The sequence below is a fragment of the Halomonas alkalisoli genome (assembly GCF_021412585.1).
Classification (GTDB): domain Bacteria; phylum Pseudomonadota; class Gammaproteobacteria; order Pseudomonadales; family Halomonadaceae; genus Halomonas; species Halomonas alkalisoli.
The window spans coordinates 170,801-226,195 of the sequence record NZ_JAKCMI010000037.1 but is presented as its reverse complement, the minus strand read 5'-3'; the positions used below and the strand labels follow the sequence as shown (position 1 = coordinate 226,195).

54 protein-coding genes, 1 tRNA gene and 1 other RNA gene (2 of these 56 only partly in view) are annotated in these 55,395 nt (G+C 65.5%); 35 read left to right on the top strand and 21 right to left on the bottom strand.

Annotation, left to right across the window (positions count from 1 at the left end):
* From zapE to LY622_RS17210, 8 genes are all read left to right on the top strand, one after another.
* Positions 1-262, top strand: the 3' end of a protein-coding gene (gene zapE, locus LY622_RS17245; protein WP_234292011.1) for a cell division protein ZapE. 923 nt of this gene lie to the left of the window's left edge; only the last 262 of its 1,185 coding nucleotides appear in the window; its start codon lies beyond the left edge, outside the window; the stop codon is at positions 260-262.
* Between the two features lie 158 nt (positions 263-420).
* Positions 421-849 carry a 50S ribosomal protein L13 gene (gene rplM / locus LY622_RS17240; protein WP_043516860.1) on the top strand — a complete coding sequence of 143 codons (429 nt, stop codon included), beginning with the start codon at positions 421-423 and terminating at the stop codon, positions 847-849.
* 13 nt (positions 850-862) lie between these two features.
* A complete protein-coding gene (gene rpsI, locus LY622_RS17235; RefSeq protein ID WP_043516861.1) occupies positions 863-1,252 on the top strand; it encodes a 30S ribosomal protein S9 in 390 nt (129 codons plus the stop codon).
* Positions 1,253-1,466: 214 nt separating this feature from the next.
* Positions 1,467-2,060, top strand: a complete 594-nt coding sequence (gene petA, locus LY622_RS17230) for a ubiquinol-cytochrome c reductase iron-sulfur subunit (protein ID WP_234292010.1) — start codon at positions 1,467-1,469, stop codon at positions 2,058-2,060.
* Positions 2,060-3,319: a cytochrome b gene (locus tag LY622_RS17225; protein WP_234292009.1), complete on the top strand. Its 1,260-nt coding sequence runs from the start codon at positions 2,060-2,062 to the stop codon at positions 3,317-3,319. The genes petA and LY622_RS17225 overlap by 1 nt, the downstream gene beginning before the upstream one ends.
* A complete protein-coding gene (locus LY622_RS17220) occupies positions 3,319-4,086 on the top strand; it encodes a cytochrome c1 (protein WP_234281267.1) in 768 nt (255 codons plus the stop codon). Before LY622_RS17225 ends, LY622_RS17220 begins: the two co-directional genes overlap by 1 nt.
* A gap of 148 nt (positions 4,087-4,234) precedes the next feature.
* Positions 4,235-4,861 carry a stringent starvation protein SspA gene (gene sspA, locus LY622_RS17215; RefSeq protein ID WP_234292008.1) on the top strand — a complete coding sequence of 209 codons (627 nt, stop codon included), beginning with the start codon at positions 4,235-4,237 and terminating at the stop codon, positions 4,859-4,861.
* A 49-nt stretch (positions 4,862-4,910) separates the two neighbouring features.
* Entirely contained in the window at positions 4,911-5,414 is a 504-nt protein-coding gene (locus LY622_RS17210; protein WP_234292007.1) for a ClpXP protease specificity-enhancing factor, read from the top strand.
* A gap of 101 nt (positions 5,415-5,515) precedes the next feature.
* On the opposite strand, the gene LY622_RS17205 is transcribed toward LY622_RS17210, so the two are convergent.
* Genes LY622_RS17205 through LY622_RS17190 form a run of 4 tightly spaced genes read right to left on the bottom strand, consistent with a single transcriptional unit; the run spans position 5,516 to position 8,883 of the window.
* Positions 5,516-6,094 carry a BON domain-containing protein gene (locus tag LY622_RS17205; protein ID WP_234292006.1) on the bottom strand — a complete coding sequence of 193 codons (579 nt, stop codon included), beginning with the start codon at positions 6,092-6,094 and terminating at the stop codon, positions 5,516-5,518.
* A 5-nt stretch (positions 6,095-6,099) separates the two neighbouring features.
* Positions 6,100-6,693, bottom strand: a complete 594-nt coding sequence (locus tag LY622_RS17200; RefSeq protein WP_043517869.1) for a phosphoheptose isomerase — start codon at positions 6,691-6,693, stop codon at positions 6,100-6,102.
* A 38-nt stretch (positions 6,694-6,731) separates the two neighbouring features.
* Entirely contained in the window at positions 6,732-7,100 is a 369-nt protein-coding gene (locus tag LY622_RS17195) for a YraN family protein (RefSeq protein ID WP_234281263.1), read from the bottom strand.
* A complete protein-coding gene (locus tag LY622_RS17190) occupies positions 7,084-8,883 on the bottom strand; it encodes a penicillin-binding protein activator (RefSeq protein WP_234292005.1) in 1,800 nt (599 codons plus the stop codon). Before LY622_RS17190 ends, LY622_RS17195 begins: the two co-directional genes overlap by 17 nt.
* Before the next feature lie 38 nt (positions 8,884-8,921).
* On the opposite strand from LY622_RS17190, the gene rsmI reads away from it, so the two are divergent.
* The 17 genes from rsmI to lpxC all read left to right on the top strand — a co-directional run bounded on the left by rsmI (position 8,922) and on the right by lpxC (position 27,877).
* On the top strand, positions 8,922-9,779 hold the full coding sequence (gene rsmI, locus LY622_RS17185; protein ID WP_234292004.1) for a 16S rRNA (cytidine(1402)-2'-O)-methyltransferase: 858 nt from the start codon (positions 8,922-8,924) through the stop codon (positions 9,777-9,779).
* Positions 9,780-9,851: 72 nt separating this feature from the next.
* Positions 9,852-10,216, top strand: an RNA gene (gene rnpB, locus LY622_RS17180) — RNase P RNA component class A.
* A gap of 102 nt (positions 10,217-10,318) precedes the next feature.
* Positions 10,319-11,275 (top strand): 16S rRNA (cytosine(1402)-N(4))-methyltransferase RsmH, encoded by a 957-nt coding sequence (gene rsmH, locus LY622_RS17175; RefSeq protein WP_234292003.1) that lies wholly within the window; start codon positions 10,319-10,321, stop codon positions 11,273-11,275.
* A gap of 8 nt (positions 11,276-11,283) precedes the next feature.
* Positions 11,284-11,613, top strand: coding sequence for a cell division protein FtsL (gene ftsL / locus LY622_RS17170; protein ID WP_234292002.1), 330 nt, complete (start codon positions 11,284-11,286; stop codon positions 11,611-11,613).
* Entirely contained in the window at positions 11,610-13,319 is a 1,710-nt protein-coding gene (locus tag LY622_RS17165; protein ID WP_234281258.1) for a peptidoglycan D,D-transpeptidase FtsI family protein, read from the top strand. The genes ftsL and LY622_RS17165 overlap by 4 nt, the downstream gene beginning before the upstream one ends.
* Positions 13,320-13,350: 31 nt before the next feature.
* The gene (locus LY622_RS17160; RefSeq protein WP_234292001.1) at positions 13,351-14,865 is read left to right on the top strand and encodes a UDP-N-acetylmuramoyl-L-alanyl-D-glutamate--2,6-diaminopimelate ligase; all 1,515 of its coding nucleotides are present in this window, start codon (positions 13,351-13,353) and stop codon (positions 14,863-14,865) included.
* The gene (locus tag LY622_RS17155) at positions 14,858-16,225 is read left to right on the top strand and encodes a UDP-N-acetylmuramoyl-tripeptide--D-alanyl-D-alanine ligase (protein ID WP_234292000.1); all 1,368 of its coding nucleotides are present in this window, start codon (positions 14,858-14,860) and stop codon (positions 16,223-16,225) included. The genes LY622_RS17160 and LY622_RS17155 overlap by 8 nt, the downstream gene beginning before the upstream one ends.
* 9 nt (positions 16,226-16,234) lie before the next feature.
* On the top strand, positions 16,235-17,317 hold the full coding sequence (mraY, locus tag LY622_RS17150) for a phospho-N-acetylmuramoyl-pentapeptide-transferase (protein ID WP_234291999.1): 1,083 nt from the start codon (positions 16,235-16,237) through the stop codon (positions 17,315-17,317).
* A gap of 50 nt (positions 17,318-17,367) precedes the next feature.
* A complete protein-coding gene (gene murD / locus LY622_RS17145) occupies positions 17,368-18,747 on the top strand; it encodes a UDP-N-acetylmuramoyl-L-alanine--D-glutamate ligase (protein WP_234291998.1) in 1,380 nt (459 codons plus the stop codon).
* On the top strand, positions 18,744-19,964 hold the full coding sequence (gene ftsW / locus LY622_RS17140) for a putative lipid II flippase FtsW (RefSeq protein WP_234291997.1): 1,221 nt from the start codon (positions 18,744-18,746) through the stop codon (positions 19,962-19,964). Before murD ends, ftsW begins: the two co-directional genes overlap by 4 nt.
* 29 nt (positions 19,965-19,993) lie before the next feature.
* Positions 19,994-21,049, top strand: a complete 1,056-nt coding sequence (murG, locus tag LY622_RS17135) for an undecaprenyldiphospho-muramoylpentapeptide beta-N-acetylglucosaminyltransferase (RefSeq protein WP_234292053.1) — start codon at positions 19,994-19,996, stop codon at positions 21,047-21,049.
* A gap of 58 nt (positions 21,050-21,107) precedes the next feature.
* Complete coding sequence (murC, locus tag LY622_RS17130) at positions 21,108-22,520, top strand: UDP-N-acetylmuramate--L-alanine ligase (RefSeq protein WP_234292052.1); 1,413 nt, start codon at positions 21,108-21,110, stop codon at positions 22,518-22,520.
* A complete protein-coding gene (locus tag LY622_RS17125) occupies positions 22,517-23,446 on the top strand; it encodes a D-alanine--D-alanine ligase (protein ID WP_234291996.1) in 930 nt (309 codons plus the stop codon). The genes murC and LY622_RS17125 overlap by 4 nt, the downstream gene beginning before the upstream one ends.
* Positions 23,443-24,168, top strand: coding sequence for a cell division protein FtsQ/DivIB (locus tag LY622_RS17120; protein WP_234291995.1), 726 nt, complete (start codon positions 23,443-23,445; stop codon positions 24,166-24,168). Before LY622_RS17125 ends, LY622_RS17120 begins: the two co-directional genes overlap by 4 nt.
* 198 nt (positions 24,169-24,366) lie before the next feature.
* On the top strand, positions 24,367-25,650 hold the full coding sequence (ftsA, locus tag LY622_RS17115) for a cell division protein FtsA (RefSeq protein ID WP_234281249.1): 1,284 nt from the start codon (positions 24,367-24,369) through the stop codon (positions 25,648-25,650).
* A gap of 33 nt (positions 25,651-25,683) precedes the next feature.
* Positions 25,684-26,853 (top strand): cell division protein FtsZ, encoded by a 1,170-nt coding sequence (ftsZ, locus tag LY622_RS17110; RefSeq protein WP_234281248.1) that lies wholly within the window; start codon positions 25,684-25,686, stop codon positions 26,851-26,853.
* A 112-nt stretch (positions 26,854-26,965) separates the two neighbouring features.
* Entirely contained in the window at positions 26,966-27,877 is a 912-nt protein-coding gene (lpxC, locus tag LY622_RS17105) for a UDP-3-O-acyl-N-acetylglucosamine deacetylase (protein WP_234291994.1), read from the top strand.
* 59 nt (positions 27,878-27,936) lie between these two features.
* Here lpxC and bioA read toward each other — a convergent pair whose 3' ends face one another.
* The 7 genes from bioA to bioB all read right to left on the bottom strand — a co-directional run bounded on the left by bioA (position 27,937) and on the right by bioB (position 34,007).
* Positions 27,937-29,202 carry an adenosylmethionine--8-amino-7-oxononanoate transaminase gene (bioA, locus tag LY622_RS17100; RefSeq protein ID WP_234291993.1) on the bottom strand — a complete coding sequence of 422 codons (1,266 nt, stop codon included), beginning with the start codon at positions 29,200-29,202 and terminating at the stop codon, positions 27,937-27,939.
* A gap of 150 nt (positions 29,203-29,352) precedes the next feature.
* Positions 29,353-29,437, bottom strand: a tRNA-Leu gene (locus LY622_RS17095).
* Between the two features lie 44 nt (positions 29,438-29,481).
* Positions 29,482-30,183 carry a dethiobiotin synthase gene (gene bioD, locus LY622_RS17090; protein ID WP_234291992.1) on the bottom strand — a complete coding sequence of 234 codons (702 nt, stop codon included), beginning with the start codon at positions 30,181-30,183 and terminating at the stop codon, positions 29,482-29,484.
* A 5-nt stretch (positions 30,184-30,188) separates the two neighbouring features.
* The gene (locus LY622_RS17085; protein ID WP_234291991.1) at positions 30,189-30,983 is read right to left on the bottom strand and encodes a methyltransferase domain-containing protein; all 795 of its coding nucleotides are present in this window, start codon (positions 30,981-30,983) and stop codon (positions 30,189-30,191) included.
* Complete coding sequence (locus tag LY622_RS17080) at positions 30,980-31,732, bottom strand: alpha/beta fold hydrolase (RefSeq protein ID WP_234291990.1); 753 nt, start codon at positions 31,730-31,732, stop codon at positions 30,980-30,982. The genes LY622_RS17085 and LY622_RS17080 overlap by 4 nt, the downstream gene beginning before the upstream one ends.
* Positions 31,729-32,784: an 8-amino-7-oxononanoate synthase gene (gene bioF / locus LY622_RS17075; RefSeq protein ID WP_234291989.1), complete on the bottom strand. Its 1,056-nt coding sequence runs from the start codon at positions 32,782-32,784 to the stop codon at positions 31,729-31,731. Before bioF ends, LY622_RS17080 begins: the two co-directional genes overlap by 4 nt.
* Positions 32,785-32,897: 113 nt before the next feature.
* Positions 32,898-34,007, bottom strand: a complete 1,110-nt coding sequence (gene bioB / locus LY622_RS17070) for a biotin synthase BioB (RefSeq protein WP_234291988.1) — start codon at positions 34,005-34,007, stop codon at positions 32,898-32,900.
* A 127-nt stretch (positions 34,008-34,134) separates the two neighbouring features.
* On the opposite strand from bioB, the gene LY622_RS17065 reads away from it, so the two are divergent.
* Together LY622_RS17065 and LY622_RS17060 are read left to right on the top strand one after the other, a co-directional pair.
* Positions 34,135-34,917: a ComFC family protein gene (locus tag LY622_RS17065; RefSeq protein WP_234291987.1), complete on the top strand. Its 783-nt coding sequence runs from the start codon at positions 34,135-34,137 to the stop codon at positions 34,915-34,917.
* 45 nt (positions 34,918-34,962) lie between these two features.
* Positions 34,963-35,946 (top strand): serine/threonine protein kinase, encoded by a 984-nt coding sequence (locus LY622_RS17060; RefSeq protein ID WP_234291986.1) that lies wholly within the window; start codon positions 34,963-34,965, stop codon positions 35,944-35,946.
* Positions 35,947-36,016: 70 nt separating this feature from the next.
* On the opposite strand, the gene LY622_RS17055 is transcribed toward LY622_RS17060, so the two are convergent.
* The gene (locus LY622_RS17055; protein WP_234291985.1) at positions 36,017-36,571 is read right to left on the bottom strand and encodes a TraB/TrbI/VirB10 family type IV secretion system protein; all 555 of its coding nucleotides are present in this window, start codon (positions 36,569-36,571) and stop codon (positions 36,017-36,019) included.
* Positions 36,572-36,835: 264 nt separating this feature from the next.
* Between LY622_RS17055 and folE the strand changes: the two genes are divergently transcribed.
* From folE to LY622_RS17035, 4 genes are all read left to right on the top strand, one after another.
* A complete protein-coding gene (gene folE / locus LY622_RS17050; protein WP_114477714.1) occupies positions 36,836-37,393 on the top strand; it encodes a GTP cyclohydrolase I FolE in 558 nt (185 codons plus the stop codon).
* Between the two features lie 63 nt (positions 37,394-37,456).
* Complete coding sequence (gene folX / locus LY622_RS17045; protein WP_234291984.1) at positions 37,457-37,867, top strand: dihydroneopterin triphosphate 2'-epimerase; 411 nt, start codon at positions 37,457-37,459, stop codon at positions 37,865-37,867.
* A 117-nt stretch (positions 37,868-37,984) separates the two neighbouring features.
* Positions 37,985-38,305, top strand: coding sequence for a DUF4190 domain-containing protein (locus LY622_RS17040; RefSeq protein WP_234291983.1), 321 nt, complete (start codon positions 37,985-37,987; stop codon positions 38,303-38,305).
* Between the two features lie 64 nt (positions 38,306-38,369).
* Positions 38,370-39,827: an NAD-dependent succinate-semialdehyde dehydrogenase gene (locus LY622_RS17035; RefSeq protein WP_234291982.1), complete on the top strand. Its 1,458-nt coding sequence runs from the start codon at positions 38,370-38,372 to the stop codon at positions 39,825-39,827.
* A 323-nt stretch (positions 39,828-40,150) separates the two neighbouring features.
* Here LY622_RS17035 and purH read toward each other — a convergent pair whose 3' ends face one another.
* The 8 genes from purH to ppa form a co-directional block, all read right to left on the bottom strand.
* Positions 40,151-41,734: a bifunctional phosphoribosylaminoimidazolecarboxamide formyltransferase/IMP cyclohydrolase gene (gene purH / locus LY622_RS17030; protein WP_234291981.1), complete on the bottom strand. Its 1,584-nt coding sequence runs from the start codon at positions 41,732-41,734 to the stop codon at positions 40,151-40,153.
* Positions 41,735-41,811: 77 nt separating this feature from the next.
* Positions 41,812-42,147, bottom strand: a complete 336-nt coding sequence (fis, locus tag LY622_RS17025; protein ID WP_234291980.1) for a DNA-binding transcriptional regulator Fis — start codon at positions 42,145-42,147, stop codon at positions 41,812-41,814.
* Positions 42,144-43,187 carry a tRNA dihydrouridine synthase DusB gene (gene dusB, locus LY622_RS17020; RefSeq protein ID WP_234291979.1) on the bottom strand — a complete coding sequence of 348 codons (1,044 nt, stop codon included), beginning with the start codon at positions 43,185-43,187 and terminating at the stop codon, positions 42,144-42,146. Before dusB ends, fis begins: the two co-directional genes overlap by 4 nt.
* A gap of 234 nt (positions 43,188-43,421) precedes the next feature.
* On the bottom strand, positions 43,422-44,345 hold the full coding sequence (gene prmA / locus LY622_RS17015) for a 50S ribosomal protein L11 methyltransferase (RefSeq protein WP_234291978.1): 924 nt from the start codon (positions 44,343-44,345) through the stop codon (positions 43,422-43,424).
* 66 nt (positions 44,346-44,411) lie between these two features.
* Positions 44,412-45,752: an acetyl-CoA carboxylase biotin carboxylase subunit gene (accC, locus tag LY622_RS17010; RefSeq protein ID WP_234291977.1), complete on the bottom strand. Its 1,341-nt coding sequence runs from the start codon at positions 45,750-45,752 to the stop codon at positions 44,412-44,414.
* A 29-nt stretch (positions 45,753-45,781) separates the two neighbouring features.
* A complete protein-coding gene (gene accB / locus LY622_RS17005; protein WP_234291976.1) occupies positions 45,782-46,252 on the bottom strand; it encodes an acetyl-CoA carboxylase biotin carboxyl carrier protein in 471 nt (156 codons plus the stop codon).
* A 250-nt stretch (positions 46,253-46,502) separates the two neighbouring features.
* Positions 46,503-48,395, bottom strand: a complete 1,893-nt coding sequence (dsbD, locus tag LY622_RS17000; protein WP_439649596.1) for a protein-disulfide reductase DsbD — start codon at positions 48,393-48,395, stop codon at positions 46,503-46,505.
* 312 nt (positions 48,396-48,707) lie between these two features.
* Positions 48,708-49,238: an inorganic diphosphatase gene (gene ppa, locus LY622_RS16995; protein WP_114477703.1), complete on the bottom strand. Its 531-nt coding sequence runs from the start codon at positions 49,236-49,238 to the stop codon at positions 48,708-48,710.
* Positions 49,239-49,567: 329 nt separating this feature from the next.
* Between ppa and LY622_RS16990 the strand changes: the two genes are divergently transcribed.
* Positions 49,568-51,220, top strand: coding sequence for a bifunctional protein-serine/threonine kinase/phosphatase (locus LY622_RS16990; RefSeq protein ID WP_439649598.1), 1,653 nt, complete (start codon positions 49,568-49,570; stop codon positions 51,218-51,220).
* Between the two features lie 80 nt (positions 51,221-51,300).
* Here the strand turns inward: LY622_RS16990 and LY622_RS16985 are convergent, their stop codons facing one another.
* Positions 51,301-52,560, bottom strand: a complete 1,260-nt coding sequence (locus LY622_RS16985; protein ID WP_234291974.1) for a 6-phosphofructokinase — start codon at positions 52,558-52,560, stop codon at positions 51,301-51,303.
* Between the two features lie 190 nt (positions 52,561-52,750).
* Here LY622_RS16985 and mpl point away from each other — a divergent pair, with 190 nt between their 5' ends.
* The 3 genes in view from mpl to LY622_RS16970 are tightly spaced (each overlapping or abutting the next) and all read left to right on the top strand, a layout consistent with a single transcriptional unit that may run on beyond the window.
* Positions 52,751-54,130, top strand: a complete 1,380-nt coding sequence (mpl, locus tag LY622_RS16980) for a UDP-N-acetylmuramate:L-alanyl-gamma-D-glutamyl-meso-diaminopimelate ligase (RefSeq protein ID WP_234291973.1) — start codon at positions 52,751-52,753, stop codon at positions 54,128-54,130.
* The gene (locus LY622_RS16975) at positions 54,123-54,785 is read left to right on the top strand and encodes a flavin prenyltransferase UbiX (protein WP_234291972.1); all 663 of its coding nucleotides are present in this window, start codon (positions 54,123-54,125) and stop codon (positions 54,783-54,785) included. The genes mpl and LY622_RS16975 overlap by 8 nt, the downstream gene beginning before the upstream one ends.
* Positions 54,782-55,395, top strand: partial view of a LysE family translocator gene (locus LY622_RS16970; RefSeq protein ID WP_234291971.1) — the 5' portion only. It continues 10 nt past the right edge of the window; the window shows 614 of its 624 coding nt (coding positions 1-614); its start codon is at positions 54,782-54,784; the stop codon falls past the right edge of the window. The genes LY622_RS16975 and LY622_RS16970 overlap by 4 nt, the downstream gene beginning before the upstream one ends.

Below are 55,395 nucleotides of genomic sequence, written 5' to 3'. Positions count from 1 at the left end.
TATCGAGCTGGCCCGGGAGTACCACACCGTGCTGGTCTCCAATGTGACGTGCATGGGGGCGGCAACCGACGACCAGGCGCGGCGCTTCATCAACATGGTCGACGAGTTCTACGACCGTGGCGTCAAGCTGCTGCTCTCCGCCGAGGCCTCGGCCGAGGCGCTCTATGCCGATGGCCGGCTCGAGTTCGAGTTTCAGCGCACCCTGTCGAGGCTCCAGGAGATGCAGTCCCACGAGTACCTGGCACGGCCGCATAAACCGTGACAAGCCCCTTATCATGGGCCGGTGAGTCGTGTAGAATGCCGCCTCGCTCGAACGTTGTCGTCGCTGTCGGTGGCGACAACCAAGAAGAATAGGGATGATCCCCAGCCGGAAGCCCCGGCGGCAGGATCCAATACATCTATATTGTGGTGATTTCATCCATGAAGACGTTCACTGCTAAGCCGCAGTCCGTCCAGCGCGACTGGTATGTCGTCGATGCTGCGGACAAGACGCTCGGTCGTCTGGCCACCGAAATTGCTCGTCGCCTGCGCGGCAAGCACAAGCCGGAATTCACGCCTCACGTCGATACCGGCGACTACATCGTCGTGATCAACGCCGAGAAGGTGCATGTCACCGGCAACAAGGCGAAGGCCAAGACCTATTACCGTCACACCGGCTATCCGGGTGGCCTGCGCTCCATGAGCTTCGAGAAGATGATCGCTCATGCTCCCGAGCGTGTCATCGAGTCCGCTGTCAAGGGTATGCTGCCGAAGGGCCCCCTGGGACGTGCGATGTATTCCAAGCTCAAGGTCTACGCCGGCGCCGAGCATCCGCACGCCGCCCAGCAGCCGCAAGAATTGAACATCTGAGGGGGTCATTGCCATGACACAGCACTATTACGGTACCGGGCGCCGCAAGACATCCACCGCCCGCGTCTTTCTCAAGCCGGGAACCGGCAAGATCACCGTCAACAGCCATGAGCTGGACCAGTACTTTGGTCGCGTCACCGGTCGCATGGTGGTTCGCCAGCCGCTGGAGCTGACCGACACCGTGGGTCAGTTCGACGTCTTTGTCACCGTCAAGGGTGGTGGTGGTTCCTCCCAGGCCGGCGCCATTCGCCACGGCATTACCCGTGCCCTGATGGAGTACAACGAGGACTTCCGTCCGGCACTGCGTGCGGCCGGCTATGTCACTCGTGACGCCCGTCAGGTCGAGCGGAAGAAGGTCGGTTTGCGCAAGGCGCGTCGTCGCCCGCAGTTCTCCAAGCGCTGATCACGGCCTTTCAAGACAGAAAAACCCAGGCGATTGCCTGGGTTTTTTCTTTTGAAAAACAGAATTTTGCACAAAAAATACCACCTTGGTCAGGCGTGCTTTGTCTTGTGCCAGGCGGCAGGATTCCTTAAGATACGACGGATTTTATATCCGTGGTTGCGGGATACCACCCCCGTGCTGGATCAACGGGTAAGCTGATGGGAGAAACCATACAATGGCAGATAACGGCGTGAACAAAGGGCGGCGCCGTCTCCTCCTGGGTGCCACCACCGTAGTGGGTGCGGTGGGTGCAGTGGGAGTGGCGGTTCCCTTTGTGGCTTCCTGGCAGCCGAGTGCCAGGGCACGAGCGGCGGGGGCACCGGTAAGTGCAGATGTGTCGAAGCTTGAGACGGGACAGCGGATGACCGTTGAGTGGCGCGGGCGTCCGGTGTGGATCGTCAGGCGTACCGACGACATGATCGAGCGTACCGAGAACTTCGATCCCGCTCGTCTGGCCGACCCGGACTCCAACGAACCGCAGCAGCCGCAGTATGTCACCGGCCCGCTGCGTTCGATCCGGCCCGATATCTCGGTGCTGATCGGGATCTGCACGCATCTTGGCTGCTCACCGCTCTATCGCCCCGAACCGGACGACGTCGATATGACAGCCTGGCCCGGGGGCTATTTCTGTCCCTGTCACGGCTCCTATTTCGATCTGGCGGGTCGCGTATTCCGCAACGTGCCGGCACCGACCAATCTCGAAGTGCCGCCGTATCGCTTTGAGAGCGATGACGTGATCATCGTTGGCGAAGACGAGGAGACTGCCTGATGGGTAATCCGAACAAGGTCAAGGCGGAAAGCGGCTTCATGCGCTGGGTGGATGATCGCTTTCCGGCTACTCAGATGTGGCAGGACCACCTGTCCAAGTACTATGCACCGAAGAATTTCAATTTCTGGTATTTCTTCGGCTCGCTGGCCATGTTGCTGCTGGTCAACCAGATACTGACCGGCATCTGGCTCACCATGAGCTACAACCCTTCGGCCGAAGGCGCCTTTGCCTCGGTCGAGTACATCATGCGTGATGTCGAGTGGGGCTGGCTTATTCGCTACCTGCACTCCACCGGTGCCACTGCCTTCTTCGTGGTCATCTACCTGCACATGTTCCGCGGCCTGCTCTATGGCTCCTACAAGGCGCCACGGGAGCTGGTGTGGATCTTCGGCATGGCCATCTACCTGCTGCTCATGGCCGAGGCCTTCATGGGCTACCTGCTGCCCTGGGGGCAGATGTCCTACTGGGGCGCTCAGGTCATCATCTCGCTGTTCTCGGCGATACCGGTGATCGGTCCGGACCTGACCCAGTGGATTCGCGGTGACTTCCTGATTTCTGGCATCACCCTGAACCGCTTCTTCGCCCTGCACGTGGTGGCACTGCCCATCGTGATCCTGGCGCTGGTGGTGCTGCATATCATTGCCCTGCATGAGGTCGGCTCCAACAATCCCGACGGCATCGACATCAAGGCCAAGAAGGATGAGACCGGCAAGCCGCTGGACGGCATCCCGTTCCACCCCTACTACACCGTGAAGGACATCTTCGGTGTGGCGGTATTCCTGTTCGTCTTCGCGGCCGTGGTCTTCTACTTCCCCGAGGGGGGGGGCTACTTCCTTGAGGCACCCAATTTCCAGCCGGCCAACCCGATGGTGACGCCGGATCACATCGCGCCGGTCTGGTATTTCACGCCCTTCTACGCGATCCTGCGGGCGATCACCTTCGACCTCTTCGGCCTGGATGCCAAGTTCCTTGGCGTGGTCTTCATGGGCGGGGCCATTGCGGTACTCTTCGTGCTGCCCTGGCTGGATCGTAGCCCGGTGCGCTCCATGCGCTACAAGGGGTGGATGTCCAAGACGATGCTGGCGATCTTTGCCATCAGCTTCGTGATCCTGGGTATCCTCGGTGCACTGCCGGCGACACCGCTGCGCACGGCGGTGGCCCAGCTGTGCACGGCCCTGTACTTCGCCTTCTTCCTGCTGATGCCGTTCTATACGCGGCTGGAGAAGACAAAACCCGTTCCGGAGAGGGTGACTGGCTAATGAAAAAGCAACTGTTCGCACTGCTCTTCGCGCTGGTGCCCTTCGCGGTGGCGGCGGCGCCGGCTGCCGATACGCCCTACTCGATGACGCCGGATCTCAATGACGAGGCGTCGTTGCAGCGGGGAATGCAGCTCTATGTCAACTACTGCATGGGCTGCCATAGCCTGGAGCACCAGCGTTTCGCCCGGGCCGCCGAGGATTTCGGCATGCCCCAGGACCTGGTGGAAGAGAACCTGATCTTCTCGTCCGACCTGGCCTACAACGACCAGATGCACATCGCCATGACCCGCGATGATGCGGCCAACTGGTTCGGTGCCGCGGCGCCGGACTTGACCCTTCAGACGCGGGTGCGCAGTGCCGACTGGGTCTACTCCTATCTGCTGACTTTCTACAAGGACCCGAGTCGCCCGAACGGGGTGAACAACGAGGTCTTCGACATGGTGGCGATGCCCAACGTGCTCGAGCCGCTGCAGGGGGTTCAGGAGAAGGTCTGTGCCGAAACCGACCGTCCGGTGGAGGGTGCCGAGCTCGATCCGCTGACCGGGAAGTATCAATCCTGCGATGTGCTTCAGGTCACCCGGCCGGGCTCCATGGAGCCGGACGAGTTCGAGGAAGCGGTCTATGATCTGACCAACTTCCTGGCCTATGTGGGCGAGCCTTCCAAGCTGCAGGCTCAGGTTCTCGGGCCGAAGGTGCTGCTCTTCATCTTCATCTTCGGTGTGCTGGCCTATCTGCTCAAGCGTGAGTATTGGCGCGATATTCACTGATTCCTTGCGGGTCAGTCTGTGAGGCAGGGGGCGTATGGCTGTGTGCCATGCGCCCCCTGCGTCTTGTTTTATGCCTGTTGCAACGCACACGCACGACGATGCGTGCGCGTGTTATCATCCCGGTTCGAATTGATGCGAGGATTGTTTCATGGGTGTAGTGGCCAAGCGGTCGTCGATGATCTTCTATTCCGGAAGCGATGATCACTTCAGTCATCGCGTGCGCATCGTACTCGCCGAGAAGGGCGTGGCGGTGGATATTGTCGAAGTCAGTGGCGAACAGCGCCCTGAAGAACTCGCCGATCTCAACCCCTACAACAGTGTGCCCACGCTTCTCGATCGCGACCTGGTGCTGTACGAATCCAAGGTGATGATGGAGTACCTGGATGAGCGCTTCCCGCATCCTCCGCTGCTCCCGGTCTACCCGGTGGCGCGAGCCCAGAGCCGGCTCTGGATGCATCGTATCGAGCGTGAGTGGTGCCCGCTGGTCGAGCAGATCGAGCAGGGGCCGAAGAAGGAAGTCGAGAAGGCACGCAAGGAGCTGCGCGAAAGCCTGGTAGGCATCTCGCCAATCTTCGAGGACGTGCCGTTCTTCATGAGCGAGGAGTTCTCGCTGGTCGACTGCTGTATCGCTCCGATCCTGTGGCGGCTGCCGGTACTTGGCATCGAGCTGCCGGAGAAGCAGGTCCAGCCTCTGGTTACCTATATGGAGCGGTTGTTCGAGCGCGATGCTTTCGTCGCTTCACTGAGTGAGACCGAGCGCGAAATGCGCAACTGATTACAGCGCCGGGCGCGGCCCGGCGTCTTCAAACGGAGGAGGGCGCAGAATGCTATCGAGCCGTCCCTATCTTGCCAGAGGCCTCTACGAGTGGCTCCTGGACAACGAGTACACCCCCTACGTGGTCGTGGATGCCGAGCAGGCCGGTGTCATCGTGCCGCGTCAGTTCGTCCAGAACGGCCAGATCGTCCTCAATGTGGGGCCAACCGCGGTTCGCGACCTGCATATCGAGAACGATGCCATCACCTTCAGTGCCCGCTTCGGCGGTCAGCCCATGCAGGTAGTGGTACCCATGCCGGCGCTGATCGCCATCTATGCCCGTGAGAATGGCGTAGGGATGGTGTTCGGCCATGAGCCGGTGATTCCTCAGGCCGCGAGCGGTGGCGAAGAGGAGGCCGCGGAGCGGCCTGAGCTGACTGCCGTCGAAAGCGAGGGTCGTGAGCCGGAAGGCCGTGAGTCGGAAGGGTCGGGAGAGGAGCGGGAAGAGGTCAAGAGCGAGTCCAGGGCCAAGACCAAGCCCAAGGGGCGCCCGTCGCTCAGGATCATCAAGTAGCGAGCTCGCGGGACATTCATCGCTCGGCTGAAGGCGAGCGAAGGATCCCAACGTAAAACGGCAGGCCCATGGGCCTGCCGTTTTTGCATCCATCGGTGGCGTCAATCGATATAGTCGAAGACCTTGACGATGCGCTGCACGCCGCCGATACGCGAGATGGCGTTGACGATGCGATCTGCCTCCGCGCGGGTGACGATGCCCATCACATAGACGCTGGCGTTCTCGGTGACGAAACGCAGTCGACTGGTGTCGATGGTCTCGTCGGTGGCCAGGCTGGTGCGAATGCGGGTATTGATCCAGGTATCCGACAGGCGCTGGCTTGCCGGAAGGTTGGCGGCAACGGAGAGTTCGTTGTGAACGTCGCGCACGTTGCGTACGTCACGGGCGATCTCGGTGGCTTTCTGCTTGAGCTCCTCGCTGGGTACCTGGCCGGTGAGCAGTACGATGGCATTGTAGCTGTCGACATTGATGCGGGCATCGCCCAGGCGGGCATCGTTGCGCCGCAGGTTATGGGCGATCTTGGTCTCGATGCTCTCGTCCTCGACCTGGGCGCCAAGGGTGCGCTTGCCATAGTTCTCGTCGATGGTGCCGGGGTTGGCGACACCGGTAACCGTGGTGCAGCCCGCCAATGTCAGCAGGAAGGCGGTCAGGAAGAGGGGGATCAGTCTCGTAAGGGCCATGTCGTTTACTCGCTGCTGCCGAAGAGTTGTTCATCGATGAGGTCGCACAGGCAGTGGATCACCAACAGGTGAACCTCCTGGATGCGTGCTGTCGAGGTGGCCGGGACGCGAATCTCGCAGTCGTCCTGGCCGAGCAGGGATGCCATGTCGCCGCCGTCACGACCGGTCAGGGCGACGACCGTCATGTCGCGGTCGTGGGCCGCCTGTATCGCCTGGATGACGTTGCCGGAGTTGCCGCTGGTGGAGATGGCAAGCAGGATGTCGCCGGGCTGGCCCAGGGCGCGAATCTGCTTGGAGAATACCTCGTTGTAGCTGTAGTCGTTGGCGATGGACGTCAGTGTCGAGGTGTCGGTGGTCAGGGCCAGGGCGGGCAGGCTGGGGCGCTCCCGCTCGAAGCGGTTGAGCAGTTCGGAAGAAAAGTGCTGGCTGTCGCCGGCGCTGCCGCCATTGCCGCAGGCAAGGATCTTGCCCTCATTGACCAGGCACTGGACCATCATCTGGCTGGCTACCTCGATGAACGGCGGTAATACCTCGCTGGCATAGGTCTTGGTGTCGATGCTGGCATTGAAGTGGCCGAGTATGCGTTGCTGAAAATCCATTCTATGAGGTCCTGGTCCTGGGGGCTGTAGCAAGCCGGTCAGAACGCTTCGAAGGCGCCTTGCACCCATTCGAAGTCGAGAGCGGGCGGGGTGCCGGTCACGGCCAGCGCGTCAAAGCGGCACGGACATGATAGCCGGTTGCGTGCAAGATAAAAACGCGCTGCGCGTATCAGGCGGCGCTGCTTGGTGGCGGTGATGGTTTCCAGCGGATGACCATGCCGGGTGTCGGCACGGTGGCGGACCTCGACGAAGACGAGTGTCTCACCATCGCGCATGATCAGGTCGAGCTCCCCGCCTTTCACCTGGTGGTTGCTGGCGATCAGCGCCAGGCCGCGCGCAGCGAGCCAGTCGGCGGCGAGGCGCTCGATATGAGCGCCTCGTGCTCTTGCATCAGTTCCGCTGGCCATTGGCGGACGGCTCGCGGTCAGGAAGCCCGTTTTCCATCAGGTCGGTGCCGAGCAGGTCGATGGCCAGGATCGGCTGCGGCACGCCGCGCTGGAACCGTGCCCAGGGGAGGTGCCGCTCGATGCGTCCGTCGGCGGCGCGGGTCAGTCGGCCCGTGGCGCCGTTAAGCTCACTCTCCGGCATCAGCTGGAACTGCGGCAGACGGCGTGCGAGCTCGTAGGCGTCCACGCCCATGGCCATCAGGCGGAAGACGGAGGGGTCGGCGTCTGCGTGCAATTGCTGATAGCTGCTGAGGTAGGGAAGGGCTTCCACCCCGCCGACGGCGGCATCGGGAATCTGCCACGGGATGTCGATGAAGTTCACGTCATCCAGGTCATGGTCGAGCAGCGGCTGCGGACGTCCCTCGAAGAGATGCGAGGTGGCATAGATCGGTAGGGTGGAGGCGTTATAGTAGTCCAGGGTCGGGGGGACCTGGCGTGCATAGCTGGGCAGTGCCAGCAGGAACAGCATGTCCGGCCGGCCGCCGGAGAGAACGCGACGCGTGCTCTCGGTGGCGGAGCCGCGGGGGTCGTAGGCCACCGCATTGGTGATGGTGCCGTCCAGGCGGCGCCACTCCTCCTCGAAGGCGCGTCCGACCCGCCGTCCCCATTCGTTGTCCGGAACCAGCATGGCGCTGCGACGATGGCCATCGTCGCGGCCCCGTCTCGCCACCTGGCGAGCTTCGTCCTCGGCCGACAGGCCGTACTGGAAGAATCCCTGAGCCCGGTTGGTCTCGCCATGGCCGTAATTGAGGCCCAGGGTTGGCAACGGCAGCCGGTCGCGGTTTTCGAGTTCCGTCACCAGGTCCTTGTCCAGCGGGCCGATGACGACCTGGGCGCCGCGGTTGCGTGCTTCCTCGTAGAGGGCGTCGATACTGCTCCGGCTGGTATCCAGGAACGTCAGTCGAACGCCGCCGTTGCGTTCGGCCGCACTCTGGTGATGGGAACGGATGCCGTCCCGAATCGCTTCGGCCACGCCGGCCAATGGGCCCGACTCAGGCAGGAAGACGGCAATATGCCGGACTTCCTGGCCGCGCAGCTCGCGCAGGGCTATCAGGTCTTCGGGAACGCTTCGCGCGGCGGGGTGCCGGGCATTGCGTTCGCGCCACTCATCGAGGCGCATGAAGAGTCGCTCGATGTCGCCGCCGCTTTCTCGCACCAGGTTGGCGAGCGCCAGCCAGCCCCGGCCCAGGTCGTCGGTCTCGTCGCGCATGGACGCAAGCTCGGGTCCCTCGAGACGCGAGAGCGAGGACCAGATGGGGTCGTTCAGCGCCTCGCTGTCCGTTTGGGCCTGTACGCCGATCAGGATCAGCGCGGCCGCGCGATGCTCATCGACCTGGGCCAGGGCCCGGCCATGCCGCTCGCGCAGTATCAGGCCGGCGTCACGGGGTACCTGGATCTCGTCGAGCAGCTGTGCGGCCTGGATGACGGCCCAGGGCTCCCCCTCGGACTCGCCGAGCTCGGAGAGCAGCATGGCCCACTGCAGGCGGTATTCGGCGGGCAGCCGCTGATCGTCGATATCGCTGGCCACCTCGAGCGCCTGGGTGCGCCGACCCTGGCGTGCTAGGATATCGGCCGCTTCGAGGCGGCTGATCGCCGCCTGTTCGGGCCCCTGCTGCCGGGCCTGCTCGAGCAGGTAGGCGGGGTCGTCGTCGGGGACACGATCGACGATGCCGGGAGGCGCGCAGCCGGCCAGCAGTATGGCCAGAAAGGCAATGGCCAGCAGGCCGCGGGGCATTTTCAGCATGATTCTTCCTTGTCCGGGGAGCTTGCCAGGGAGCCGACATGACTGATGTGAATCAGGGAACATTGTACGTGGTCGCTACGCCAATTGGGAATCTGGAAGACCTCTCGTCACGTGCAGCCAGGGTGCTGAGCGAGGTGGCGGTGATTGCCGCCGAGGATACACGCCACACCGCACGGCTGCTGCGCCACCTGGGGCTTGCGTTGCCGATGCTCTCTCTCCATGAGCATAACGAGGCGGCGCGCGTCGCTCAACTCGATGAGCGGTTGGTCGGTGGTGAGGATATCGCCCTGGTCTCTGATGCCGGCACGCCCTTGATCAGCGACCCCGGGTTCGTCCTGGTGCGGGAGCTGCGTGCCCGTGGGCGTCGTATCGTGCCGGTGCCGGGCGCCTGTGCGCTGGTGGCGGCGCTCTCGGCCGCCGGGCTGCCCACGGATCGTTTCCTCTTCCAGGGTTTCCTGCCGGCGAAGGGCGGTGCTCGCCGCCTGCGCCTGGAGGGGCTTGCCGCCCGCGAGGAGACGCTGGTCTTCTACGAGTCGCCGCACCGTATCCGCGATACCCTGGCGGATATCGCCGGTACGCTGGGTGGGCGCCGAGTGGTATTGGCGCGAGAGCTGACCAAGGCCTTCGAGACCTTTCTGGACGGCAGTGCGGAGGCGCTCCTGGCGCGCATGGAGGAGGACCCGGACCAGGCTCGGGGTGAGTTCGTGATCATGATAGAGGGTGCCGAGCCGCGCGACGCCCCCGAGGCGGGCGATGTCGAAGCCGATGCCTTGCTGGGTGCGCTGCTGGCCGAGGATGTCGGTGTCAAGCAGGCGGCAGCCGTGGCGGCACGGCTGCTGGGTGGTCCGAAGAAGGTCTGGTATGGCCGGGCCCAGGCGCTCAAGGATGCGCGCTGACGCACCGGGCTCTGCGTCCGATGACGAGGAAAGGCATTGAGAGGGCTCCGGTGCGCTGTTATTCTTGCGCTCGGAGTCGGCCAGACAGTCGCCGCCGTGCCGGCCCTCGCGGTCGGCCGGGGGAGGAAAGTCCGGGCTCCATAGGGCAGGGTGCCAGGTAACGCCTGGGCGGCGTGAGCCGACGGAAAGTGCAGCAGAGAGTAGACCGCCTACGTCTCCTTCGGGAGGCCGGTAAGGGTGAAAGGGTGCGGTAAGAGCGCACCGCGCGCCTGGTAACAGTGCGTGGCATGGTAAACCCCACCCGGAGCAAGACCAAATAGGAACCCAATGGCGTGGCCCGCGTCGGGTTCGGGTAGGTTGCTCGAGGGCCGTGGTGACGCGGCCCCTAGATGAATGGCTGTCCTCGACAGAACCCGGCTTATCGGCCGACTCCCCCTGATTTCAATTTTCCGTTACCGGTCCTAGGGAAGCGCAGACATTTATGCAATGTTTCCCCAGGCCGGTCGGTATACTCAGCTATCGATAATCCAGAGAAGCGCATGTCGTCAACCGCACCTGAACCGGCCCACCGCGGCTTTCGTCATGCCAGCGTACTGCTGGACGGCGCCGTGGAGGCGCTCGTTCACGATCCCGGCGGCGCCTACCTGGACGGCACCTTCGGCCGAGGCGGCCATTCCCGGGCCATTCTTGCCCGGCTGGCCCCCGAGGGGCGCCTGTTGGCCATTGATCGTGACCCCCACGCCATTGCCGAAGCGGCGGACATCGACGATGCCCGCTTCACCATCGAGCAGGGGGAGTTTGCGCGACTGGGCGAGCTGGCCGAACGGCATGGCCTGCATGGCAAGCTGGCCGGTGTGTTGCTCGACGTCGGCGTCTCCTCGCCACAGCTGGATGATCCCGAACGTGGCTTCAGCTTCCTGCGCGACGGCCCGCTGGACATGCGCATGGACCCGACCCGGGGCGAGAGTGCGGCGGCCTGGCTGGCTCGTGCCGGCGAGGCCGATATCGCCCGGGTCTTCAAGACCTACGGCGAGGAGCGCTTTGCCAAGCGGCTGGCCAGGGCCGTGGTGACGCGCCGTGCCGAGCGTCCCTTCAGCCGTACGGCGGACCTGGCCGAGGTGCTGAAGGTCGCTCACCCGGCCTGGGAGAAGGGCAAGCATCCCGCGACCCGGGCCTTTCAGGCGCTGCGTATCCATATCAATGGCGAGCTGGAGCAGCTCGATGCGGCGCTCGAGGCCGCGCTGGAAGCCTTGGCCCCCGGTGGCCACCTGGTGGTGATCAGCTTCCACTCGCTGGAGGATCGCCGGGTCAAGCGATTCATTCGTGAGCACGTGCGTGGGGACACCGACCTTCCCCGTGGCGTCCCGATCCGTGACGACCAGCTCGCCAGGCGCCTGGCTCCGCTGGGCAAGGCCCGGCGACCGACACCAGAAGAAGTCGATTCCAACCCCCGCGCCCGCAGTGCGGTCATGCGGGCAGCGCGCAAGCTGGTTTGAGGAACGGCATGAAGCAAGGATTGCAACCCTCGCGTTCCACCCTGTCCCGCTGGGCCCCTGCCAGCCTGCCGAGCGGCGACCTGCTTCTGGCGGCGGGGCTGGTGATGGCCTGCCTGATCACCGCCACCGCGGTGATCAATGTAAGCCACCTTACCCGTGAGCAGTACGCCCACTTGCAGCAGCTCGAGCGTGAGCGCGATCAGCTGCAGACCGAGTGGGGGCAGCTGCTGTTGGAGGAAAGCGCCTGGTCGTCGCCGGCGCGAATCGAGCGCCTGGCCGTCGAAAGGCTGGAAATGCGACTGCCCCATGTCAACGAAGTCGAGGTCATTCGGCCATGACCGCGGAAGCTCGCAGCGGTGTGTCGCCGCGTCGCCGCCCGCCTTCCGCTCCCATGGGCGGTGCGCGCTATTATCTGGTTCTCTTCCTGGTCCTGGTCGGTATGCTGCTGCTGGCGGGGCGTATCGTGACGCTGCATGTCATCGACCGCTCGTTCCTGCAAGGGCAGGGGGATGCCAGGACGCTGCGCACCGAATCCCTCACCGCCCACCGGGGCATGATCAGCGACCGTAACGGTGAGCCACTGGCCATCTCCACGCCGGTGGTAACGCTATGGGCCAATCCCCAGGAAGTCCCCGAAGACCGTATACAGCGGCTGATGCTGGCCCAGGCCCTGAACATGTCTCCGGATGATCTCGATGCGCGCCTGGAGCGCTTCAGCGAGCGTGAATTCATGTACCTGCGGCGGCAGCTGACGCCGGAGGCGGCACAGCGTGTTCTCGGCCTGCGCATGGCCGGTGTCTATGCCCAGCATGAGTACAAGCGTTACTACCCGGCCGGCGAGGTGACCGCTCAGCTGCTGGGCGTGACCAATGTCGACGACCTGGGCCAGGAGGGCGTGGAGCTTGCCTATCAGCCCTACCTGGCCGGCACGCCGGGGCAGCGTCGCGTGATCAAGGACCGTCGCGGCCGCCTGGTCCGCGACCTGGCGATCCTGCGCGAGGCGCAGCCCGGGGGCGAGCTGGTGCTCTCCATCGATCAGCGGCTTCAGTACATGGCCTATCGTGAGCTCAAGGCCGCCGTCGCCGAGCATGAGGCCGATGGCGGGGTGGTGGTGATGATGGATGCTCGCACCGGCGAAGTGCTGGCCATGGCCAACCAGCCTTCCTATAACCCCAATAACCGGGCCGGCCTCGATCCGCGGGGGCTGCGCAATCAGGCCATCGTCGATGTCTTCGAGCCGGGCTCGGTGATGAAGCCGCTGGCCATGGCGGCGATCATGGAGAGCGGCCAGTTCGACCTGGATGTCGTGGTCGATACCTCGCCTGGCTGGATGATGCTGGACCGCTTCACCATTCGCGACATTCGCAACTATGGGCGGCTGGACCTGGCCGGCATCCTCGAGAAATCCTCCAATATCGGCATGTCGAGGCTGGTGCTCGAGCTCGATGAGCCGCTGGTGCCCGAGCTCTATCGTCGCCTGGGCTTCGGCCAGAGTACCGAAACGGGCTTCCCCGGCGAGGCCGTCGGCCACATGCCGGCCCCGGTACGCTGGTCGCGCAGCCAGTGGGCCGCGCTCTCCTATGGCTATGGCCTGTCGGTTTCCGCACTGCAGCTGGCCAGTGCCTATACGGCCCTCGCCAACGACGGGGTGCGCATGCCCCCCTCCCTGCTTCGACTGCCGGAAGCCCCTGCCGGCACCCCGACCATCGATCCCGTCATCGCCCACAACCTGTTGCGCATCATGGAGGAGTCCGTCCAGCCGGGCACGGGTGGCCGCCGCGCGGCGGTGCCGGGTTATCGGGTGGCCGGCAAGACGGGGACGGTGCGCAAGACTTCTGCCAGCGGCTACGAGCAGAATGCCTACCGCAGCCTGTTCGCCGGCGTGGCACCGGTCTCCGATCCGCGCATCGTCACCATCGTGATGATCGATCACCCCCGGGCCGGTGACTACTTTGGCGGAGCCGTAGCGGCTCCGGTATTCTCTCGTGTCACCGGCGGTGCGCTGCGGCTGCTCGATGTGCCGCCAGACCAGCGCATACGATGACGCTATCCTGCTTTTCCTCGGAGGTGACCCCATGGAGGTGAGTGCTTCCCGTTTTCAGGCGGCGCTGAAGCGATGCTGGCCCGGCCTGCCGATCCCCGACCTCGTGCCGGGCGAGCCGGTTCGGCTGGTGCTCGACAGCCGCCGCCTGTCCCAGGGAGACATCTTCGTGGCCGTCCCGGGGGTCAGCGTCGATGGACGCGCCTTCCTTGCCGATGCCCTGGCCGCCGGCGCCGGATGGGTGCTCTACCATACCGAGCCAGGGGAGGCCCTGCCGGCCTCTGCCCAGGAGCAACGCGTGCTGGCCTTGCCCTTTCTGCGCCAGCGCCTGGGCGAACTGGGCCACGAGCTCTTCGCGGTCCCCGAGGGGCTCGAGCTGATCGGGGTCACCGGCACCAACGGCAAGAGCTCGGTGACGCACTACCTGGCCGAACTGAGTGCCGCCCTGGGGCGGGATGCCGGGGTCGTGGGGACCCTCGGGCATGGCCGACCCGCCGCGCTGGCAGCGGCCGAGCTGACCACGCCTGGGCCGTTGGCCCTGCAGGCGTCGCTGGGTGACATGGCCCGGGACGGCATCGACCGCGTCGCGATGGAGGTCTCGTCCCACGCCCTGGAGCAGGGGCGACTGGATGGCTGCCAGCTGACGGCAGCGCTCTTTACCAACCTGAGCCGTGATCATCTCGACTATCACGGCAGCATGGCGGCCTACGCGGCCGCCAAGGCACGGCTGTTCCGGCGCCCCGAGCTGTCGCTTGCCGTGGTCAATGCCGACGACCCCCTGGCACGCCTGATGCTGGCCGGCGTGGCGCCGGGGGTGCGGGTGCTGGCGGTGGGCGACGATGCCGCAGCGACGCTGCGGGTGCTCGACTGGAAGCCCTCCGAGCATGGTCAGCTGGCGTTGGTGGCCACTCCCGAGGGGGAGATGGCCCTGGAGCTGCCGCTGATGGGGCGCTTCAACCTGGACAACGTGCTGCTGGCCATCGCCACGCTCTATGGCTTGGGCGAGTCGCTGCCAGCGCTGTTCGAGGCGGCGACACGACTGGTGCCGGTGCCGGGGCGAATGCAGGCGGTGCGTCGGCCTGGCTGCCCCACGGTGATCGTCGACTACGCACACACGCCGGATGCCCTGGAAAATGCCCTGATTGCCCTGCGCCACCACCTCCCCGGCGAGGGGCAACTCTGGTGCCTGTTCGGCTGTGGCGGCGATCGGGACGGCGGCAAGCGGCCATTAATGGCGCAGGCCGCCGAGCGCCATGCGGATCGGCTGGTGGTAACCGACGACAACCCCCGCAGCGAGGACCCCGCTGCCATTCGCGACCAGGTGCTGGAGGGCCTGTCGGCCGAAGCCCGCCGACAGGCCTGGGTCATCGCCGGGCGCGGCGAGGCCATCGAGCGGACGCTGGCAGAGGCCGGCGCCGACGACCTGGTGTTGCTGGCCGGCAAGGGCCACGAGCCCTACCAGGAGGTCGATGGGGTGCGCCACCCGTTCTGCGATACGCAACGGGCCGAGGCGTCACTGCGGCGGCGTGGGGGTGACAACGATGCCTAGGCCTGGTCTGGCGACACTGGCGGAAGTGGCCGAAGCGCTCGGAGTGGCCCTTCCCGGGGAAGATCGGCGGCTGGATGACATCGTGACCGACTCGCGCAGTCCAGTTCCCGGTGCCCTGTTCGTGGCACTTCGCGGGGAGCGCTTCGACGCCCATGACTTCATCGCCCAGGCGCGGGAAGCCGGGGCGGTAGCGGCGCTGGTCGAGGCGCCGGTGGACGACCCGCTGCCGCAGCTGGTGGTGCCGGATACCCGTCTGGCCCTGGGGTTGCTGGGGCGGGCACGGCGCCGGGCCTGGGGTGGCCCGTTGGTGGCAGTGACCGGTAACAGCGGCAAGACCAGCGTCAAGGAGATCCTCTCTCAGCTGCTGGGCCGCCCCGGCGAGACCCTGGCCACCCATGGCAACCTCAACAACGATATCGGTGCGCCGCTCACGCTGCTTGCGCTGCATTCCCACCATCGGCAGGCGGTGGTGGAGCTCGGCGCGAATCATCTGGGCGAAATCGCCTGGACCACGATGCTCGCCCGGCCGCAGGTGGCGATCATCACCAACGTCACCGGCGCCCATGTGGGCGAGTTCGGCGGCATGGGGCAGATCGCCCAGGCCAAGGCGGAGATCCTCGCCGGCCTGGGCGACGACGGCATCGCGGTGCTCAATCGCGACGATCGCTACTTCCCGCTCTGGTCGCGGCTTGCCGCTCCGCGGCCGGTCATGGATTTCGGTTTTAGCGAAGAGGCACGGGTGCATGCCGTCGAGCTGGCCTGTGACGCCATGGGGCGCTATGCTTTCACGCTTGTCGTGGACGGGCGCCGGTGCGGCCGGGTCCAGCTCGCCCTGCTGGGGCGTCATGGCGTCGCCAATGCACTGGCGGCAACGGCCGGCGCCATTGCGCTGGGCGTCGCCATCGAGCCGCTGCTGGCCAGGCTGGAGGCCGTCATGCCCATGCCGGGGCGCCTGAGCGCGGAACCCGGCATCAACGGATGCCGGCTGCTCGATGATACGTATAATGCCAACCCAGGCGCGGTGAAGGCAGCCATGGCGCTGCTGGCCGAGCTGCCGGGGCCGCGGTGGTGCCTGCTGGGCGCCATGGGCGAACTGGGGGAGGCATCGGACCGACTGCATGCCGAAGTCGGCCGCTATGCGCGGGAACTGGGAATCGACGTGCTCGGCACCTGCGGCGAGCTGGCGCAGCCAGCCAGCAGCGCCTTCGGAGAGGGCGGGTGCCATTTCAACGACCGCGACGCGCTGACGCGCCACGTTCTGAATCAACTCCCCCCCGGGGCAAGCGTACTGATCAAGGGATCGCGCAGTGCCGGAATGGAGCGGGTCGTGGCCGCACTACGCGCTGACGCATCAAGGTGAACGCAACACATGCTGCTTTTTCTGGCTAATTTCCTGGCGCAATACCAGAGCGCCTTCAATGTCTTCAATTACCTCACCCTGCGGATGATCCTGGGGACCATGACGGCCCTGCTGCTCTGTCTGTGGCTGGGCCCCTGGATGATTCGTCGACTGGTCGAGCGGCAGATCGGCCAGGCGGTGCGCGATGACGGCCCCCAGTCCCATCTGTCCAAGGCCGGCACGCCGACCATGGGTGGCGCCATGATCCTGATGGCCATCGCCGTCAGTACGCTGCTGTGGTCGGACCTGAGCGTGCACTATGTCTGGATCGTGCTGGTGGTGACCCTGGGCTTCGGTGCCATTGGCTGGGTCGACGACTATCGCAAGGTGGTGGAGAAGAATCCCAGGGGGCTGCCGGCTCGCTGGAAGTACCTGTGGCAGTCGGTCATCGGCCTGATCGCCGCACTGGTACTCTATTACACCGCCGGCAACCCGGTGGAAACCAGCCTGATCGTGCCGCTGTTCAAGGATATCGTGATACCGCTGGGGGTCTTCTACATCGTGTTGACCTACCTGGTGATCGTCGGCAGCTCCAATGCAGTCAACCTCACCGATGGCCTGGATGGGCTGGCGATCATGCCCACCGTCATGGTGGCCATGGGCCTGGCGGTATTCGCCTACGCCAGCGGCAACGCGGTGTTCGCCAACTACCTGCAGATCCCCAACATCATCGGGGCCGGCGAGCTGGCGGTGTTCTGCGCTACCATTTCGGGAGCCGGCCTGGGCTTCCTCTGGTTCAACACCTATCCGGCCCAGGTCTTCATGGGCGACGTCGGAGCGCTGGCGCTGGGCGCCGCGCTGGGGGTGGTGGCGGTCATCGTTCGCCAGGAGATCGTGCTGTTCATCATGGGGGGCATCTTCGTCCTGGAGACCGTGTCGGTGATCCTCCAGGTGGGTTCCTACAAGCTGACGGGGCGCCGTATCTTTCGCATGGCGCCGCTGCATCATCACTACGAACTCAAGGGGTGGCCCGAGCCGCGCGTCATCGTGCGCTTCTGGATCATCACCGTGGTGATGGTGCTGATCGGCCTTGCCACCCTGAAGATACGCTGAGCGCCAGGCGTGCCTATTTTCGAACCCTGCGCAACGGACGGGAGGCGAGCATGCTGAAGGTGCCGAAGGGTATGACCCTGGTGGTCGGTCTCGGCATATCCGGCCGCGCCATATGCCGGCACCTGTCGCGGCAGGGCGTGCCCTACATGGTGGCCGATACCCGTGCCGTCCCGCCCGGCGTCGACGACTTCCATGCGGCGCACCCGGGGGTCGAGATTCACTGCGGGCCGCTGACATCGCTGGACCTGAGCGAGGTGGAGGAGGTGGTGCTCAGTCCCGGAGTGGATCCGCGCACGCCGGGGCTCGCCGAACTTGCCGGGCGGGTGCGCGATGCTACCGGGGAGCCCCTGGTGGTCGGCGAGATTGCGCTCTTCGTGCGCGCCTGTCGCGCGCCGATCGCCGCCATCACCGGCTCCAATGCCAAGTCCACCGTCACCACCCTGCTCGGCGAGATGGCCCGGGAGTCGGGCCGGCGCGTGGCGGTGGGCGGCAACCTGGGTACGCCGGCACTGGACCTGCTCGATGACGAGCCGAATGCCGACTGCTACGTACTGGAGCTTTCCAGCTTCCAGCTGGAGACCACGCCACGCCTGGGGGCCGAGACCGCTGCCTTTCTCAATCTCTCCGAGGATCATCTTGACCGGCATGGCGACATGGCGGGCTATCGTGCCGCCAAGCTGGGTATCTTCCGGGGTGCCCGGCACGGCGTGATCAATGCCGACGATGCCATGACCCGACCGCTGGAGCGTCTGCCGGCCCAGGACAGCTTTACCACCCGGGCGCCCCAGGACGGTGAATGGGGCATCGCCATTCATGACGGCGGCGACTGGCTGATGCACGGCGATACGCCACTGATGCCGGTGCGCGAGATGCGCCTGGCAGGCCGGCACAATCACGCCAATGCGCTGGCTGCCTTGGCCATGGGGCATCGCCTGGAATTCCCGATGGCGGCCATGTGCCGAGTGCTGCGCCGCTTTTCCGGTCTGCCGCACCGCGGGGAGGTGATCGCCGAGGTCGATGGCGTGCGCTGGATCAACGACTCCAAGGGTACCAATGTCGGTGCCGCCCTTGCCGCCATAGCGGGCCTGGGACCGACCCTGGACGGCCAGCTGATCCTGCTGGCGGGCGGCATGGGGAAAGGGGCCGACTTTGTCCCGCTGGCCGAACCCCTTGCCCGGTACGGCCGCGAAGCGATCCTCTTCGGCCTGGATGCCGAACGCCTCGAAAAGGCGCTGAGGGGCAGGGTGAGCCTCACCCTGGTCGACGACCTCGAGGCGGCCATGGCCCGGGCCCAGGCGATCGCCGAGCCGGGAGACTGCGTGCTGCTGTCGCCGGCCTGCGCCAGCCTCGATCAGTTCGCCAACTACCAGGAGCGCGGTGAAGTCTTCCGCCGCTGGGTCGGTCGCCATGCTGCAGGAGTCTCTCCGTGATACGTCTCGCCAGGCTTCGTCAGAAACTCTCCACCCAGCACCAGCCCTTCGATGGCTGGCTGGTGTTTGCCGCCATTGCGCTGATGCTCATCGGCTGGGTGATGGTGACATCGGCTTCCACGGAAGTGGCCGCCGGGCTGACCGGAAACCCCTGGTACTTCAGTCAGCGCCATGCGCTGTTCGTGGTCCTGGCCCTGGTGGCGGCCGGCTTTACGCTTCGCTCTCCGCTGGCCTGGTGGCGTGCCAACGGTCCCCTGCTGCTGCTGGTCAGTATTGTGCTGCTGGTGCTGGTGCTGTTCGTCGGCCGCGAGGTCAACGGCAGCCGGCGCTGGCTCTCCATCCCCGGGATACCCTTCAACCTGCAGGTGTCGGAAGTCGCCAAGCTCTGCCTGATTGCCTACCTGGCCGGTTACCTGGAGCGTTTTCTGCCCCAGGTGCGGCGCCACTGGGGCGCCTTCCTGCGTCCGCTGCTGGTGATGGGCATCATCGCCGTGCTGCTGATTCTCGAGCCCGACTACGGCGCCGTGGTGGTCATGACCGGCTGCGTGATGGGCATGCTGCTGATGGCCGGGGCGCCCTGGGTCCGCTTCGTGCTGATCCTGGGCGCCGTCGGGGTGCTGGGCTTCTACGTCGCCATCGCCGAGCCCTATCGCCTGGCTCGCCTCACCAGCTTTTCCGATCCCTGGGCGGATCAGTTCGCCAGCGGCTACCAGCTGACCCAGGCCTTGATCGCCTACGGTCGCGGGCACTGGCTGGGGATGGGGTTGGGCAACAGCGTACAGAAGCTCTTCTACCTGCCCGAGGCCCATACCGACTTCGTCTTCGCCGTGCTGGCCGAGGAGCTGGGGCTGTTTGGCGCGCTCGGCGTCGTCGGGCTCTTTGCCCTGCTGATCTACCGGGCCATGGCCGTGGGGCGCCGCGCCGAACTGGCCGGCATGGCATTTGCGGCCTACCTCAGCTACGGCATTGCGCTGGTGGTGGGTGCCCAGGCCTTCATCAATATCGCCGTCAGTACCGGCATGCTACCCACCAAGGGTTTGACGCTGCCCCTGCTGAGCTACGGCGGTTCGAGCCTGTTGATCAGTGCCATGATGATGGCGCTGTTGCTGCGTGCCGATATCGAGACACGGCTGGCGCAGCGAAGAGCGAAGCCCGTCGCGCGCCGTGAAACCGCGGCCGGGCGCCGGGCGCTGGAAGCGGAGGGAGTCGGCAAGTGAGCAAGGCGAAGGCACGGCGCGTATTGATCATGGCGGGGGGCACCGGGGGGCATGTGATTCCTGCCCTGTCCCTGGCCAGGGGGTTGCAGGAGAGAGGGGTGGAGGTCCACTGGCTGGGTAGCCCGCGGGGGATCGAGAATCGCCTGGTGCCTGCCGCCGATATTCCGCTCAACCGCATTTCGGTGGCCGGGCTGCGCGGCAACGGCCTGGCCGGCTGGCTGCTGGCCCCCTTCAACCTCACCCGTGCCGTATGGCAGGCTCTCCGTATCCTGCGCCGGCTCGATCCGCAGCTGGTGGTCGGGCTTGGCGGCTTTGCCAGCGGCCCCGGTGGGCTTGCCGCCTGGCTGACGCGACGGCCGCTGATCATTCATGAGCAGAATGCCGTGGCGGGCTTGACCAACCGGGCCCTGGCACGCCTGGCGAAGCGGGTCTACGGGGCCTTCGACCATGCCTTCCCCGGCCGCGCCGAGGTGATCGGCAACCCGGTGCGTGCGGATATCGCCGCCCTGGGAGAGATGCCGCGGGACAGCGAGACGATGGCCGACCGGCCCCTGCGGCTGCTGGTGGTCGGCGGTTCGCTGGGGGCGCTGGCCCTGAACCAGCGTGTGCCGGAGGGGCTGGCCCGTCTGCCGGAAGCGTTGCGGCCAGCGGTCTGGCACCAGGCAGGGCGGGACAAGGAGGCGGCCACCCGGCAAGCGTATGCCACGCAAGGGGTCGAGGCCGAGGTAACCGACTTCATCGAGGACATGGCGGCGGCCTACGACTGGGCCGACCTGGTGGTGTGCCGTGCCGGGGCACTGACCGTCTCCGAGCTGGCGGCCGCCGCCAAGCCGGCCCTCTTCGTGCCACTGCCCCACGCGGTCGACGACCACCAGACCGTCAATGCCCGCGCCCTGGTCGCGGCGGGGGCGGCCGAACTGCTGCCGCAACACGACATGACGGCAGTGTCGCTCGCCGAGCGCCTGACGACACTGCTGCAACCCGATACCCTGGCCACCATGGCGCAGCGCTCACGGAGGTGTGCGCACCTCGATGCCGTCGAGCGTCTGGTGGCTGGCTGCATGGAGACAGCTCTTGAGCGATAGCACCCTGAGGCCGGTTCCCGGCCAGGCAACCCCCCCCCACCATGGACGGGGCCTGGGCATGCGCCGTATCCGGCGCATCCATTTCGTGGGCATTGGTGGCGCCGGCATGTGCGGCATCGCCGAAGTGCTCGCCAACCAGGGCTACCAGGTCAGCGGCAGCGATCTCAAGGCCTCGCCGGTCGTCGAACGGCTGCGCGCCAGGGGCATCCAGGTGGCCATCGGTCACGCCGCCGAGAACGTGATGAACGCCGACGTGGTGGTGGTCTCCACCGCCGTGGACGAGTCCAATCCCGAGATCCTGTGGGCCCATGAGCATCGGGTGCCGGTGGTTCGCCGTGCCGAGATGCTGGCCGAGCTGATGCGCTTTCGACACGGCATTGCGGTTGCCGGTACCCACGGCAAGACCACGACCACCAGCCTCACGGCAACGCTGCTGGGTGAAGGGGGGCTGGATCCGACCTTCGTGATTGGCGGACGGCTGACCAGCGCCGGCGCCAACGCCCGGCTGGGGGAGGGGGACTACCTGGTGGCCGAGGCCGACGAGTCCGATGCCTCCTTCCTCCACCTGCAGCCCATGGTGTCGATCGTCACCAATATCGACGCCGACCACATGAGTACCTATGGCGGCGACTTCGATCGCCTCAAGAGTACCTTCATCGAATTTCTGCACAATCTGCCCTTCTATGGGCTGGCGATCCTGTGTATCGACGATGAGCATGTGCGCGGCCTGCTGGAGCGAGTCCACCGCCAGTTCGTCACCTATGGCTTCAGCGAGGACGCCGACTATCGGATCGTGGACTTCGTCCAGGAGGCCGGCGAGGTTCGCTTCACGGCGCTGCGCCCCGATGGGCTGGCGCCGCTGGCGGTTCGCCTGGCGATGCCGGGGCGTCACAATGCCCTCAATGCCCTGGCAGCCATCGTCGTGGCCACCGATGCCGGCGTCGACGACGGCGCCATCCTGCGCGGTCTGGCCGGTTTTGCCGGCGTGGGTCGTCGCTTCCAGGTCCATGGTCACTTCCCGCCACCCGGCGACGAGGGCGAGGTCATGCTGGTGGACGACTATGGTCATCACCCGCGGGAAGTGGAGATGGTCATCCGGGCGGTCCGTGCCGGATGGCCCAAGCGTCGCCTGGTGATGGTCTATCAGCCCCATCGTTATACCCGCACCCGTGATCTCTACGAGGACTTCGTGAGGGTGCTCGGCGAGGTCGATACGCTGCTGCTGCTGGATGTCTACAGCGCCGGCGAGGCGCCGATCCCCGGCGCCGATGGCCGGACGCTGGCGGGCTCCATTCGCCAGCGGGGAGGGCTCGACCCGATCTTCGTGCAGCACAAGTCGGAGCTGCCCGGGCTGCTGGAGCGGGTGCTGCGCCCCGGGGATATCCTGATCACCCAGGGGGCCGGCGACGTGGGCGGCATTGCCCAGGCCCTGGCAGAGAGCAGGCTCAAGCTCGATGAGGTATCGCTATGATCTCGCCAAGGGATTTTGGACGTGTGGTGGTGCTCTATGGCGGAGAGTCCGCCGAGCGTGAGGTGTCGCTCAAGAGCGGGGCGGCGGTATTGGGGGCGCTGGAGCGCAGCGGCGTCGATGTCATCGGTTACGATCCCGCGGATGGCGGGCTGGTCGGGCTCGAGGCGCTGGCTCCCGATCGCGTCTTCATTGCCCTCCATGGTCGTGGCGGCGAGGATGGCACGCTCCAGGGCGCGCTGGAACTGCTGCGCATTCCCTATACCGGCAGCGGCGTGCTGGCCTCTGCACTGGGCATGGACAAGCGGTTGACCAAGCAGGTCTGGCAGTCGGTGGGCCTGCCGACGCCGGAGTCGCTGATGCTCGAGCAGGACGCCGACTGGGACGATGTGATCGCACGGCTGGGCCTGCCGCTGATCGTCAAGCCGGTCCATGAAGGGTCGACGCTGGGAATCGGTATTGTTGACAGCCGAGAGGCCCTGGTGGCCGCCTACCGGGATGCCGTCCGCTACGACGCGCGGGTAATGGCCGAGCGCTTTATCGCCGGCGAGGAGTATACGGTCTCGCTGCTGAATGAGACGGTACTCCCGGCCATTCGCGTCGAGGTACCCGGCGGCTTCTACGACTATGACGCCAAGTACGTCTCCAACGATACGCTCTATCATCTGCCCTGCGGGCTGGAGGCCCATGAGGAGGCTGAGCTGGGTGAGCTCTGCCGCCAGGCCTTCGAGGCCATTGGCGGGGAAGGCTGGGGGCGGGTCGATGTCATGCGCGATGGGGATGGCCGCTTCTGGCTGATCGAGGTCAACACCTCGCCGGGCATGACCGATCACAGCCTGGTGCCGCAGGCGGCGGCCCACGCGGGCATCGATTTCGATACCCTGGTGTGTCGCATCCTGGCTGCTACGCTGACGAACGGGCGGACATGAGCAAGCGCGGCTCGCTGACCGGGTTGTTATTGTTGCTGATCCTGCTAGGGGCCGGCGGCCGCGCGCTCTGGACCTGGCTGGACCGTCCCATCGAGCGGGTCTCGATTCGTGGCGAACTCAGCCATGTCAACGCCGACTACCTGCGCTCGCAGCTGGCGCCCCTGGTGCAGGGGGAGACCTGGCTGTCGGCGGACCTGCCGGCGCTGCGCCGGCGGGCGCGGGCGGTGAATTGGCTGGCGGAGGTCCGTGTGGCTCGGGAGTGGCCCTATGCGCTGGCCTTCGAGCTGGTCGAGCAGGTGCCGGTGGCCCGCTGGAACGACGACTACCTGCTCAACCCGGAGGGCGAGCCCTTCGCCTTTGCACCGGTGCTGCCTCCACCCGGCCTGCCCGACCTCGCCGGCCCCGTCGGCAGCGGGGCCGAAGTGCTGGCCTACCATGATCGACTGGTGCCGCGCTTCGACGCCCTGGGGCTGACCATCAGTCAGCTCAGGCTCGAGCCGCGTGGCGCCTGGCGGCTGCAGCTCGACGATGGGGTCTGGGTCATGCTGGGTCGCAGCGATCGTGAAGCGCGCCTGGCCCGCCTGGGAGCCGCCTGGCAGCGACAGCTGGGACAGCAGGCCGAGCATATCCGCTATATCGATCTGCGTTATCCCAATGGCGTTGCGGTGGCATGGCACGGCGAAACGGAAATCGAAGAGGCGGAAAACGACGATGCAGGCTGAGTCCTTTTTTGAATGCATGGCTACAGGATTCGAACGAAGCCGGTGTTCCTTTTGCGAGAAATAACCCGTATCGTGAGTCCAGTTTTACGTATTGGACTGGTGGTTTAACGCTAGTTGTTCCTATAATGGGCGCAATGGCCATTTAAAGCAGAATAGTGGAATTCCCAGCGGGTCAAGTTTTAGGAGATACCCCGACGCATGGCAGTCACTTCCAATTCATCTAACATGGTAGTCGGACTGGATATCGGAACATCCAAGGTGGTGGCGATCGTCGGGCAGCCAACCGATGATGGCGGTATCGAGATCGCTGGCATCGGCTCACACCCCTCCCGCGGTATGAAAAAGGGCGTCGTGATCAATATCGAATCCACGGTGCAATCCATTCAGCGTGCCGTGGAAGAGGCCGAGTTGATGGCCGGTTGCGATATCCATTCGGTCTATGTGGGCGTTGCCGGCAGTCATATCAGCTCGATGAATTCAGACGGCGTGGTCGCGATTAAAGATCGCGAAGTCATGTCGACCGACATTGATCGGGTTATCGATTCGGCAAGGGCAAGGGCGATATCGGAAGGGCAGCGAGTCCTGCATGTGTTGCCCCAGGAGTTTTCCATCGACACCCAGGGCGGCATTCGCGAGCCGCTGGGCATGTCCGGCGTTCGCCTGGAGGCACGTGTTCATCTGGTGACGGCGGCACTCAACGCGGTCCAGAACATCGACAAGTGCGTTCGGCGCTGTGGGCTGGAGGTGGATGCCATCATCCTCGAGCAGCTCGCCTCCAGCATGGCGGTACTCACCGAGGACGAGCGGGAGCTGGGCGTCTGCATGGTGGATATCGGCGGTGGCACTACCGATATCGCCGTTTTCACCGAAGGGGCCATTCGCCACACGGCGGTGATACCCATTGCCGGTGATCAGGTCACCAATGATATCGCCATGGCATTGAGAACGCCGACCCAGTACGCTGAGGAGATCAAGGTCAAGTACGCCTGCGCATTGACGCAGCTGGCATCCAGCGACGAAATGATCAAGGTGCCCAGCGTTGGCGATCGTCCGGCCAGGGACCTCTCCCGCCAGGCGTTGGCAGAAGTGGTCGAGCCCCGCTACGAGGAGCTGTTCACCCTGATCCGTGACGAGCTGCGTCGCAGCGGCTTCGAGGACCTGGTGGCGGCTGGCGTGGTTCTGACCGGCGGGACGTCGCGGATGGAGGGCGTGGTCGAGCTGGCCGAGGAGATATTCCATATGCCGGTGCGTATCGCTTGCCCGCTCAACGTACGCGGCCTGGCCGATGTGGTCCGCAACCCGATTTATTCGACAGGCGTGGGTTTGCTACATTACGCCCTTCAGGAGGTGCGGAATGGGCGAGGTCGCGAGGGCAAGTTGGTCACGGCACAGCCCGGGCGTGATGACGTCTCCCGGCGTAGGATAGTGGAAGGGATTCCGGCGCTGGCAAGAATCAAGGGCTGGTTGAAAGGAAATTTCTGACAGGGCCGCGGCGCGGTCCAGGAGACGGGGCTTATGTTCGAACTGGTAGATAGCGCACCCTCGAGCAGTGCGGTCATCAAGGTTGTCGGCGTGGGTGGTGGCGGCGGTAACGCCGTCAACCACATGGTCGAAAGCAATATCGAAGGCGTTGAGTTCATCTGCGCCAACACGGACGCCCAGGCGCTCAAGCGAGTGTCGGCGAAAACCGTGCTCCAGCTCGGTGGCGAGATCACCAAGGGCCTGGGGGCGGGTGCCAATCCCGAGGTCGGTCGCCAGGCCGCCATGGAAGACCGTGAGCGCATCGCCGACTTGATCCGTGGTGCCGACATGGTCTTCATCACGGCGGGCATGGGCGGCGGTACCGGCACCGGCGGTGCGCCGGTGGTTGCCCAGGTGGCCAAGGAGCTGGGCATCCTCACCGTGGCGGTGGTCACTCGCCCGTTCCCGTTCGAGGGGCCCAAGCGCATGCGGGTCGCCGAAGAGGGCATGAAGGAGCTCTCCGAACACGTCGACTCCCTGATCACCATCCCCAACGAGAAGCTGCTGTCGGTGCTGGGCAAGAACGCCAGCCTGCTGACGGCGTTCAGTGCCGCCAACGATGTGCTGCTGGGGGCGGTGCAGGGCATTGCCGAGCTGATCACCAGTCCCGGTATCATCAACGTCGACTTCGCCGACGTGCGCACCGTGATGTCCGAGATGGGTATGGCGATGATGGGTACGGGCGGTGCCACCGGCGAGAATCGCGCCCGCGAGGCCGCCGAGAAGGCGATCCGCAGCCCGCTGCTCGAGGATATCGACCTGCATGGCGCTCGGGGTATCCTGGTCAATATCACGGCCGGCCCGGATCTCTCCATCGGTGAATTCAACGATGTGGGTGCCACCGTCCAGGAGTTTGCCTCCCAGGATGCCACCATCGTGGTGGGTACTTCCATCGACATGGACATGACCGACGAACTGCGCGTCACCGTCGTGGCGGCCGGGCTGGAAGGACGCCAGCAGAAAGTGGCCGGCCGCGAGAGTGCCAAGCGTTCCGAGGGTAGCGACTATCGTCAGCGCGCTCAGCCGGCCATGCGCCAGCAGAGTGCAGCGGCCAAGGCCGAGCCCCAGGAGGCCCCGAAGCCGCAGCCCGAGAAGCGCCGCACGCCTCAGGAGCTGGATGACTATCTCGACATCCCGGCCTTCCTGCGCCGCCAAGCTGATTGATGGCGGCGATTTGCGCGATCAGGCAGGGCCAGGAGATGTTTTTTTGTTGAAACGCCTGTTCGGTGTTATAGTGAACGGTGTTTGATAACTAACAACTGCCTGGCTACTGCCCATGATCAGACAACGCACTCTGCAAAACAGCATCCGCGCCACCGGCGTCGGTCTCCATTCCGGCAAGAAGGTCTATCTGACGCTGCGCCCGGCACCGGTGAATACCGGTATCGTGTTCGTGCGTACCGACCTCGACCCGGAAGTCCAGGTACCGGCCAGCGCCTCCCTGGTTACCGACACGACGCTGTGTACCGCGCTGTCGCGGGATGGCGTCAAGGTCGCCACCGTGGAGCACCTCATGTCGGCCCTGGCAGGCCTGGGCATCGATAATGCCTACGTGGATGTCAGCGCCCCCGAGGTGCCGATCATGGATGGCAGCGCCGGGCCCTTCGTCTTCCTGATCCAGTCGGCGGGCATCGCCGAGCAGGAAGCGCCGAAGCGGTTCATTCGCATCAAGCGTGAGGTGCTGGTAGAGGAGGATGGCAAGGAGGCGCGCTTCCTGCCCCATCAGGGTTTCAAGGTGTCGTTTGCCATCGAGTTCGATCACCCGGTGTTCGAAGACCAGAAGCAGACCGCCGTGGTGGACTTCTCCACCACCTCCTTCGTCAAGGAGGTGTCCCGGGCGCGTACCTTCGGCTTCATGCGCGATCTCGAGTACCTGCGCGCCAACAACCTGGCGCTGGGCGGCAGCCTCGACAATGCCATCGTGGTCGACGACTATCGCATCGTCAACGAGGGCGGCCTGCGCTATGAGGACGAGTTCGTCAAGCACAAGGTACTCGACGCCATCGGTGATCTCTACCTGCTGGGCTACAGCCTGATCGGCGAGTTCCGCGGCATCAAGTCGGGCCATGCGCTGAACAACCAGCTCTGTCGTGCCCTGCTGGCCCAGCCCGACTCCTACGAGATCGTGACCTTCGAGAACGAGCGCGAGCTGGCGCCGATCTCCTACGCCCAGCCCGCCATGGCCTGATAGCCGGCCGTTTCCCCAGGCCAAACGCCGCGCTCCGTGAGGAGTGCGGCGTTTGTGCATCAGGAGAACCAGGCTTTCATGACCCCGGTGATGCGGCGCATGTCCTCTTCCGAGGTGATATAGGCCGGCATGGTATAGAGCCAGCGTCCGAAGGGGCGCAGCCAGACGCCTTGGCGGCGGGCGTACTCCGCGACGCCTTTCAGCGAGGCGGGATCCCGGACTTCGATCACGGCGGTGGCACCCAGGGCGCGGACATCGGCGACCAGGGGGTGCGCGCGCAGCCGGGTGTCCAGAACCAGCTCCTCGCGCAGGATCCGATGAAGGGTGGCGATCCGGTCCAGGTAGCGCTCCTCCTCGAAGATGGCGAGACTCTCCAGCGCGACCCGGCAGGCCAGCGGATTTCCCATGAAGGTGGGGCCGTGCATGAAGGCATGATAGGGGCTGTCGCCGATGAAGGCGTCATGCACCCGGTCCGTGGCCAGCGTCGCCGCATGGCCGAGGTAGCCGCCGGTCAGCCCCTTGGAGAGCACCATGATGTCCGGCGTGATGCCGGCGTGGTCGGCGGCGAACAGCGTGCCCGTGCGGCCGAAGCCGGTCGCCACCTCGTCGAAGACCAGCAGTACGTCGTACGCCTCGCATAGCGCCTGCGCGCCAACGAGATAGTGGGGGGAGGTCATGTTGAGGCCACCCGCCGCCTGCAGCAGCGGCTCCATCAGCAGGGCGGCGATCTCCTGATGGTGGCGCTCCAGCACCGCTTCGAGGCGGTCGAGATCGGCCTGGACCGAGGCCGGATCGGCGTCGAAGGGTGCCGTGGGGGCGGGGGCGAAGTGGTGCCGGGGCAGGTAGCCGGCAAACAGTGAGTGCATGCCCTCCTCGGGGTCGCAGACCGCCATGCAGCCCGCCGTGTCGCCGTGATAGGCCTTCATCAGGGAGAGCAGCCGGTGCTTGCCGGGCTTGCCTCTCAACTGGTGATACTGCACCGCCATCTTCATGGCCACTTCCATGCCCACCGAGCCGCTGTCCGAGAAGAAGACATGGTTGAGACCCTCGGGGGTCACGCGAACGAGCTCCCCGGCCAGGCGATCGGCTGGCTCATGGCTCAGCCCGCCGAGCATGACATGGCACAGCTCGCCGGCCTGTTCGCGTATCGCCGCCACCAGGCGGGGGTGGCCGTAGCCATGGATCATGCACCACCAGGAGCAGGTGGCGTCGAGCAGCCGTTCCCCGCCCTCCAGGGTAAAGCGTGGACCTTCGCCGCCGATTACCTTTGGCGCCGGCGACTGTGTCTTGAGATGGGCATAGGGGTGCCAGACGTGGGACATCAACGAGCCTCCGTTGGGTGGCGACGGACAGGAAGGGAGCGAGGGCAGGGGCGCGGGTTCAGGACGGTACGGTGCCAGGCTACCAGGCACGCGACATGCATGCCTCGCATTGCGAAGCGAAGATGAAAAGTAAGGAAATTCAAACTATTGAAATGGTGCGGATGGGGAGACTTGAACTCCCACGCCCGAAGGCACCAGAACCTAAATCTGGCGTGTCTACCAATTCCACCACATCCGCAGGGTTGGGCAGGCGTCCACATTGTACGGACGCCCGCGGGCAAGTCAATCGTCATCGGGCAGCACGAGACAGGTAGCGGCGGACTCGGGGCGCCTCTGCTCATCGACGGCGTCCAGGCGTGGCAGTATGCCGAGACAGGGCCCGGGGAGGGTGCGCTCGAGGGTGACCAGGTTCTCTTCATAGAGGGTCGTATCGGTGGCAAAGTCGGCGTCGAGCAGGTTGCCTATCCAGCCGGCGAGGCGCAGGCCATCGGCTTGGATCGCCTCCGCCGTCAGTCGCGCATGGCTGATGCAGCCAAGCTTCAGGCCGACGACGAGGATCACCGGTAGCTCGAGGCGCAGGGCCAGCCCGGAGAGGTCCTCGCTGTCGTTGAGCGGAACCCGCCACCCACCGGCACCTTCGATCAGGATCAGGTCCTGGGGGCCATCCAGCAGCGGCTCGACATGGCTTGCCAGGGCCGTCAGGGTAACGAGGCGGTCGTCCCGCCTTGCTGCCAGGTGGGGGGCGATGGCGGGTGCGAAGGCGAAGGGGTTGACGACGGCATAGGGCACGGCCGGCTCGCTGCGCGACTGCAGGGCAAGTGCATCGTCGTTGCGCAGCCCTGCTGAGGTGCGCCGGCAGCCCGAGGCGACGGGCTTCAGCCCCAGGGTGGTGAGGCCCTGGTGACGAGCCAGGGCCAGCAGGCCGGCGGTGGCCAGCGTCTTGCCGGCGTCGGTATCGGTTCCGGTGACGAAATAGGCAGGCATTGTGCTCATTTCCTGTCGAGAATCAGCGTCAGGCGCGTGTAGCTCACCGGCAGGCCCTGGGGCTCGCGCAGGGACTCGTAGCGGCGCTGGGCTCGGGCCAGGTCGGCTCGGGTGAGGCGGGCGTCGGGGCGTGCCGTCTGAGCGCCGACCCCCTTGATGGATGCCATCACCGCGGCCAGGTCCGGATAGAAGAAACGCTCGACTTTCTCCTCCAGCCGGACGCCGTCGAAGCCCGCCAGTTGCGCACCGATCAGGTGGTGCTCGCGGGAGCGGAAGCCGAGCAGGGCGGAGGAGGACCAGGCATGGGCCACTTCGCCCAGGGTGCCCGGCCCCAGGGTGTTGATCAGGGCCCGGCCGCCCGGGCGCAGTACGCGCTGAATCTCCGACAGCACGACATCCAGGTCGGGGCACCACTGAATGGCCAGGTTGGAGAAGACGAGGTCCTGCGTCGCATTGTCCAGCGGCAGCGCGCCGGCATCGGCCTGGAGCCACCGGATGCACTCGCCATGGTCGTCGCGAGCCTTTGCGAGCATGCCGGGGGCCAGGTCGAGGCCGGTTACCCGGGCATTCTGCCTGTAGCGAGAGGCCAGGCGCGCGCTCCAGTGCCCTGGGCCGCAGCCGAGGTCGAGGATGGTTGTGGCACGCGAGGGCAGATGGCGCCAGAGCGCCTCGCCCATGGATAGCTGCGCTCCGGCCAGGATGGCATAGCGGGAAGCGGCGCGGGAGAAGGCGTGAGCCACCCGGCTGCGCCATGTCTCGGCTTCGACAGGGGTGATGACGACGTGAGCGGCCACCGTCATGAGACTTCCTCCCTGCTGCCGGCGGTTTCGTTCCGGCCATCGCCAGTGCGCTGGGCGATATCTACCAGGTGGTCTGCCAGCAGGTCTGGACGGGTGAGCATCGGACAGTGCCCCGTTGCGCCGAGTGTGACGTCGGCGGCGTGTCGCGAAGCGGGCGAGAGCAGGGGGTCCTGCTGGCCTGCCATGCGCAGTACGCCGCAGGGGGGGGCGGCCAGTATAGGGGCAACATCGAGCGTGGCCAGTTGGATGAGCCCCGCGGCCAGTGTCGAGTGGGATGCGCTGGGCTTTCTGCCGATCAGGTCCAGCAGGCGCCGATGTGCGGTACGTGCATCGGGTTCGCCCTGCAGCTGCCAGCGCAGGAAGTGTTGCCAGGTCGCCTCCGGGTTGCGTGCGAAGGCGCGTTGGAAGGTGCCCAGTTCCTGCGGAGTGACACCCTCCGTGCTGCAGAATCGGGGGCCGGTTCCGAGCATGACCAGAGTGCGTGGCGCAGGCAGGTGCGCAAGCAGTGCACAGGCAAGCAACCCGCCCAGCGACCAGCCGACCCAGACCGCATCGGCAGGAAGCGCCGCCGCCATCCGGCGACCAAGGCCGGCCAGGTCATCGGGGGCCAGCATTTCATCGAGCGCCTGACCGGCATAGCCCGGCCAGTCGGGTGTCGTCACCTCGACATCATCGGGCCAGTAGGGGGCTAGGGGCTGCCAGATCCGGGCATCGATGCCCCAGCCGGAGAGCAGTACCAGTTTCGTCATGCTGCACGCTCCGCCTGTTGAAGGCCGGCCAGGGCTTCCAGCAGGGCATCGAGGGTGTCGTGGGTATGTCGCGCACTGAGGGTAATACGCAGGCGCGCCTGGCCTTGCGGTACGGTGGGCGGTCGAATGGCGCCGACGAGAAAGCCGGCTTCCCGCAGCGCGGCGGCCCAGCGCAGGGTGCGAAGGCTCTCGCCCAGCAGCAGGGGCTGGATCGGCGTGTCGGAGTGGGCAAGGGGCAGCCCGAGCCGCTCGGCCTCATGGCGAAAATAGCGTACCAGGCTCAGCAGCCGGGCGCGTCGTTCGGGTTCGGCAGCGAGAATGTCCAGCGCCTTCAGGGTGGCGGCGGCCACTCCAGGGGGCTGGGCGGTGGTATAGACATAGGGACGAGCGAACTGGATCAGGTGGTCGATCAGTTCATGGCTGCCGGCGACGAAGGCACCGGCGGTGCCGAGGGCCTTGCCCAGGGTGCCGACCAGGATCGGCACCCGCGCGGCATCCTGGGCTCGTCCTGCACACCCTTCCCCGCGGTCGCCGAGGACACCCAGGCCATGGGCGTCATCGATCATCAGCCAGGCATCGTGTCGGGCGCTGACGGTGGCCAGGCCCTCGATATCGGCCACGTCGCCATCCATGCTGAAGACCCCGTCGCTGATCACCAGCTTGAGGGTGTCGGACGGCACCCGTGCAAGAAGGCGGTCAAGGTCATTCAGGTCTCGGTGGTGGAAGCGTCGCGACCGGGCGCCGGCAAGGCGCGCGCCATCGAGCAGCGAGGCGTGATTGAGACGGTCCTGGAAGAGGTGGGTATTGCCATCGCAGAGCGCCTGCAAGGTGCCCAGGTTGGCCATGTAGCCGGTGGAGAAGAGCAGCGCCCGTGGCCGGCCGGTAAGCTCGGCCAGGCGCTGCTCCAGGGCCTCATGGACGCCGAGGTGGCCGCTGACCAGGTGCGAGGCGCCGGCACCGGCACCGAAGCGCCTGGCGCCCTCGGCCTGGGCCTGGGCCAGGCGTGGGTCCCGGGCCAGGCCGAGATAGTCGTTGCCGGCGAAGTCATGCATGCCGCTGTCAGGCCCGTGCGTATCTCGCTGGCGCCAGAGCCCCTGGAGCCTGCGCTCCTGTGCTCGGGCAGCGAGCCGCCGGGACCAGTGGGACTGCTGGATCACGGCGCGCCTCAGGCCAGGGTGGCGTCGTAGGCGAGGGCATCGGCCCTGGACTGGCCCGTCTTGAGGGCCATGGCCGCTTCCAGGGTTTCCTGCTGGCGTGAGTCGTCCGTGCAGGTCTCGCGACGCTCCGGGTGCAGGCCGAGCTTGTCGAAAAGGGCGCGGTCGCGCTCCGCCTGGGGGTTGGCGGTGGTCAGCAGCCGCTCGCCGTAGAAGATGGAGTTGGCGCCGGCCAGGAAGGCCAGGGCCTGGGTGGACTCGCTCATCTGCTCGCGCCCGGCGGAGAGTCGCACGTGGCTCCTCGGCATCAGGATGCGGGCCACGGCGATGGCGCGGATGAAGACGATGGGATCGAGGTCCTCGACATCCTCCAGCGGCGTGCCGGGTACCTTGACCAGCATGTTGATGGGCACCGACTCGGGGTGCGGCTCCAGGCGGACCAGCTGCTGCAGCAGGGCCGCCCGGTCACGGGGCGCCTCGCCCATGCCCAGGATCCCCCCGGAACAGACCTTCATGCCCGCTTCCCGCACGCTCGCCAGCGTCTCCAGCCGGTCGCCATAGGTACGCGTGGTGATGATCTCGCCATAGTACTCCGGGGAGGTATCGAGGTTGTGGTTATAGTAGTCGAGCCCGGCGCCGGCCAGGCGCTTGGCCTGGTCGCTGTCCACCATGCCGAGGGTCATGCAGGTCTCGAGCCCCAGCGACTTGACCCGGCTGACCATCTCCATTACCACCTCGAGGTCCTTCTCCCGGGGGCTGCGCCAGGCGGCCCCCATGCAGAAGCGGCTCGCTCCGGCGTCGCGTGCCGCTCTGGCCTGCTCCACCACCTTCTCGATCTCCAGCAGCTTCTCCTTGTCGAGGTCGGTGTTGTAATGACCCGACTGGGGGCAGTACTTGCAGTCCTCGGGGCAGGCGCCGGTCTTGATCGACAGCAGGGTGGACACCTGCACGGCGTTGGGGTCGAAATGGGCGCGGTGTACCTGTTGCGCCCGAAACAGCAGGTCGTTGAAGGGCAGGGCAAACAGCGCCTCGATTTCGGCCAGGGACCAGTCGTGGCGGACCTCGGGATTTCCGGCTAGGGTCTGCTCGGAGGGGCTGGGAGGATTAGGCGCTGGGGACATGATCAGACTCGCTGTTGGTCAACCGGTTGAATATATTTGGTTGACGGTAGGATTGCGTAGGGGCTCATTGCTGTCAACCCTTGGCTGCTCCAGTGTTGACTAAGTCGAGGATGGGTGGGGGAACGCGATGGAGAAGAGGGCGAGCAAGGCGACGGCGAAGCGGCAGGCGCCTGGCGGATATGGCTGGACGCACTGGCCCCGGCTGGCGCTGTCGGGGCTGGACGGTGGCCTGAGGCGCGTGCTGCCTGGGCGCTGCGCTTTCTGCCTGGCGCCCGGCAAGGCCGGGCAGCCCTGGTGCCAGCCCTGCTTCGAGGCGTTGCCCTGGAACCTGCCGGCCTGCCCGCGCTGCGCCGAACCGCAGCCCGCTGGTTCGCTGGCGGGGCGGCTCTGCGGGCGTTGCCTGGAGCACCCCCCGAGCTTCGACCGGGCCTGGGTGCCGCTGCGCTACCAGGACGAGGTGGCGTCCCTCATGCAGCGCTTCAAGTTCAAGGCCTCGCCGCGGGCGGGCAGCGTGCTGGTGGCGATCCTCGAAACCCGGCTGGCCGACATCCCGCGCCCCGATGCACTGCTCGCCGTGCCGCTGCATCCGAACCGGTCGCGACAGCGGGGTTTCAACCAGGCCGAGTGGCTGGCCCGGCGACTGGCACCGCGCCTCGGCGTTCCGCTGCGGTCGGCCAGGCGCCTGGAGGATACCCCCTCCCAGCGGGGGCTCGACCGCAGCGAGCGCCGGCGCAACCTGAAGGATGGCTTCGACGTCACCGCCTCGTTATCCGGGAGAGTGGCGCTGCTGGACGATGTCATGACCACCGGGGCGACGCTGGATGCCCTGGCCCAGGCGTGCCGCCGCGCCGGCGCAGAAGAGGTGGAGGCATGGGCGGTGGCGCGTACGCCATTTTCGCAACTCTGGTAGCATGCTACTCCGTTAGTGGTCCCTTACTGGAACTTCGGAGGCAGCATGGCGTCGACGCACCCCTTTGCCCGGCTTGAACCGTCACGAATCGTGGCGGCGGTGGAGTCCCTGGGCCTGTGGCTGCCCGGCGAACCCTTCGCGCTGAACAGCTATGAGAACCGCGTGTTTCTGGTGCATGACGACGAGCGCCGTCGCTGGGTGGTCAAGTTCTACCGCCCCGAGCGTTGGAGCGACGCCCAGATCCAGGAAGAGCACGACTTCCTGATCGAGCTGGAAGAGGCCGGGGTGGCGGTATCAGCGCCCTGGCGGGATGCGGCAGGGCAATCGCTGCATCATGACCAGGGGTTTCGTTTCACGCTCTTTCCCCAGGTGTCGGGGCAGGCCCCCGAGCTGGAAAACCCCGCGCACCTGTTCGCCATGGGTGAGGTCATCGGCGCGCTGCATGCCGTTGGCGAGCGGTCGTCATTTCGACACCGCAACACGCTCGATCTCGATACCATGGTACTGGAAGCGAGGGAGCGGGTGCTTGGCAGCCACTGGCTGGGGCGTCAGCAGCGCCGAGCCTATGAGCGGGTGACCACTGCCCTTCACGAGGCCCTTCAGCCGCATGCCTGGGCTGGGGAGAAGGCGATCCGCGTGCATGGCGACTGTCATATCGGCAATGTGCTCGGACGAGACGAGGATTTTACCCTTGTGGACTTCGATGACTGCCTGACGGCACCCGCCATTCAGGATCTCTGGATGCTGCTCACGGCGGAGCACGACGCCGAGTGGCAGATGCAGCTGTCAGAGGTGATGGAGGGCTACGAGCAGCACCGCGACTTCGATCGGCGTGAGCTGACGTTGATCGAGCCGCTGAGGACCCTTCGGCTCCTGCGCCACAGTGCCTGGCTGGTGGCGCGCTGGGAGGATCCCGCGTTTCCGCCGGCCTTTCCCTGGCTGGCCGATGCCGGCTATTGGGACGGCCATATCCGCATGCTGGAGCAGCAGCGGTTGCTGCTGGAGAAGTCGCCGCGCTGGCTGGCCTGAGGGTTGCCTGGAGTGGCCTGAGAAGGCAGACGCGCCCCTGGGGGCGCGTTCGCTGGTGTCGTCGAGAGGCTTACTGGTCCGGGTCGGGGCGTTCGGCCGGTATCGGATTGGCGATGCCGGCGCCATCCGCCTGGCGTCGCTGCTCATTGATGCGTGCCGCCGGGTTGTCCTGTTGCTCGATGTCGAGGGCACTGGCCAGCTTGAGCTGAAAGGCGTGCTCCGGCGTCAGCTCGCAGCGGCCGGCATCGCAGGCGTCTATGCCGTAGCTGCCATCCATCTCGTAGGCGGCGGCCGAAATCTCCCCGCTGTATATCTCGCTGTCTGCGCCTTCCGTCTCGATGCAGGTCAGCGTACTGGCAGTGATGCGGACTCGCTCGGCGTCCAGTCTGGCATCACCCACCAGCACGCAGTATTCGGGCAGCTCGTGGGAAGCGTTGCTGTCGCCGCTGACGGGGCTGAGCAGGATGTCAGCCTGTCGCGGGGTATCGGCGTCGAGGGTCAGTTCGTCGATCACCTTTACGGCGACGGTGGCATCGGCGGGCAGCGACAGGGTGGCGGCAGAAGCGGCAAAGGGCAGAAGCAGCAGGGACAGGCCGGCGGCTGCCAGGGTCGGGGTAGGGATCATATCGGGCTCTCGATAGACACGGCTGCAGATAGGGGCAGTCATTCGAATGGTGCAATTCTATCATAGCCCCCCGGGGTGCCGTAGCGGAGGAATGTCGCAGGGAGGCGTCGCTGTTGACGCATGGCCTGCGATCAGGCCGCGGTTGCGATAGAATCACCGTTTCAAGCAAACTTTTATTATACAAAGATGGAATTTTGTATATTATTTGTGCATTAAGTGATGGCCAGGCCATCACCAAACCATCGGTAAGCGTGGGGCCCGACCATGATCGAAGAACTTGCCAACCACTATCGCCAGATCATTCTCGAGCTGGGAGAGAATCCGGAGCGAGAAGGGCTGCGTGACACCCCCAAGCGGGCCGCCAAGGCCATGCAGTTTCTCAATCGCGGCTATGCCCAGACGCTTGAGGACATCATCAACGGTGCGGTCTTCGAGTCCGAAACCGACGAGATGGTGCTGGTCAAGGACATCGAGCTCTATTCGATGTGCGAGCACCACCTGCTGCCATTCATCGGCAAGTGCCATATCGCCTACCTGCCCAACGGCAAGGTGCTGGGACTCTCCAAGTTTGCACGCATCGTCGACATGTTTGCCCGGCGCATGCAGATCCAGGAAAACCTGACGCGACAGATCGCCGAGGCGGTCCAGCAGGTGACCGATGCCAGGGGCGTGGCCGTCGTCGTGGAGGCGCGGCATCTCTGCATGATGATGAGAGGCGTCGAAAAGCAGAATTCCAGCATGACGTCATCGGTGATGCTGGGGGCGTTTCGCGAAAATCAACCGACTCGACAGGAGTTTCTTACCCTCGTCAACAGTCGCTGAGCGCCAGCGGCCGGCGGTTGTTGCCTGCTCGCCGCGACATGTCCTTACACCGGAGCTCCTGCCATGACGCTGTACGCCCTGGATGATCAGCACTTCGACCACGATCTCGCGACCATACGAATCAAGAATCTTCGTTTGCGCACCTATATCGGGATCAAGGACGACGAGATACAGAATCGCCAGGATGTGGTGATCAACGCGATCATCCGCTACCGGGCGGACAATGCCGTGGCGTTCAACCGTATCGAACAGGCGCTGAACTATCGCACCATCACCAAGGCGGTCATCGCCCTGGTCGAGGAAAATCGCTTTCTGCTGCTGGAGCGCATGACCCGTGAGATCCTCGACCTGATCATGTCCCATGAGGCCGTGCTCACCGCCCAGGTCGAGATCGACAAGCCTCATGCGCTGCGCTTTGCCGATTCGGTGTCGGTCACGCTGTCGGCGAGTCGCGAGCCCCGCCGCCCGCGCTGATTTTCCGGCCGAGTCGCACCGCCGGCCTCCGCTTCATGCTGGCTGAACTTGGTGCGGGGGCGCTGAGCGCGTAGCATGGGGAGGATCCTGTCCGGAATTACAGGGAGTGAAGACTCGTTGCACAGTGACAATGCCCCCCGTTCCTCGACGCGCCGACACTATTCCCCCTGGGCCATGGCGTCCATCGTCACGGCAATCATCGCGCTGCTGCTTGCGGGCAGCATGCCCCCGGTGAATATCGCCGCCGCCATCTTTGGGATCATGGGGTTGCGCCAGATTCGCCGCGACCCCGAGCGCTATATTGGCCGCCCTTTCTGCTGGCTCGCCATCGCGCTGGTGCTGATACTTGCCATACTGACTGCCATGGTCCAGCCCCCGCACCAGGAAGGGGCCGAGCAGCACATGGTGCCGGAACAGGGCGTCGAGGCGCAGGGTTGATGGCGCCTCGCCAAGCCGCGTTTACACATACAACAGGGCCGCTTGTCGGCCGGGAGAGACGATCATGGAAGCCTTGAAGGAAACGCAGCTCTACTGCCCCTTTGCCTATATTGACGGTAGCTGGGTCGCCGCCGATAGCGGCGAGCAGATCGATGTCGTCAACCCCGCCACCGGAGAGTCCTTCGGCAACGTGCCGCGCCTGGGCCGTGCCGAGACGGAGCGTGCGATCGCTGCCGCCGAAGCGGCGCTACCCGGATGGAAGGGCCTCACCGCCCAGGAGCGGGCCGATATTCTCATGAAATGGCATGACCTGATGCTGGAGCATCAGGACGACCTGGCCATGATCATGACCCATGAGCAGGGCAAGCCGCTCAAGGAAGCCGCCGGTGAAATCGCCTATGCGGCGAGCTTCCTGCGCTGGTTCGCCGAGGAGGCGCGGCGCATCTATGGGGAAACCATTCCCGCCGCCAAGAGCAACCAGCGGATCGTGGTGACCAAGCAGGCGGTGGGGGTCGTGGGTGCGATCACGCCGTGGAACTTCCCCGCGGCCATGATCACGCGCAAGGCCGGGGCGGCGTTGGCGGCCGGTTGTACCATCGTCGTCAAGCCAGCCAGCCAGACCCCGTTCTCCGCCACCGCGTTGGCGCTGCTGGCCGAGCGCGCCGGGGTGCCGCGTGGTGTATTCAACGTGGTGCCCGGACGGGCCAGCGAGATTGCGGCGGCGATGACCGAATCACCCATCGTGCGCAAGATCACCTTTACCGGCTCCACCGAAGTGGGGCGCCAGCTGATGGCGCAGGCGTCACAGAACATCCAGAAGATATCGCTGGAGCTGGGCGGTAATGCCCCCTTCATCGTCTTCGAGGATGCCGACCTGGACGCCGCCGTGGAAGGCGCCATGGCCGCCAAGTTCCGCAACGCCGGTCAGACCTGTGTCTGCACCAACCGCTTCCTGGTGCAGTCCAGTGTGGTCAACGCCTTCTGTGAGAAGCTGGCGGTCGCCATGAACAGCGAGCTCAAGGTGGGTGATGGCACCGAGTCGGGCGTCAATATCGGGCCGCTGATCGATAGCAAGGCGGTGGAAAAGGTAAGCGAGCACGTGCATGACGCCGTGGACCATGGTGCCCAGCTGTTGCTGGGGGGGAATCCCCACCCGCTGGGGGGCAACTTCTTCACCCCGACCCTGATCAGCTTCGCCACCAGTGAGATGAAGGTGGCCCATGAGGAGACCTTCGGCCCGCTTGCCGCGGTCTTCCCCTTCGAGGATGAAGAGGATGCCGTGCAGATGGCCAATGACACCCAGTATGGGCTGGCGTCCTATTTCTATTCCCGCGACCTGGGTCGGGTATGGCGTGTGGCCGATGCGCTGGAGTACGGCATGGTCGGTATCAACACCGGCCTCATCTCCAACCCCACCGCGCCCTTCGGCGGTGTCAAGGCGTCAGGGCTCGGTCGCGAGGGCGGCCACCAGGGGATGGAGGAGTTTCTCGAGACCAAGTACCTCTGCATCGATCTTGGCTAGGCAACAGCGGCGTTCGTCCCTTTTGCAAGGTAGCAAGATGGTGCGGGTGGCCACTGACATGAGCGGCGCCGGGGACAGGTCGTAGCGGAGGTCTTTTTCCAGGGAAGGAAAAAGTAGCGCCCAGGGAAGGGTTCACAGCGCCTCCGCGAAGTCCTGTCGCCGGGATAGCCGCGACGTTAGGCACCGGTGACCCGCCAAACAAGCGAAGCCCCCATCAATCTGACTGCCCGTCCAACTTGGGGGCAGTTCAGGTCGATGGGGGCTTCTTGTATTACGATGGGTTGGCGGTGCTCGCTATGAGCCTGCCGCTTCTCGCCGCAGGCTCAGTGCTTAAAATGGCGCATGCCGGTAAACACCATGGCAATCCCCGCCTCATTGGCGGCGTCGATCACCTCCTGATCGCGCATCGAGCCGCCGGGCTGGATCACCGCCGTGATACCGGCCGCAGCGGCGGCATCGATACCGTCCCGGAACGGGAAGAAGGCATCGCTCGCCATGACCGAGCCGGGTACCGTCAGCCCCTCGTCTGAGGCCTTGATGCCGGCGATCCTGGCGGAGTAGACGCGGCTCATCTGGCCGGCGCCCACGCCGATGGTCTGGCCGCCCTTGGCGTAGACGATGGCATTGGACTTGACGTACTTGGCCACCTTCCAGGCAAAGGCCAGGTCGCGCATCTCCTGCTCGCTGGGCACCCGATCGCTGACCACGGTCAGCTCGTCGCGGCCGACCATGCCCAGGTCCCTGTCCTGGACCAGCAGCCCCCCCGTCACGCGCTTCAAGTCGTGGGCGTGCTCGCGCTTGCCGGGCCAGCTGTCGCCGACGTCGAGCAGACGCACGTTCTGCTTCTCGGCGACGATGGCCAGTGCAGCCTCTTCGACGCCGGGGGCGATGATCACCTCGACGAACTGGCGGTCGATGATGGCGCGGGCGGTGTCGGCGTCCAGCGGCACGTTGAAGGCGATGATGCCGCCGAAGGCGCTGGTGGGGTCGGTGGCGAAGGCCTTGTCGTAGGCTTCGCTGGCGCTGGCACCCACCGCCACGCCGCAGGGGTTGGCGTGCTTGACGATCACGCAGGCGGTCTCGGTGAAAGCCTTGACGCACTCGAAGGCGGCATCGGTATCCGCCACGTTGTTGAAGGAGAGTGCCTTACCCTGCAGCTGGGTGGCGGTGGCCACGCTGGCTTCGCGGGCATCGGCTTCCACGTAGAAGGCAGCGCCCTGGTGCGGGTTTTCGCCATAGCGCATGGACTGCTTCTTGTGGAACTGAAGGTTGTAGGTACGCGGGAAGCCATCCTCGCCACCGGGGACCCGGCTGCCCAGGTAGTCGGCGATGGCGGCATCATAGCCAGCGGTGTGCTCGAAGGCCTTGACGGCCAGGTCGAAGCGGGTGGCGTCGGATACGCTGCCCTGCTGCTCGGACATCTCGGCCAGCACACGGTCGTAGTCGCCGGCATCCACCACGATGGTGGTATGGGCGTGGTTCTTGGCGCAGGCGCGCACCATGGTGGGGCCACCGATATCGATGTTCTCGATGGCATCATCCAGGCTGCAGCCCGGCTTGGCCACGGTCTGGGCGAAGGGGTAGAGATTCACGACCACCATGTCGATGGGGGCGATGTCATGTTCGGCCATGACCGCATCGTCCTGGCCGCGGCGGCCGAGGATGCCCCCATGGATCTTGGGGTGCAGTGTCTTGACCCGTCCATCCATGATCTCGGGAAAGCCGGTGTGCTCAGAGACTTCCGTCACGGCAATACCGCTTTCGGCAAGCAGGCGAAAGGTGCCGCCGGTGGAGAGCAGTTCGACCCCTTGTACACTCAGGCCCCGGGCGAAGTCGACGATGCCGCTCTTGTCGGAAACACTGATGAGGGCGCGGCGAACCGGTCGGGAGGCGGGGATATCGGACATGGTGCGACTCTATGTTGGAGGTGAGTAAACGGGTTGACGTGTTGCGTGGGACCGGGGCGGCCCAGGGGCCAGCCGGTTCATATCAGGTCATGCTGCTTGAGCTTCTTTCGCAGCGTGCCACGGTTGAGCCCAAGGATTTCGGCGGCGCGTGTCTGGTTGCCCTGGGTATAGTCCAGCACGGCAGCCATCAGCGGTGCCTCGACCTCGGCCATCACCATGGCGTAGAGGTCGGTTGCGGTACCGCCATCGAGATGATCGAAGTAACGTCGCATGGCGCAATCCACGGCTTCTCGCAGTGGCTGTTCTACCGACGCTGCCGGTGAGGACGGCGTGTCGAGGCCGGCCACGTCGGCGCGGGGACCGATGTCGATATCCGACGGATCGGGGTTCCGGTTGAAGGCTTCACGGTTCATGCGGCACTGATTCCATTCGCTGTCCCGGGGTCGGCAGTGCCTTCGCCGGGGCAAAAGAGGTCGTCGATGAAGTCATATTGCTCGGCCGGGTGCTGCAGGACATTGAAGGCAGCGCGTAGCTCGCGTCGTCGTTCCTCGCCGAGGCGACGGTCCGATGCGAGGTACCAGCCGAGGTGTTTGCGCGCGATACGCGCCCCCATCGTCTCCCCGTAGAAGGCGTGCAGGGCCGACAGGTGATCGAGCAATACGTCGGCCCGCTCGCGTTCCGCGGGCGGGGGCAGTGCCTGTCCATGGCGCAGGTAGTGGTCGATCTCGCGGAATATCCAGGGATTGCCCTGGGCGCCACGGCCGACCATTACCGCATCCGCTCCAGTATAGTCGAGAACGAAGGCGGCCTTCTGCGGAGAGTCGATATCACCGTTGGCGAACACGGGAATGCTCACCCTTGACTTGATATCCGCGATGGTGTCGTACTCGGCCTGGCCGCTGTAGCGCTGTTGACGATGACGGCCATGGACCGCCAGCGCCTGGATACCGGCCGATTCGGCGAGCCGGGCCACGCGGAGCCCGTTGTTGCTGTTGGCGCACCAGCCAGTGCGGATCTTGAGCGTCACCGGAACGTCCACCGCGGCGACCACTGCCTCGAGAATCTCGGCCACCAGGGCTTCATCGCGCAGGAGTGCGGAGCCGGCGGCCTTGTTGCACACCTTCTTGGCCGGACAGCCCATGTTGATGTCGATGATCTCGGCCCCCTGTTCGGCATTGAGCCGGGCGGCTTCAGCGAGCATCGCCGCATCGCCACCGGCAATCTGCACCGTGCGGGGGCCTGGCTCGCCGCGGTGGTCCATGCGCTGGCGAGACTTGCGGGTATGCCACAGTGCCGGGTCCGAGGTCACCATCTCGCCCACCACGAGGCCGGCCCCGAGTCGACGGCACAGCTGTCGAAAGGGACGGTCTGTGACGCCGGCCATGGGGGCCAGGACCACCCGGTTGGGTAGGCGATGGCGACCGATCTGTGGCAGGGGGCGGCTATCGGGCATGATGCAATCTAGTGACTCGGCTCGGGGGCTGCATATCATACGCCCCCGTCGTCCCATGGTGAAGGTGCCAAAGGTGTTGTTTGCCGGCTCAGGGAAACACTGCACAAATGCCTACACGAGCGAATCGCTGCGTTGCGCGGTGCGCGGAATCCTCACATATACCCCATATGCTCCGGTTCCTGTGCTCCGGGCGCCTTGCGCTTCATCTCGCTCGGCGATTTGTGCAGCATTTCCTTAGGCCGGGCGGCGGCCGCTCAGGCGCACCCACCCCTCGCGAATCTCGGGCTCGTTCATGACCAGGCCCTGTTCCCGGTAGGCCTCGAGGACCTCGCCGGCCTGGCTCTCGAGGATGCCCGAGAGCACCAGCCGGCCGGCCGGTGCCACATGTCCGGCAACGGTCGCTGCCATGTCGATCAGCGGACCGGCGAGGATATTGGCGATCACCACGGGAAACGTCGTTGCCGTGCCGGCCTCTGCCAGTTCCTCGGGATAGCAGAGGCGGAGGTCCTCATCGGCAATCGCGTTGCGGGCGGCATTGTCCCGGCTGGCCTGTAGCGCCTGGGGGTCGATATCGGTGCCGATGGCCTGTCGTGCGCCCAGCTTGAGGGCGGCGATGGCCAGAATGCCCGAGCCGCAGCCGATGTCGAGTACGGCTCGTTCATTAAGCTCGCCGGTCAGGGCCAGGCCGTCCAGCCACTCCAGGCAGAGTGCCGTGGTGGGGTGGGTGCCGGTGCCGAAGGCGAGCCCCGGGTCGAGATGCAGGTTGACCGCATTGGGGTCGGGCGGCTCGTGCCAGCTCGGCACGATCCACAGCCGCTGGCCCATGCGCAGGGGCTGGAAGTCGTCCATCCACTCCCGCTCCCAGTCCCGGTCGGCCAGCAGTTCATGTTCGATTTCCGGGCAGGGCTCACCCGGCATGGCCTGGGCCCAGGCCGCAGCCAGGCGCTCCAGCATGGCCGTCAGGCCCTCCAGGTCGTCGTAGAGGCCAGTCAACACGGTCTCGTCCCATAGCGGCGTGGTGCCGCGCTCAGGCTCGAAGACAGGGTCGTCGTGGGCATCCTGCAGGGTGATGGCGGTGGCTCCCTCCTCCATCAGCAGCTCTTCGAGCAGCTCAGCCTGCTCCGGGGCGATACGAGCCTTCAACTGCAGCCAGGGCATGGTGTTCTCCGTGCGTAACGCAGGCGGGGTGGCCTATGGCCACCCCGCCGGGATCGAAAGCCGGGCTCAGGAGCCGAGCTTCTTCTCCAGGTAGTGGATGTTGACGCCGCCCTGTTGGAAGTAGCCGTCGCGAACCAGATCCTTGTGCAGATCGATATTGGTCTTGATGCCTTCCACCAGCAGTTCGTCGAGTCCGTTGCGCATGCGCGTCAGGGCGATCTCCCGGCTGTCGCCCCAGGTGATCAGCTTGCCGATCAGCGAGTCGTAGTGGGGCGGTACCGTATAGCCGGTATAAAGATGCGAGTCCATGCGCACGCCGAGGCCGCCGGGGGGGTGGTAGAGCGTCACCTTGCCGGGGGAGGGCATGAAGGTGCGCGCATCCTCGGCGTTGATGCGGCACTCGAAGGCGTGCCCATGGATCTTGACGTCTTCCTGAGCGATCGACAGCGGCAGGCCGGAAGCGATGCGAAGCTGCTCGCGCACGATATCGACCCCCGTCACCATTTCGGTGACGGGATGCTCCACCTGGACGCGGGTATTCATCTCGATGAAGAAGAACTCGCCGTCCTCGTAGAGGAACTCGAAGGTCCCGGCGCCGCGGTAATTGATCTCGATGCAGGCCTGTCGGCACGCTTCCAGTACCCGGGCGCGGGCCTCAGGGTCGATGCCGGGAGCAGGGGCTTCCTCCAGTACCTTCTGGTGGCGTCGCTGCAGCGAACAGTCGCGGTCAAAGAGGTGGATGGCGTTGCCCTGGCCGTCGGCCAGCACCTGAACCTCGACATGGCGCGGCTTCTCGAGAAACTTCTCCATGTAGACGGTGCCGTCCCCGAAGGAGGAGTGCGCCTCGGTGCGCGTCACATTGACGGCCGACAGCAGGTGGGCCTCGGTGTGTACCACGCGCATGCCACGGCCGCCGCCCCCGGCGGCAGCCTTGATGATGACCGGGTAACCGATGCGTCGAGCGATGGCGACGATATCGCCTTCGTCATCGCCCAGCGGGCCGTCCGAGCCGGGTACGGTGGGCACGCCTGCAATCTGCATGGCCTCGATGGCGCTGACCTTGTCGCCCATCAGGCGAATGGTCTCGGCCCGGGGCCCGATAAAGACGAAACCGGAGCGTTCCACCTGCTCGGCAAAGTTGGCGTTCTCGGAAAGAAAGCCGTAGCCGGGGTGTATGGCGCTGGAATCGGTGACCTCCGCGGCGCTGATCAGCGCCGGGATATTCAGATAGGACTGGGCCGAGGGAGCCGGCCCGATACACACGGCCTCGTCGGCCAGGCGCACGTGCATCAGTTCACGGTCTGCCTTGGAGTGAACGGCCACGGTCTTGATGCCCAACTCCTTGCAGGCACGCAGGATACGCAGAGCGATCTCGCCGCGGTTGGCGATGAGAACCTTGTCCAGCATGATGGAGTCCGCCAGTTCTGGGTGAAAGATCAGGAGATGACGAGCATCGGCTGGTCGAACTCGACGGGCTCGCCATCCTCGACCAGAATCGCCTCGACCACGCCGTCACGATCGGCTTCGATCTGGTTCATCATCTTCATGGCCTCGACGATGCACACGGTCTCGCCTTTCTTGACGCTGGAGCCGATTTCAACGAAGGGCTTGGAGCCCGGCGCCGGGCTGCGATAGAAGGTGCCGACCATGGGTGAGGTCAGGGCGTGCCCCTGGTAGAGGGGGCCTGACTCGGCCGCCGGCTCCGGCGACGGTGAAGTGGCGGCCGGCGCGGGAGCGGGCTGCGGTGCACCGTACTGGTACTGGGGGGGCATGTGGGGCTGCGGCCAGCTCACGCCATTGGGATGACGGCTGATACGGACAGATTCCTCGCCTTCCTGAATCTCGATTTCACTGATATTGGATTCTTCGAGCAGCTCGATCAGCTTCTTGACCTTGCGGATATCCATGACTCTGTCTCGATCGGTGGGTAGGTGACTGCTGGCCGGAACGCTGTTAACCCGAGCCAACTTTCGATAGATCCCGGCAAGATGACGAATATTGCCGACGCTATCGGCCTTGATTAAGTGTTGTTGGCGGAGTGTGCCTAAAATTGCGAGGGATGTCCAGCCGAGGGAACAGTGTTCGCGATCCCGGCTGAAGGGGGGCTCTCGCAGAGTGGGCTGCCTGGAGAGTGGGCGATGGAGCGGTGTGTCTGTATCAGCTGCTGCGCTGGCCAAGCCAGTCGAGGACACCCTGCAGGTGACTGGCAAAGTCGTTTGCCCTGACCTCTCCCTGGATGCGGGCCTCGCGAATCTCTTCACCCTGGTCAAAGAACATCAGGCTGGGCGGCCCGAACAGGCCGAAATGATCCAGCAGTTCGCGAGACGACTCGCCGGTGCGGGTCACATCCACATTGATGCGTGCGAACTGGGATAACGGCTCGGCCACCTGAGGGGTGGGGTAGACCTGGCGTTCCATCTGCTTGCAGGAGATGCACCAGTCGGCGGTGAAGTGGACGAAGGAGGGGATGGCCTGCTCGGCGTTGCGTTGCAGGGCGGCCTCCAGTGTCGCCAGGTCATCGACGGTGGTGATCTCGACGGCTTGCTGGGCGCCGCCCGTCTGGGCCAGCGGTGGGGCCAGGGGGCGCAGCGGATCATGGCCCCCGCGTGCCGCGCCGATCACCAGGGCAATGCCCCAGGCTAGCAGCAGCAGGCCCGCGGCCTGGCGGACCCTTGGCCAACCCTGCGCGAGGTTGAGTGAGAGGGCGCCAAGGGCCAGGGCGCTGCCGATGGCCAGGGCGGCCCACAGCAACAAGGTGACCGGCGGCGGCAGCAAGCGTTCCACCAGCCAGATCGCCACCCCGAGCAGCAGGATGCCGAAGAGTATCTTGACGCCGTTCATCCAGGCGCCGGTGCGCGGCAGCGCCGTCGCGCCGAAGGTGCCGACCAGCAGCAGTGGCACACCCATGCCCAGGCCCAGCGCGAGCAGGGCGGCGCCCCCCATCACCGCGTCTCCGGTGGTGGAAATGAACACCAGGGCGCCGGCCAGGGGCGCCGAGACGCAGGGCGATACCACCAGCACCGAGAGCGAGCCGGCGCCGGCCAGGCCGAGCGGGCCACTCCGCTGGGCGCGAGCCTGCAAGGCATCGACGCGTCCGGCCAGCCGGGGTGGCAGGCGCAGGTCGAAGGTGCCGAACATGGCCAGGGCGAAGAGGGTAAAGAGAGTGGCAAAGACGATCAGCACTGGGGCCGACTGCAGGTGGGCCTGGAGGTTGAGGCCGGCACCGAACAGTCCCATCAGCACGCCGACCGCGGCGTAGGTCAGAGACATGCCGCCGACATAGCTGGCCGAGAGGACGAAGGCGCGGGGCCGGGTCGGGTTCTGGCCGACGATGATCGAGGAGAGAATCGGCACCATCGGCAGCACGCAGGGAGTAAAGGTCAGCGCCAGGCCGGCAAGGAAGAACAGGCCGAGGATCAGCGGCAGGCTGGCGCTGCTGATCAGGGCATTGAAGCGGCCGTCTTCGCTCAGCGGCGCCTGGAGCATGCCGGCTGCGTTCGTGGTGCGACTCGCGTCGCTGGCAAGGGTTGCGTTGTCGCCAGCGCTCTCGGCGCCGTTACGCCAGCCCTCGAAGGCGGCGGGCATGTTGCGTTCCGGTGCCTGCAGGTCGACCTGCTCCGGGGGGTAGCAGAGTCCGGCGTCGGCACAGCCCTGGAAGCGAACCGTGATCTCCAGCGGGCCGGCGGCGTCGCCGTCGATGGGGGCTTCGAATACGACGCGATCATAGAAGACGTAGACATCGCCCAGAAACTCATCGCTCTTGAATTCGCCCGGCGGTATTTCCGGATTGCCCAGTTCTGGGCCGGCATCACGGCTTTCGACGCCCAGCTGATGGCGATATAGGTAATAACCCTCGGCGTTCTCGAAGCCGATGTAGAGCGTCTCGCCGTCGTGCCAGGCGCTGGGCTGGAAGGCTTCCATTACCGGCAGGAAGTCGCCCTGGTTCCCCGATGAGGAGGAGAACCACTGCGCATGGGCGACGAGGGGCAGGCACAGGAGCAGCATCAGGGCCAGTCGTCGAATGGAATAGCGGATAGGCAACGCAGTCATCCTTTCCAGGCCAGGTCGGGGCGCCTTTGAGACTCCACTCGCAGTGCGGAGTTCCCGCGCGGGTAACGGTGTAAGGGGTCTTGCCAGAATAACTCACGTCGATGCGACTTTTGAACTGTGGCGGGCCTGCCTGGCTGCGTTGGTTTGTCGCACTGGCGGCTTGCCTGGTTACCGACCCGGGTGTTGCCGGACGCCGATGGCGGGCGGCAGTTCATGGATGGGGTGTGGAGGGGGCATGGAAACGGGGGGGGACGATAACACCGCGGGCCGCCCGCTGGGCGGCCCGCGGTGTTATCCGGGGAGGAATCCGTGTCAGGCTTTTTCGTAGGCCGCCACGGACTTCTCGATGGCCTTGCGCGCGGCATCGGCACCTTCCCAGGATTCCACTTTCACCCATTTTCCCTTCTCGAGATCCTTGTAGTTCTCGAAGAAGTGGGCGATCTGCTGGCGCAGCAGCTCGGGCAGGTCGGTGACCTCATGGACGTCGTCATAGAGTGTGCTCAGCTTGGCGTGGGGCACGCAGACGAGCTTGGCATCCTCTCCGGCTTCATCGGTCATGTTGAGGATGCCCACCGGCCGGGCGCGGATGATGCTGCCCGCCTGGACCGGCACGGGAGTGACCACCAGGGCGTCGAGGGGGTCGCCATCGTCGGCCAGGGTGTGGGGAATGAAGCCGTAGTTGGCCGGGTAGAACATCGGAGTGGCCATGAAGCGATCCACCAGCAGTGTGCCCATCTCCTTGTCGATCTCGTATTTGACCGGTGCATGGTGGGCAGGAATCTCGATCGCCACATAGACGTCATTGGGGAGGTCTTTGCCGGCAGGGATGTTGTCGAAGTTCATCGTCGCTTCCTTGGTTTGGCGAAAATGCTTTGGCGCAAATGCGAGTGGCCCGAAATGCGGCGAATTATACGGAGCTGCGCGGGGGATTACCAATGCGACATAGGTGATGGATCGGCTTTATGGCTGGCTTGGGCTTTGGTGGGCAGGCCTGGCTCCTGACAAGCGTGTATGATGGCATGCGCAAGTAGCAGGCCGGCCGATCGACGGCAGCACTCGGCAATATAGCGCAAGCGGCAAATCGTGAGGAGCGTGCCTTGGTATCTACCCAGCTGTCATTGAATGTCGGTCAGGCTTTCGTGGCCCCGGATCGCCGTCGCCACCGCAGTTCCATGTCGGTTCGGATCCCCGACGAGGCTGGGCAGCTCACGGCGAAGGGAGCCTGCGCCCTGATCAGCGATACCAGCTCGCGCAACGCCATCGCCAAGCAGGCGGGTGATCTCAGCGTGCGCGGCTTTCTCGCCGACTATTTTTCCACGCCCGATCACTGGGACGTCAAGACATCGGCCACCCGGGTGCTGCGTGCCCTCAATGGCTGGTGCTACAGCCAGAGCACCTTCGTCGAGGGCGGAAGCTATGTCTCGTCGCTTTCCGCCATGGTCTTCCGGTCTCGCGAGGCCCATCTCTTTCACATGGGCGATACCCTGGTCTTTCGTCTTCGCGGAGCGGAATTCGAGCAGCTCTCGCGGGATCACATCACCGATCTGGGCGGGTATCGCTACCCCTCCCGGGCGCTGGGGTTGGATGGCAGCATCGACATCGATTACATGCAGCTTCCCCTCAAGCAGGGCGATATCTTCCTCTTCACGACCCAGGCGGTGCGGGGCACGCTGATGCCGTCGGACTATGTCCAATTGATCCGCGAGGACGCCAGCGATCTCGATGCCGCCTGCGAACGGCTGGCCTGCGCGGCGCGTGACCGCGCCCAGGCCCGGGGCTATGGCGCCGACCAGTTCTGCTTTCAACTGGTGCGAATCGACCAGTTGCCGGAGGAGGGGCGCGACCATCCCGGCCGCATCTACGGCGACCTGCCGATTCCCCCTGAGCTGTCTCCTGGCGAGCGGATCGACGGGCTGGAGGTGCAGGAGGTGTTGTCGCGCACCGCCCAGTCCCGGGTCTACCGGGTGCGTGACACGCACACCGAGCGTGAGATGGTGATGAAGGCACCGAGCCCGGAGCTCTCCAATCGTAACGCTTACCTCGAACACTTCCTGCTGCAGCAATGGGTGGTGGAGCGGGTCAAGTCACCCTTCGTGGCTCGGGTCATGGAGTCCTCGCGGCCGCGTCGCTATCTCTACTACCTCATGGTCTACGTGGACGGCATGACCCTGACCGACTGGGCCAGGCGCCATCCCCAGGCCAGCCTGGCGCAGCGGCTGGATATCGCCGTTCAGCTGGGCAAGGCGGTACAGGCTCTGCATCATCGCGACCTCCTGCATCAGCGCATTCATCCCGACAATGTCCTTATCGACGTTCATGGACAGGTCGTGCTGACCGATTTCAGTGCCTGCCACATGCGCGACCTGGAGGGGCATCGTCGCTCCCGCGAGCTGGCTCGCCAGCTCGGGCTCAGCGAACACAGTGCCCCGGAATATGCGCTGGACGATAGCGTGGGTCGGCGCAGCGACCAGTACTCGCTGGCTTCCACCGTCTACTGGCTGTTGTCCGGCAAGCTGCCCTACGAGCTGGCTCCGAACCAGCTACGGGGGCATACCGACCTCGAGCAGTTGAGCTATCGCAGTGCCCGGTTGTTCAACCCGGAGGTCACGCTGGAGCTGGACGACACCCTGCGCCGGGCGTTGGACCCGCAGCGCCCGTTGCGCTTCCGGCGCATGTCGGAGTTCCTTTATGCATTGCGCCATCAGGGCGTGCCGGGGAGGCGGGCGGCGAAACCCTCGCGCCTGCTGCGCGAGCCGGCCAACTTCTGGCAGGGTATCGCCGGGATCCTGCTGCTGCTGCTGGTACTGTCCTGGTTACTGCGATAAGCGACAGAGAGATGCCGTGAGCGGGTCGAGAGGGGGCGTGTACCGCATCAGGGCTGGCCGTCCCTGGCCAGGCCCGGTGCTTAGAGCTTGAACTCCCCCAATTTGCGTTCGACCTTGGCGAGCTTGAGGCGGGCGACCTTGGGCAGGCCGTTCTCGTAGGGCGGGTAATCCTCGCCCTGGATCAGCGGCGACAGGTACTGGCGGCACGCCTCAGTGATGCCGAAACCATCTTCACGGATGTACTCGGCGGGCATGAACTTCTCGCGGTTGGCCACCTCGGCCAGCGGCGCGGCTTCGATGCGCCACTCGTAGGGCGTCTCGCTGACTCGCTTGATGGCAGGCATCATCGAGTTCTTGCCTTCGATGGCCAGCTCCACCGCCTTCTGCCCGACCGCATAGGCCTGCTCGACATCGGTTTTCGAGGCCAGGTGGCGTGCGGCGCGCTGCAGGTAGTCGGCCACGGCCCAGTGGTACTTGTAGCCCAGATCCTGCTTGACCATGCCTGCCAGGGTGGGCGCCACCCCTCCCAACTGGCGATGACCGAAGGCGTCGGTGTTGCCCGAATCCGCCAGGAAGGTGCCATCCTCGTAGCGTGCGCCCTCGGATACCACGATCACGCAGTAGCCATATTTCTGGACCGCCTCTTCCACCCGGGCCATGACCCGGGCGCGATCGAAGGCCACCTCGGGAAAGATCACCAGGTGGGGCGGCTCGCCTTCACCGTTCCCGGCAAGTGCCCCGGCGGCTGCGATCCAGCCGGCGTGCCGCCCCATGACCTCGAGGACGAAGACCTTGGTGGAGGTGGCGCACATGGAGGCGATATCCAGCGAGGCCTCGAGCGTCGAGGTGGCGATGTACTTGGCCACGCTGCCGAAACCCGGCGAGTTGTCGGTGATCGGCAGATCGTTGTCGACGGTCTTGGGCACATGAATCGCGGTCAAGGGATAGCCGAGCTTTTCGGAGAGCTGGGACACCTTGAGGCAGGTGTCCGCGCTGTCGCCGCCGCCGTTGTAGAAGAAGTAGCGGATGTCGTGGGCGCGGAAGACCTCGATCAGGCGTTCGTACTGGGTACGATGCGTCTCGATATCCTTGAGCTTGTAGCGACAGGAGCCGAAGGCCCCGCCGGGCGTATGACGCAGCGCGGTGATGGTTTCGTCGCTCTCCTGGCTGACGTCGATCAGGTCCTCGGTCAGGGCGCCGATGATGCCGTTGTGTCCGGCATAGACCTTGCCGATGCGGTCGGAGTGTCGCTTGCAGGCTTCGATCACGCCACAGGCGCTGGCGTTGATCACGGCGGTGACACCGCCAGACTGGGCATAGAAGGCATTATGCTGGGCCATGGGGCTTGCGTGCTCCTGATCTCGTGCGGGGGAATGGTCCGTTTCATGCTTCACGAAAAGGCGCATTATTCTAGTCGAAAGTCGGCGTGGCTGCACGCCGCTGGAGGCGTATCGTCGGGCCGTGATAGTCTGCCGACTCTTCTGCGTAGGGCCTTGGTGCCCGTTTTCCTGTCGATAAGGTCGGATTCTGATGCACCTTCATATTCTCGGCATCTGTGGCACATTCATGGGCAGTCTGGCGCTGTTGGCACGCGAGCTGGGTTTCCAGGTCAGCGGTTCGGATGCCGACGTCTATCCTCCCATGAGTACCCAACTGGAGGAAGCCGGCATCGCGCTGCACGAGGGGTATGCCGCGGCTAACCTCGTCCCACGCCCGGACCTGGTGATCGTCGGCAATGCGCTCTCCCGCGGCAACCTCGAGGTGGAGGCGGTGTTGGACCAGGGGCTGCCCTACGTGTCCGGCCCCCAGTGGCTGGCGGAGCATGTGCTGCCGGGGCGGCGGGTCATCGCCGTGGCCGGCACCCATGGCAAGACCACCACGGCGAGCCTGCTGGCCTGGCTGCTGGAGTCTGCCGGCCTTGAGCCAGGCTTCCTGATCGGCGGGGTGCCTCGCAACTTCGGCGTCTCTGCTCGCCTCGGGGCGGCGGATGCCCCCTTCGTGGTCGAGGCCGACGAGTACGATACGGCCTTCTTCGACAAGCGCTCCAAGTTCGTGCATTACCGCCCGGAGATCGCCATTCTCGGCAACCTGGAATTCGACCATGCGGATATCTTTGCCGACCTCGCCGCCATCGAACGACAGTTCCATCACCTGGTGAGAACCGTCCCCGGTCGCGGCAGGCTGCTGGTGGCCGATGATGAACCGGCCCTCGACCGCGTTCTTGCGCAGGGATGCTGGACGCCCGTCGAACGACTGGGTGGTGCACCCTCGAGCCCCTGGCGGTTCGTGCTGGAGCGGGAGGATGCGAGTCGCTTTCGGGTGATTCACCAGCAGTCGGAAGTCGATGAGGATGCGGTGGTCGACTGGCCGTTGACGGGTACCCATAACGCGCGCAATGCCCTGGCGGCCCTGGCGGCGGCCCATGCGTGCGGCGTCGACCTGGCCCGGGGCTGTGCGGCGCTGGCACGCTTCGAGACGCCGCGGCGGCGCCAGGAGGTGCGTGGCGAGGTGGCCGGCATCCAGGTCATCGATGACTTCGCCCACCACCCCACGGCGATCGCGACAACGCTCGAAGGGCTGCGCGCCGCCACGACACGGGGGCGGCTGCTGGCGGTGATCGAGCCGCGCTCCAATACCATGCGCCTGGGCACCTTGAGTGACCGGCTGGCGGCGAGCGTTGCCGCCGCCGACCAGAGCTTCTGGTATCAGCCTGCCGGCCTCGACTGGTCGCTGGAGCCGGTATTGGCGGCCATTCCCGAGCCGGCCCGGCTGGTCACGGATATCGATGCGCTGGTCGCGGCGCTGGTGGCCGAGGCCAGGCCGCTGGACCGTATCGTGGTGATGTCCAACGGCGGGTTCGGCGGCATCCATGAAAAGCTGCTGTCGGCCCTGGAGGTGGCACATGGCTGAGGCGGGGGCTAAGAAGGGTTTCAAGGCGCCGGTTACCGTCGCCATCACCGGTGCCTCGGGGGCCCAGTACGGGCTGCGCCTGATCGAGGCGCTGGTGGCGGCTGAGCATGCGGTGTGGGTGATGGTGTCCAAGGCGGCGCATCTGGTGATCGCCACCGAGACCGACCGGGAGCTGCCGGCGAGGCCCGAGCGCCTGGCTCAGGCGCTGACCGAGCGCAGCGCCGCGGCGCCGGGCCAGATTCGCTGCTTCGGGCGCGAGGACTGGATGGCCCCGGTGGCCTCCGGCTCCGGGGCGTCGTCTGCCATGGTGATCTGCCCCTGCTCCACCGGGACGCTGTCGGCCGTGGCCACCGGCGCCAGCAACAATCTGATCGAGCGGGCCGCCGACGTGGCGCTCAAGGAGCGTCGCAAGCTGATCCTGGTGCCCCGCGAGACCCCGCTGTCGGCGATCCATCTCGAGCACATGCTGGCGCTGTCCCGGCTCGGCGCGGTGATCCTGCCCGCCGCGCCGGGGTTCTACCATCGGCCACAGGGGATCGACGACCTGATCGATTTCATCGTCGCCCGGATACTCAACCAGCTCGAGATCGAGCATCGGTTGATGCCCCGCTGGGGGGAGCCGGAAGGTGCAGAGAGCGATGGAGAGAACGCTTGATCAAGCTATCGATCCTGTCGGTCTTCATTCCAACCTTCCTTTTCGTTTCGCTGACGCCCGGCATGTGCATGACGCTGTCGATGGTGCTGGGCATGACCCAGGGCGTGAAGCGCACCCTGTGGATGATGGCCGGCGAGCTGGTGGGCGTGGGGTTGGTGGCCGTTGCCGCTGGTGCCGGTGTCGCCGCGCTGATGCTGCGCCAGCCGGAGCTCTTTGCCCTGTTCAAATGGGTGGGGGGTGTCTATCTGGGCTATCTGGGCGTGATGATGTGGCGCTCCCGGGGGCGCATGGCGATCCCCCTCGAGAACGTCGACCTGCCGCCGGCCTCACGCGGCCAGTTGGCGCTGCAGGGGTTCGTCACCGCGGTGGCCAATCCCAAGGGCTGGGCCTTCTTCGTGGCGCTGCTGCCACCCTTTCTGGATGCCTCTCGCGCATTGGCGGGCCAGCTGGCCGTACTCATCACGCTGATCCTGGTCATCGAATTCCTCTGCCTGCTGCTCTATGCCGCGGGCGGACGCGGTTTGCGTCGCGTGCTCGGCGAGAGCGGCAATGTGAGGCTGCTCAACCGCATCGCCGGTTCGCTGATGGTCGGGGTGGGGCTGTGGCTGGC

Bases quoted from the DNA above. Each gene is read 5' to 3' on its own strand.
- rplM (WP_043516860.1), top strand. From the start codon at position 421: ATGAAGACGTTCACTGCTAAGCCGCAGTCCGTCCAGCGCGACTGGTAT.
- rpsI (WP_043516861.1), top strand. From the start codon at position 863: ATGACACAGCACTATTACGGTACCGGGCGCCGCAAGACATCCACCGCC.
- petA (WP_234292010.1), top strand. From the start codon at position 1,467: ATGGCAGATAACGGCGTGAACAAAGGGCGGCGCCGTCTCCTCCTGGGT.
- LY622_RS17225 (WP_234292009.1), top strand. From the start codon at position 2,060: ATGGGTAATCCGAACAAGGTCAAGGCGGAAAGCGGCTTCATGCGCTGG.
- LY622_RS17220 (WP_234281267.1), top strand. From the start codon at position 3,319: ATGAAAAAGCAACTGTTCGCACTGCTCTTCGCGCTGGTGCCCTTCGCG.
- sspA (WP_234292008.1), top strand. From the start codon at position 4,235: ATGGGTGTAGTGGCCAAGCGGTCGTCGATGATCTTCTATTCCGGAAGC.
- LY622_RS17210 (WP_234292007.1), top strand. From the start codon at position 4,911: ATGCTATCGAGCCGTCCCTATCTTGCCAGAGGCCTCTACGAGTGGCTC.
- LY622_RS17205 (WP_234292006.1), bottom strand. From the start codon at position 6,094: ATGGCCCTTACGAGACTGATCCCCCTCTTCCTGACCGCCTTCCTGCTG.
- LY622_RS17200 (WP_043517869.1), bottom strand. From the start codon at position 6,693: ATGGATTTTCAGCAACGCATACTCGGCCACTTCAATGCCAGCATCGAC.
- LY622_RS17195 (WP_234281263.1), bottom strand. From the start codon at position 7,100: ATGGCCAGCGGAACTGATGCAAGAGCACGAGGCGCTCATATCGAGCGC.
- LY622_RS17190 (WP_234292005.1), bottom strand. From the start codon at position 8,883: ATGCTGAAAATGCCCCGCGGCCTGCTGGCCATTGCCTTTCTGGCCATA.
- rsmI (WP_234292004.1), top strand. From the start codon at position 8,922: ATGACTGATGTGAATCAGGGAACATTGTACGTGGTCGCTACGCCAATT.
- rsmH (WP_234292003.1), top strand. From the start codon at position 10,319: ATGTCGTCAACCGCACCTGAACCGGCCCACCGCGGCTTTCGTCATGCC.
- ftsL (WP_234292002.1), top strand. From the start codon at position 11,284: ATGAAGCAAGGATTGCAACCCTCGCGTTCCACCCTGTCCCGCTGGGCC.
- LY622_RS17165 (WP_234281258.1), top strand. From the start codon at position 11,610: ATGACCGCGGAAGCTCGCAGCGGTGTGTCGCCGCGTCGCCGCCCGCCT.
- LY622_RS17160 (WP_234292001.1), top strand. From the start codon at position 13,351: ATGGAGGTGAGTGCTTCCCGTTTTCAGGCGGCGCTGAAGCGATGCTGG.
- LY622_RS17155 (WP_234292000.1), top strand. From the start codon at position 14,858: ATGCCTAGGCCTGGTCTGGCGACACTGGCGGAAGTGGCCGAAGCGCTC.
- mraY (WP_234291999.1), top strand. From the start codon at position 16,235: ATGCTGCTTTTTCTGGCTAATTTCCTGGCGCAATACCAGAGCGCCTTC.
- murD (WP_234291998.1), top strand. From the start codon at position 17,368: ATGCTGAAGGTGCCGAAGGGTATGACCCTGGTGGTCGGTCTCGGCATA.
- murG (WP_234292053.1), top strand. From the start codon at position 19,994: ATGGCGGGGGGCACCGGGGGGCATGTGATTCCTGCCCTGTCCCTGGCC.
- murC (WP_234292052.1), top strand. From the start codon at position 21,108: ATGCGCCGTATCCGGCGCATCCATTTCGTGGGCATTGGTGGCGCCGGC.
- LY622_RS17125 (WP_234291996.1), top strand. From the start codon at position 22,517: ATGATCTCGCCAAGGGATTTTGGACGTGTGGTGGTGCTCTATGGCGGA.
- LY622_RS17120 (WP_234291995.1), top strand. From the start codon at position 23,443: ATGAGCAAGCGCGGCTCGCTGACCGGGTTGTTATTGTTGCTGATCCTG.
- ftsA (WP_234281249.1), top strand. From the start codon at position 24,367: ATGGCAGTCACTTCCAATTCATCTAACATGGTAGTCGGACTGGATATC.
- ftsZ (WP_234281248.1), top strand. From the start codon at position 25,684: ATGTTCGAACTGGTAGATAGCGCACCCTCGAGCAGTGCGGTCATCAAG.
- lpxC (WP_234291994.1), top strand. From the start codon at position 26,966: ATGATCAGACAACGCACTCTGCAAAACAGCATCCGCGCCACCGGCGTC.
- bioD (WP_234291992.1), bottom strand. From the start codon at position 30,183: ATGCCTGCCTATTTCGTCACCGGAACCGATACCGACGCCGGCAAGACG.
- LY622_RS17085 (WP_234291991.1), bottom strand. From the start codon at position 30,983: ATGACGGTGGCCGCTCACGTCGTCATCACCCCTGTCGAAGCCGAGACA.
- LY622_RS17080 (WP_234291990.1), bottom strand. From the start codon at position 31,732: ATGACGAAACTGGTACTGCTCTCCGGCTGGGGCATCGATGCCCGGATC.
- bioF (WP_234291989.1), bottom strand. From the start codon at position 32,784: ATGCATGACTTCGCCGGCAACGACTATCTCGGCCTGGCCCGGGACCCA.
- bioB (WP_234291988.1), bottom strand. From the start codon at position 34,007: ATGTCCCCAGCGCCTAATCCTCCCAGCCCCTCCGAGCAGACCCTAGCC.
- LY622_RS17065 (WP_234291987.1), top strand. From the start codon at position 34,135: ATGGAGAAGAGGGCGAGCAAGGCGACGGCGAAGCGGCAGGCGCCTGGC.
- LY622_RS17060 (WP_234291986.1), top strand. From the start codon at position 34,963: ATGGCGTCGACGCACCCCTTTGCCCGGCTTGAACCGTCACGAATCGTG.
- LY622_RS17055 (WP_234291985.1), bottom strand. From the start codon at position 36,571: ATGATCCCTACCCCGACCCTGGCAGCCGCCGGCCTGTCCCTGCTGCTT.
- folE (WP_114477714.1), top strand. From the start codon at position 36,836: ATGATCGAAGAACTTGCCAACCACTATCGCCAGATCATTCTCGAGCTG.
- folX (WP_234291984.1), top strand. From the start codon at position 37,457: ATGACGCTGTACGCCCTGGATGATCAGCACTTCGACCACGATCTCGCG.
- LY622_RS17035 (WP_234291982.1), top strand. From the start codon at position 38,370: ATGGAAGCCTTGAAGGAAACGCAGCTCTACTGCCCCTTTGCCTATATT.
- purH (WP_234291981.1), bottom strand. From the start codon at position 41,734: ATGTCCGATATCCCCGCCTCCCGACCGGTTCGCCGCGCCCTCATCAGT.
- fis (WP_234291980.1), bottom strand. From the start codon at position 42,147: ATGAACCGTGAAGCCTTCAACCGGAACCCCGATCCGTCGGATATCGAC.
- dusB (WP_234291979.1), bottom strand. From the start codon at position 43,187: ATGCCCGATAGCCGCCCCCTGCCACAGATCGGTCGCCATCGCCTACCC.
- prmA (WP_234291978.1), bottom strand. From the start codon at position 44,345: ATGCCCTGGCTGCAGTTGAAGGCTCGTATCGCCCCGGAGCAGGCTGAG.
- accC (WP_234291977.1), bottom strand. From the start codon at position 45,752: ATGCTGGACAAGGTTCTCATCGCCAACCGCGGCGAGATCGCTCTGCGT.
- accB (WP_234291976.1), bottom strand. From the start codon at position 46,252: ATGGATATCCGCAAGGTCAAGAAGCTGATCGAGCTGCTCGAAGAATCC.
- dsbD (WP_439649596.1), bottom strand. From the start codon at position 48,395: ATGACTGCGTTGCCTATCCGCTATTCCATTCGACGACTGGCCCTGATG.
- ppa (WP_114477703.1), bottom strand. From the start codon at position 49,238: ATGAACTTCGACAACATCCCTGCCGGCAAAGACCTCCCCAATGACGTC.
- LY622_RS16990 (WP_439649598.1), top strand. From the start codon at position 49,568: ATGTCGGTTCGGATCCCCGACGAGGCTGGGCAGCTCACGGCGAAGGGA.
- LY622_RS16985 (WP_234291974.1), bottom strand. From the start codon at position 52,560: ATGGCCCAGCATAATGCCTTCTATGCCCAGTCTGGCGGTGTCACCGCC.
- mpl (WP_234291973.1), top strand. From the start codon at position 52,751: ATGCACCTTCATATTCTCGGCATCTGTGGCACATTCATGGGCAGTCTG.
- LY622_RS16975 (WP_234291972.1), top strand. From the start codon at position 54,123: ATGGCTGAGGCGGGGGCTAAGAAGGGTTTCAAGGCGCCGGTTACCGTC.